Origin of the sequence: Rhizobium sp. NZLR11 (assembly GCF_019685115.1) — a bacterium.
GTDB lineage: Bacteria > Pseudomonadota > Alphaproteobacteria > Rhizobiales > Rhizobiaceae > Rhizobium.
The window spans coordinates 54,347-110,938 of the sequence record NZ_JABDWD010000010.1 but is presented as its reverse complement, the minus strand read 5'-3'; the positions used below and the strand labels follow the sequence as shown (position 1 = coordinate 110,938).

The window sequence follows — 56,592 nt, the reverse complement described above, 5'->3', positions numbered from 1 at the left end:
GACCGGCGGCACGCTGGTATCCAGCGCGCTTGTTGCCATGCGTCGGATCATTGCTGCGCGTTTCGATCCGGCAGAGTGGAATATCTACGGCGCCCAGGCCTCGGACGGCGACAACGCCCATTCGGACGGAAATTTGAGCGGACAGCTGCTGCGCGAGATTTTGCCGCTATGCCAGTACTTCGCCTATATCGAGGTGGGCGAAGAAGGCGGCGACTCTTCCGTATCCCGTTCACCGCTTTGGATGCTCTATGACGGGATCCGTTCCGAGCTGCTGCCGCTTTCGATGCGCAAGGTCTGCCGGCGCGGCGAGATATTCCCTGTTTTCCACGATCTCTTCCAGAAGCGGGATGCACAGTCGAGGGTGACGCCATGACCATGACGATGAGGCCAAGGGAGCGGCTGTTGTTCGAGGGGGCGGACTGGGACTTTTCAACGCTCCAGCGTATCCACGACGCCTGCGAGGAGATCGCGCTCGGCGAACTCGGCCTCGACGTCTATCCGAACCAGATCGAAGTCATTACCTCTGAACAGATGCTCGATGCCTATTCCTCGACCGGCATGCCGCTCTTTTATCGCCATTGGTCCTTCGGCAAGCACTTCGCGCATCACGAAGCCTTCTACCGCCGCGGCATGCGCGACCTCGCCTACGAGATCGTCATCAACAGTTCTCCCTGCATTTCCTACCTGATGGAGGAGAACACGGCGACGATGCAGACGCTCGTCACCGCGCACGCGGCGTTTGGCCACAACCACTTCTTCAAGAACAACTATCTCTTCAAGCTCTGGACCGATGCGGAGGGCATCCTCGATTACCTCGACTTCGCCAAGGGTTATATCACCCGCTGCGAAGAACGTTATGGCGAGACGGCGGTCGAGCGGACGCTGGATGCGGCGCATGCGCTGATGTCGCACGGGGTGCATCGATATGCGGGCAAGACCACCATTGACCTTCGCCAGGAGGAGAAGCGGCAGCAGGAGCGTCGCGCCCACGAAGAGCAGATGTTCAACGATCTCTGGCGAACGGTGCCCGTCGGCAAGGCCAAGAAGGCGAGCGACGGCGGTTTGGAAAAGCGACGCGCCGCGCTTGGCCTTCCGCAGGACAACATCCTCTATTTTCTCGAGAAAACCGCGCCGCGGCTGCAGCCATGGCAGCGGGAAATCCTTCGCATCGTCCGGCATGTCGCACAATATTTCCATCCGCAGCGGCAAACCAAGGTGATGAACGAGGGAACCGCCACCTTCGTCCATTACAAGATCATGAACCGGCTTCACGAGCGGGGGCAGATCAGCGACGGCAACTTCCTCGAATTCTTGAAGTCGCATTCCAATGTCGTGTTCCAGCCAAGCTACGACGACCGGCGGTTCTCGGGCTTCAACCCCTATGCGCTCGGTTTTGCGATGATGCAGGATATCGAGAGGATCGTCACGAAGCCGACGGAAGAAGACCGCGCATGGTTCCCCGATATATCAGGGCGAGGGGATGCAATGGCAATCCTGCGCGACATCTGGGCCAACTACCGGGACGAGAGTTTCATCAGCCAATTCCTGAGCCCGAACCTGATCCGCCAGTTGCGGCTGTTCCATCTCTACGATGATCCGGAACAGACCGAAGGGGTTCTGGTTTCGGCGATTCACAATGAGCGCGGATACTTGCGCATCCGCCGCCAGCTCTCCCGCGAATACGATATTGGCTGGACCGACCCGGCAATCGATATCGTCGATGTCGACCTCGCCGGTGACCGCCGCCTGTTGCTGCAGCATATTATGATGAATGGCAGCTATCTTCAGGAAGCCGACACGAGGCTCGTCCTGCAACATCTCGCCGATCTCTGGGGCTACGACGTGTTGCTTCAGGAAATCGATGGCTCGAGCACCGTGGCCAGAGAACACACGGCGAGCCCGCGCAAGATCGTGTAATGATCGGGTGACGTTTTCCCGGAGGCGCTGGACTGTATGTCGTCCTTTTTCCACGCTGATCGCTGCGATCCGGATCATTCCGACGGCTTCCGGATCGGGAACTGTAAGTTCAGGCCCGCGAAAATCTGCCACCGCGGCGCGCCATCGCCGTCATGCCAGACGGTATATTGAGGTTCGATGAAGGCATTCATGGTGGCGCCCTTGTCAAGCACGAAGACCTTGCCGATGCCGAAACCGACCGGGATGTAACTGTCGCCGCTTTCGAAGTTGAAGTTCCACGTCGCCGCGGACCGAAGATACCACCGCCCGAAAGGTTGATGTTGACGATGGGTTCGAAGGTGAGGAGGCTCACGTACTCGCTCTCTCCCGCAAAGGACGTCTGGTAGGCGGCGAGGCCGCCGAGCAGTCCCCACTCTGGGGGCGACGGCGACGCCGGCTGCACCCACCTGCAACATGCCGCCGCCGAGGAAATCGTCCGTCGCCGTCGGCAGGACGATGAGCGGGCCGACGCCGAATGTGAGCTCGCCTTTCTTAGGCAGGATGAAAATGCACATCAGCGTCAGGTCGCCGAGACCCGTCACTTAGCCGGACGGCACGTTGGGCGTAACCGATGTTCTACTACCACGTTGTTCTCGCGACCCTAATATGTGATCGCCTTTCCATGGACTAGCAACGGGAGTTTCTCCATGGAGACTACATTGGAGGTTCTCACGACCAGGAAGTCTGGGCGTGAGGTTCACCGACACTGGCCGGACGAGGTCAAGGCGCAGATCGTTTCGGAGAGCCTCCGGCCCGGTGTGGCGGTCAATGAAGTCGCGGAGCGCTATGGATTGAGGGCGAACGCTTTCGACTTGGCGCACGATGGCGCGGCAAGGCAAACTGGTACTACCCGCACCCGAGGATGCAGTGGAGTTTGCAGCGGTGATCATCGATCCGCCCGCTTCGGAGCCGCCGATCAAAAAGGCCAGTCGCCCGGAGATCATCATCGGTTCCGTCACTATCCGCCTGGAAGAAGGCGCGTCTGCGGCCCGGATTGCCGCTGTTGCGCGTGCCTGCGCCGTTCCGGCATGATCTTTCCCCCGAACCGCGTCCGGATCATGGTAGCGACCAAGCCGGTCGACTTCCGCAGGGGCCACGATGGCTTGGCTGCACTGGTCAAGAATGAGCTGCACAAGGACCCGTTCACCGGCACCATTTTTGTATTCCGTTCGCGTTGAAGCTGATCTACTGGGATGGCAGCGGTCTGGTGATGGCATACAAGCGGCTGGAGGAACACACCTTCACCTGGCCGGGCATCAAGGATGGCCTGATGACCTTGGGCCATGCTCTGTTTGCTGATCATGACGCAGGAGTTGAGAATTGGGCGATCATTGCGACGTAACGGGTGCTCAAAGCAACTGCCGATCAGGATGTCCCTCCGGAATGTGCCCGAAGCTAACCTGACCGACATCAATTTACGCCCAAATTAACCGTAACGTACTTCCATCGGCACGAGATCATCTGTTGGATCATCCGGTCTTCACACGCGTCAGTCGTGAGATCGACAAAGGCATTTTAACGCCTGTTCCAACGGAGAAATTTCATGGCAGATGATCTGAAGGATGTCTCTTTGCACGAAGATCGCGCTGGCCTGACGCGGCGCGACGTTCTTGTTGCGACGACGGCTCTCACAGCAGCAACTCTATCGCTGGTTTCAGCGAAAAGCGCGAGCGCGCAGCAATCGGCACAACCGGGAGGGGCTGGCAAGAAGCCGAACATCCTCATGATCATGGGAGACGATATCGGTTGGTTCAACATCAGCGCCTACAACATGGGGGTGATGGGCTATCGGACTCCCAATATTGACAGGATCGGTAGAGAGGGAGCGACGTTCACGGATTGGTATGGCCAGCAGAGCTGCACGGCTGGTCGCGCCGCCTTTATCACTGGTCAGTCGCCGATCCGTACCGGCCTGACCAAAGTGGGAAGTCCCGGCGCAAAACTCGGGCTTGGACCCGATGATCCATCGGTCGCGAACGTCTTGAAGTCGCTTGGCTACGCCACCGGCCAGTTCGGCAAGAACCACCTCGGTGATCGCAACGAACATCTGCCGACGGCGCACGGGTTCGACGAGTTCTTTGGGAATCTCTATCACCTCAACGCCGAGGAGGAGCCCGAAAATCCGGACTACCCGAAGGACCCAAGCTTTCGTGCACGGTTTGGACCACGAGGCGTTCTGAGAACCAAATCGAGTGATACCGACGACCCGACTGTTGACCCTGCATTCGGCAGGGTCGGCAAGCAGGTAATCGAGAACACCGGTCCGCTCGACGTCAAGCGCATGGAGACTATCGACGAAGAGTTCCTATCCGCCGCCAAGGATTTCATCAATCGCAAACACCAGAGCGGATCACCATGGTTCTGCTATTTCAACACCACCCGCATGCACATCTTCACCCATCTGAAAAAGGAATCTCAGGGCAAGACGGGTCTGGGTGTCTATCCGGACGGCATGGTCGAAACTGACGGCCACGTTGGTCAACTCCTGCAGTTACTCGACGACCTCGGCGTCACGGAGGAAACGATCGTCGTTTATACGACGGACAACGGAGCCGAAGTTTTTACCTGGCCTGATGGTGGGGCGACGCCGTTCAAGGGCGAGAAGGCCACCAACTGGGAAGGTGCGTTCCGCGTTCCCTGCCTTATCCGCTGGCCCGGCGTAATCAAGCCCGGCACGATCATCAACGACATCTGCGCGCATGAGGACTTCATCCCAACCTTCGCTGCAGCGGCCGGAGATAACGACATCGTGGGGAAGTTGCTGAAAGGCTATGCACTCGGCGGACGGGACTTCAAGGTCCATCTCGACGGCCGCAACCTCATGCCTTTTCTTAAAGGCGAGGTGGCTGCATCACCGCGCGAGGGCTTTCCCTACTGGAGCGACGACGGCGATCTGATGGCAATCCGCGTCGGCAATTGGAAAATTGCGTTCCTTGAGCAGAACGTCGCAATCAATACAGAAACACCGTTGGGTGTCTGGCAGGGTCAATTCACCAAGCTGCGCGTTCCCATGCTGTACAATCTGCGTTCCGATCCGTTCGAACGAGCCACCACAAGTATCTACTATGGAGACTGGCAGGCACGCCGTGCTTTCGCGTTCGTGCCAGCGCAGGTCATCGTCGGACAATGGTTGGAAAGCTTCAAGGAGTTCCCACCGCGCGCCAAAGCGGCAAGCTTCACTGTCAGTGACGCGATGGAACAGATCACAACAGCAGCGCCTGGCCAGAACTGAGGCGGAGAGCAGATTGAGGAAACTTATCTTCGCCAGTTATTGGCTGCGGCCACCGATGTCCGCAGTGTCACTCTTTGGCCGGCGGTGGTGCTCGAGTGCGGCGAGAGGTGTTTTCAAATATCCGTGCCGTCTTCGCGATAGTTGCCGCGTCTATCACGGTTGCAATCGTCGGCATCGACAACAGGAATTCAGTCAAGGTGGGAGCGGCGCGCTGCTTACCGTTGGGCGCGGCTGCGACGGGAAGAGTGAATCTGATGAGTTGAGGCCGGCCCCACATGTCAGGGGGGATCAGGCCGCGCAACAGCAATTGGTTCGCCTCAGGGTATCCAGGCGTGCCGATGAAGCTCGGAATGTAATAATCCTGGAAGTTGATCGTGACCTTGGGCGTCAGCGGATTGTTGGCCTCGTTGACCTCTTAATGCTCCTGGCCGGAGGCGCCACCTGCGAGCAGGGATCCAATGGCAGCAACAAGTGATGCAAACTTCTTCATGCTGGCGGCTCCGGCAGCGCTGTCCGAGAAGCTCAGCACGACTTCGATCAACGAGGGAGTACGTTACAGTAAATTCAGACGTTACATCGCCGATCGCCTGCTACCGGCGGCGGATCGGGACGGCGCAGATGTGTGCAACCGCACCGAATCTGGAAAGCGGCGTCCGGTTTTACCGTAACGTACTTCCCATGAGTTCAAGTTCCGCCTCTAATCGACAGACGGGTCGAATGGAGAGCGGCATGAGCCGATGAGCACCAGGCCGGGAGATGGCAAGCCGATACCGATCGAACAACAGGGGCTTTGGCGGCTCATGTTGAAGCTCCCTTCGTTGCGCGGACAGCTCCAGATCCTCGGCCGCAAGTCGAATTCGCTCGGAAGTCTCTTCGAGGCCTACCACGATGCGGCGACGACGCTCGACCGACTGCTGAAGGACGAGTTCCGCAGCGACCCGGCTATGGTGCGCGAATACGAGGCGATCTGTTCCGAGATCGAGGCCGACGTGATCAGGTATTGTCTCGATCATCCGTAGCGTGTCGAAACAGGGCGCCGGTCGCCCAACGCTAAACATCCTTGGTTTAATAAGAATATTCTGTTGCAACTACAGGGCATCCGGACGATAAATGCTTCCGGAATACTTTAGCTTGGACCAACGCGAGGGGCGGTCATGAGTGCTGAAGTAAGGGATGCAGACACGGTCAAGGTTACGACAGCGGATGCCGAGGCGGAACTCGGAAGGCTGATCGCCGACGTCAGGTTCCACGCCACGGAGCGTCAGAAGGCGATCCTCATCTATCTTGCCGAAAAACAGATCGCCGGCTGCGACGACAGCACCAAAGCCTACGCTATCGCCATAGACGTCCTGGGCAGGCCAAGCGGCTTTGATCCATCCACCGATCCCATCGTGCGCATCGAGATGAGTCGGCTGCGCTCGGCGGTCTCCAACTACTACGAGGCCTTCGGCGTCGAAGGCGATGTGGTCATCGGCCTCCCAAAGGGACGGTACGTCGCCGACTTCAACCGCGTATTCCTCCCCGCCGAGGTGGGCGACCTGGAACGTGGGGAGGAGATCGCTGCAGAAGAGCCCGAGCTGACGTCGGGCTCGTCACCGGCCCATGGTTTCCGGATGTCTGCGCGCGCGGCTCTTTTTGCGATAGCCGGCGCGATCGTCGCGGCCGGTGCCGGAGCGACCCTCTACGGCCGGCAGCCCGTGTTCACACAACAGCCTGTCGTCGCCATCTCCATTCAGGCGGCCGACGACGACCTGAGGGGGGAGGCGAGCCAGACGCGCGACTTGCTCCTCACTGCCCTGACGCGCTTCCAGACACTGACCGTTTCCGCTTCGGCTCCGCCGCCGCCATCTTCAAGGCTCGGCGTTTACCGTGTGGAGATGAAGTACTACTCGGACGGCGACGAACGAATGGTATGGTGGCAGGTCCTTGACGGCCGGGCGCAGGACGTCCTGCGGTCGGGGATCGAACGGGTGGAGGCGGATGGAAGAACGCCGGTCGCGGCGAGGGCCGAACTGGTCGCGATCCTGGCGAGGCGGTTCGCCGCCACGCGTGGTGTGATCAACAATATCGAGCTCCATGAGACGTCCTCAGCGTCGCTCGGCAATGCCTGCGTGCTGCGGGCGGAATATCTCGTCGACGAGGGGGGGAGCGGCGACATGGCGCAGATGGCGGACTGCCTCGGCCGCACCATCGCCGCCGACCCGCTGGACACCGACGCCATGGCGACATTGTCGCGTCTGCTGCTTGCTCCGGCAGGCGCCGCAACCGATCCCGCGATCATGCGGCGAGCGATCGCGCTGGCGAACCGTGCCGTGTCTCTCGCCCCACTGTCCGACCGGGCGCAGATGGCGCTCATGGCCGCGCACTTTTTTTCGGGAAGGACGGAGGCGGCGATCGGTGCAGGCAACCGCGCGCTCGCGCTCAATCCCAACAACCCGGAGGTCAGCGCCAAGCTCGCACTGGTACTCTACTTCTCGGGCTTCTGGGAGGCCGGCAGTTCGCTTGCCCAGGACGCGGGGAGATCGGTCGATTCCATGCCCCGCGATGCGCAGTTGGTGCTGGCGCTCGACGCCTACCGGAGCAACGACTGGTCGGAGGCGTCGCTGCTCGCCGAGCAGATCAACTTCGGAGACGATCTCGTCCGGGCGATCAGGGCCGCCTCCCTCGGCGAGCTTGGATCAGACCAGGCGAAGGGGAGGCTTGCCGATCTGAGGGCCTCCAGCCCCGGCTTCGAGAGCGATCTTTTCAGGAAGCTGGAGGCGCGGGGGGTGAAGCCGTCGATCACGGCGTCGCTGGAAGCCGGGCTGACGAAGGCGGGCGCTTCGTTCACCAGCCGCGGCGTTGCCGTGGCGGATTAAACGCAAGTTACGGCCGATTACCGTAACGTACTTGTCCTCGAAGCGGTCTTTGCGAAGCTGCGCCGGACAGGAGTCATCTGGAGAGCGACATGCAACGATATTCGAAGGCGACGACGGTTCTTTTGGCGGGGGCGGCCGTCGCTCTTCCATCGGCGGTCTTCGCCGCAGAGGGCGGAGCGGGCTTCTACCTGCTCGGATCGAAGGGTCCGGCTGCGGCGATCACGCCGCCTCCAGGCGTCTATTTCCAGAGCGACTTCTACTACTATTCCGGTGACCTCGGCGGCGGCACGGCCCTGCCGACGGGCGGACGCCTCGCCGTCGGCGTCGAAGGACAGGCGGCCATCGAAATCCCGACGGTCATCTGGATCCTTCCCGAGGATATCGCGGGAGGCCATCTGGGCCTCAGCGCCACGCTTCCGCTTGGCTGGAAGAACGCCGACGCCGACGTCACGCTTGCCGGTCCACGGGGCGGAAGCGCTACCGGTTCCGTCTCCGACGATGTCTTCACGATTGGAGATCCACTGGTCAGTGCTTTCCTGGGATGGGAGCAGGGAAACTTCCACTGGCAGGTCGGCACCATGATCAACATCCCGATCGGCGACTACCAGGACGGCGAGATTTCCAATATTGCCTTCCACCACTGGGGCGCCGATGTGTTTGCCGCGGCGACCTGGCTCGACCCGACTACGGGATTCGATCTCTCGGGTGTCATCGGCATGACCTTCAACGCCGAGAACCCGGCCACCGACTACCGGACAGGCAACGAGTTCCATTTCGAATGGGCGGCCGTCCAGCACTTCAGTCCCGAGTTCGACGCCGGTCTTGTCGGCTATTACTACGATCAGGTGACGGGAGACTCCGGCGACGGCGCGCCGGGACCGTTCAAGGGCAGGGTGGCTGCCATCGGCGCGACGATTGGATGGACCTTCAAGGCAGGCGAGGTGCCCGTCTCGACCCGACTGAAGTATTTCCACGAATTCGCCGCGGAGAATCGGGCAGAGGGCGACGCCGTCTTCCTGACGATCGCCGTCCCCTTGTCGATCACCAAGCCGACGACCATCGCCGCGCAATAGAGGCGGCGATGTCGGCCGCTCGTGGGAACGCCAACGTATAACCCCGAAAATCGGAATCGATTTGAGGACGAAATTATGCAGCAATTCAAAGTGCTACAGCGTCCTTTGCGCGTCTGAAAAGACGCGCGGCGCTGTAGGGCGTCCTTCGTCTTACTGGACACGCGGCCTCTAGTTCTCGAAGCCGTAGACCTTCTTCCAGTCCGCCTTCATGTCCACCACCAGCCAGTTTCGCCGCTCGGCCTCGTCGAGGGCTTTGTCGAGCTTCCCGAACTCGGACTTCCGGTCGTAGGCGTATTCCCGCTCCGCGTCGGTGTGATGCACGATCATCGCAAAGGCAGGTCCCTTCGCCGCTGTGACCCAACGCAGCATCTCGTAATCGCCATCGGAGTTCCCGGCGACAAAGATCGGCTTCCTGCCGATGAACTTGTTGATGCCGGCAGGCTTGCCGGGACCGTCGTCGACGAAGTCGATCTTCGGCAGCCGCTTCAACACAGGGACGTCGCCCACGACAGCATATTCGGTCGCAATCGTGCTGCCGACGACCTGCTCGGGCGGGATGCCGTAGGCCTTTTCGGTGATCGGGCGCATGAACTCGACGCCGCCGCCGGAGACGATATAGGTCTTGAAGGCATTGTCCCTGAGGTAGTCGAGCAGCTCCCGCATCGGCAGGAACGTCATCTCGTCATACGGCCTGCCCGTCTTCGGATGCTTGGCCGTGGCGAACCAGTCGGTCACGATCTTGGCGAACTGGTCGGTGGTCATGCCGGCATGCGTCGCCATTCCCAGCTCGACGATGCCCTTCTCGCCGCCCTTGGCGATCCCCTTGAGATCGCCTTCGAGAATGCTCTTGAACGGCTCTTTCGTCTTCCATTCCGGATGCTGCGGTGCCAGTGTTTTCACCCGGTCGAGCATGAAGCCGAGCTGGAAATAAAAGGGCTGCTCCGACCAGAGAGTGCCGTCGTTGTCGAAGACCGCGATCCTGTCCTGCGGAGCGACGTATCCGTCGCCGCCTTCGGTCGTGGTCGCCTTGACGAATCCCACGATCCTGGTCTTGGCGACGGTGTCGCTCCATGATGGAAGGATCTCTTGCGCCAGCACAGGAAAGGCGCCGATCAGCATGAGGACGATCCAGGCGACGATGGAAGTGATAATTGTATCAGTGGCTTGTAAACGAATTCTCATCTGATTTCTCCCTGGCCGCTCTCTTCACGCATCGGAACCCCACATGACTGGTGGAAGTGTCCTCCGGCTCGGCATGGCGGGCGGCGGGACGGTATCGCCGGCAGTAGTTCGGAGCGCAGAGATGCGAGCCGCCTTTCAGCACGCGGCGTGGAATCCTGATCTCCGGCTGGCGGGGATCGTAACTCCCTTCGGCACCGGCGCCGCGTGGATTGCTCGGGATACAGCAGGAGTGCTTTGCCGGTTCCGGATGTCGCGTCGACCAGTAGTCGTCGGTCCATTCCCAGACGTTGCCGATCATATCGTAGAGGCCGTAGCCGTTCGGCGGATAGGTCTTGACCGCGCTCGTTCGCTCGGTGCCTTTCGGCTTCGTCGAATGCGTCGGAAAGGTGCCGGCCCAGGTGTTGGCCATGACGATGTCGCCGGGCATGATGTGATCGCCCCAGGCATACTCGGCGTCCTCGATCGCGCCGCGGGCGGCAAGCTCCCATTCGGCCTCGGTCGGCAGGCTGAGACCGGCCCAGTCGGCGTAGGCGTTCGCATCCGACCAGGCGACATGCACGACCGGATGGTCGAGCTTTCCACGCAGATCGCTGAGGCCTCCGAGAGGACGCCGCCAGGTCGCGCCGAATTTGAAGCTCCACCACTGCGCAATATCCGGACCGCTGACCGACTTCGGCTGCGTGAAGACGAGCGATCCGGCTCTCAGCATGTTCGGAAGTGCTCCCGGATAGTCTTTCGGATCAGGCGCCTTCTCCGCCATCGTAACATGGCCCGTTGCCTTGACGAACTCCGTGAACTGCCTGTTCGTGACGGGCGTCTCATGGATCCAGAAGCCGTCGACCTCCACGGGATGGGCGGGCGCCTCCTCGGGATAGTGGTCGTTCGATCCCATCGTGAAGATCCGGCCGGGAATCAAGATCATTCCGTCAGGCGCTGCCGGGGTTTCGTTTTCGGTGTCGAATGCCAAAGCCGTCGTCGCCTCCGATGTTGGAGAGGGTAGCTTCGCGCGGAAGCGGCGTAAACTGGAAGTACGTTACGGTAAATGACGTCGTCGCTGGAGTAACCGACCATGCCTGCGGCGCGCGATGTTACGCAGTCATTTACCGTTACGTACTTGCACAACTTCCTCGTGGTGTCAGCTTGCCGGCGTTGGGGCTGGAATGCCGAGCCCTCAGCGGCACGAGCGACGACCGCATTGCGTTCCACGAATGGGCGTGGGAGGCCCGGGCCGTTGACCGAAGGCGTCGTGCCCAACCGGACCTACGGGAGCCAGTCAACATGTCTGAAGACGACCTTTCCGAACACAAGCACCATAACGGCATGAGCCGGCGAGACCTGCTGCTGGCGGGAAGCGCACTCACGGCCGCCGCTCTGGCGGTGCCGGCCGCGTCGCCCGCCCAGGCCCAGACGCAGCCCGCGCCTTCAGGAAGCAAGCCTAACATTCTCATCATCTTTGGCGACGACGTCGGCGTCGCCAACATCAGCGCCTATTCGAACGGACTGATGGGATACGAGACCCCTAACCTCGACAGCATCGCGAGGGACGGTCTGAAGTTTCAGCACTACTACGCCGAACAGTCCTGCACCGCCGGCCGCTCGGCATTCCTCACCGGACAGCACATCATCCGAACCGGCCTCAGCAAGGTCGGCTTCCCCGGTGCGCCGATGGGCATGAGCCAGCTCGACCCGTCGATCGGCGGTCTCCTGAAGAACCTCGGCTACGCCACGGGTCAGTTCGGCAAGAACCATGTCGGCGATCGCAACGAGTCGCTGCCGACCGTGAACGGCTTCGACGAATTCTTCGGCAATCTCTATCACCTCAATGCGGAGGAAGAGCCGGAGCTGCCCGATTACCCAAAAGACCCCGCCTACCTTGCGAAGTACGGGCCGCGCGGCGTTCTGCGCTGCAATGCGACGGAGGTGGACGACAAAACTATGGACCCGCGTTTCGGCAAGATCGGCAAGCAGACGATCGAGGACACGGGCGCGCTCACCAAGAAGCGCATGGAGACCATCGACGACGAGACGTCGGCCGCCGCCATCGACTACATGAAGCGGCAGCAGTCCGCGGGCAAGCCGTTCTTCTGCTGGTTCAATGCAACCCGCATGCATTTGAGGACCCATGTCCGCGAAGGTCATCGTGGCCGCTACACGCACGGCGACAGCGAATACATCGACGGCATGATGGAGCACGACGACACGGTCGGTACGTTGCTCAAATCGCTCGACGATATGGGAATCGCGAATAATACCATCGTCCTCTACACGAGCGACAACGGTCCGCATATGAACACTTGGCCGGATGCGGCGATGACATACTTCCGTTCGGAGAAGAACACCAATTGGGAAGGCGCCTTCCGCGTGCCTTGCTTCGTGCGCTGGCCCGGCGTCATCGAGCCAGGCACAGTCACCAACGAGTTGATGAGCCACAACGACTGGATACCGACGCTGTGCGCGATCGCCGGCGAACCTGATATCGTCGGCAAGTTGAAGGCCGGCTACACCGCCAACGGGATCGAATACAAGGTGCACCTCGACGGCTACGACCAGTCCACCTTCCTGAAGGCGGCCAAGGGAAGTGCCGCAAACAACAATGGCGCGAAGAGTGTCCGAAAGTCGTTCTTCTACTCCGACGACGACGGTTTGCTCGTGGCGATGCGCCAAGGCGACTACAAATATGTCTTCTCCGAGCAGCGCAAGGAAGGAACGATGGGCCTGTGGGCGGAACCGTTCACGACGCTGCGCCTGCAGAAGATATTCAACCTGTTCCAGGACCCTTTCGAGCGCGCGGATATCACATCCAATACCTTCTGGGACTGGCAGCTCAACCACGTCGGTTCCGCCTACGGGATGATGGAGGAGGTGTTCGAGTTCGTGGCTACCTTCAAGGAGTTTCCGCCTCGGTCGTTCCCGCCGTCGTTCAATCCGGCAAACGTCATGGAATCCACGCTCGATAGCATCAAGCAGCGGGAGGAGTTCAGGAAGAACCTCGATCTCGACCGGATCAGGGGCGGCCTCAACAAGATGATTGACGATGCCTTCCAGAAGAGCGCCAATCCGCAGTGACGAACCAGTCGCTCCGGCCGACCAAAACGGAGTCGGGGCGACGGGCAGTTCCTAACATATAGTTGCATTTTGGATGTGACGCGAGCTTGCCTCGCGGCGGCTGGGTGGCCCGTCGCCAAAGCGACCACGTGATGACGCAGGAAGGCTCGAAGGCTCAATTCGCCGTCGCGCGAGGCGGGCGCAATCCGGCGGATTTCCTGGATCGACCAGCGGATCAATTGCCGGTCTTAAATGTCGCATCGTTTTTGCGGCGGCATGGCGTTGGCGCGGTGACGCATGACGGCCATCATGGCGATGACGGCTGCTCGGGCCGAAAGCCGCCATCGCAAATCCTCTGGCTTTTCAATGCTGGCAATTTTGTCACGAACCTCGGAAGCCCGTCTTATGGCGGACATCGGGTGAGGTGTGGTCGACGCGGCGCGGTTGGAGGTGATGTGGGTCGACAATCAACAATTATCGATGGCAACAAACGCAAAGGCTTCGTAATCTACCGCCACTGCAACCGCCCATATCGTTCTGTGGCCGGGGGCGGATAGCGCGGAGACGAGAGACCATGAGTGAAACGCGGCGCAAGCTGACGACGATCTTCTGCGCTGACGTGCAGGACTACACGCGGCTGATGGGGGCTGACGAGGAGGGGACGCTTGCGAGCCTGAAGCGCTGCCGGGAGGCGATGGGGCGCCTGATCGAAAGCCATGGCGGCCGCGTCATCAATACCTGGGGTGACGGGCTGATCGCCGATTTCCCAAGCGTGGTCGAGGCGGTGCGCGCGGCCGTCGATACGCAGAACGAACTTGCCGGTTTCAACGCCCGCCGCCCGGAAGACGGACGCATGCTGTTTCGCATCGGCATCAATCTCGGCGATGTGATCGTCGAAGACGACGACATCTACGGCGACGGCGTCAATATTGCCGCGCGGCTGCAGGCCTCGGCCTCGGCCGGCGGCATCGTCATATCCAGTACCGTCTACGATCAGGTTCGCAACAAGGTCGCGGTCGGTTTTGAGTTCCTCGGGCCGCTGATGGTGAAGAACGTCGATGAAGGCGTGCCGAGCTATGCGGTGAAGATCGGCAATGCCAAGGACGAGACGCCGCCTCGCCAACGATCCGGCCCCGCGCGGCCGCAGCCGGCGGCTGAGATCGCCGAGGCAAGACCGGCACCTGGCAGGCGCAGGCTGTTCGGTGTGCTCGGCGTCATCGCCGCTGTCTTGATCGGCATCAATCTTTTATCGTGGCAGGGCGTTTTCTGGGCGTGCTTTCCAGTGCTTGCGCTCGCCGTCGTCGCGGCGCTCGCCTGGAACCGCGACCAGACGCGGTTCAACCGCAGGATCGCCTCGCTGGCGATCGTGGCGCTCGGTATTGCCGGCATCAACCTTTTCACCTGGACGGGGCAGTTCTGGGCGGTGTGGCCAATACTGGGGATTACGGCTGTGATGGGCCTGCGGTGGTCGATGCGTCGCTAAGGCGTGTCGCGCAAAAGTGTGCAGCGGTTTTGCGCTAACGACATGCGTAAATACAAAGCGCTAAAGCGCGAGGCGCGAATCTGAAAGATCGCGGGGCGCTTCAGAAATCCAACCACATCGGCAGCGATTCTGGACGGCATCTCGCCCGACAATCGGCGGTGTTAAAGGCATGGCAGGGGTTTGTTCAAGCAAAAGTGAGCGGCCGGGTTATTTCCATTCTTTGCTGATATTACAAATCGGTAATGCCGGCTGCTTATGCTTGCCGGTAAGCTGTAAACGCGCGATATTGTCGCATCAGACGGGAATCTTGATCCCGCAGCGCCTCTTTCGACCGACCCTGGTCCAACCTCGAGTCCCTCCGGAGACGTGAATGGCTTTTTGGAAGCAGTTTGTACTTTCGCTCATCGTCATTGTTGCCGGCTTCGCCGCGTGGGTTTTCTTTGTGCCCGGTGCCGGCGATACGATGCGCGATGCAGGTATTCCAGGCAGCATCGTTTCCAAGATCGCGCCAAAGGCTGAGGGGACCGCGGATGCCGACGCTCCCGCGCGGGCGCAAGGGCAGCAACGTGGTGAGGGACAGGGGCAGAACCGCCGAAATGCCGACGGGCGCAACAGCGCCATCCTCGTTGCGACGCAGGCCGTTGTCCAGGGCGTCGTCAACGACCGGCTGAACGCCATCGGCACGGGTGACGCGATCCGCTCGGTCGCGGTCACGCCCCAAGCATCGGGTACGATCCGCGAAATCCTCATCAAGTCGGGCGACAGGGTGAAGGCCGGCCAGGTGCTCGCCACGCTCGACAGCGAGGAGCAGGTGATCGCCCGCGGCCAGGCGGATGTGGCAGTCAAGGCTGCCGTCGAGAAATCCAATCTCTATCACAACATCAAGTCCAGCGTGTCGCGCATGGACGTGTTCGATTCCGAGATCGCCGAGCAGGGGGCGCGGCTGCAGCTGCAGGCCGCCGAACTCAATCTCGCCCGGCGCAACATTATCGCGCCGATCGACGGCATCGTCGGTATCTTACCGGTCAACATCGGCGACAACGTCACGACGAGCATCCCGATCGTCACGCTCGACGACCGGTCGGAAATTCTCGTCGACTTCTGGGTGCCGGAGCGCTTCGCCAACACGGTATCGCTCGGTCAGCCGGTCGAGGCGATGTCGGTGGCAAAAGCCGGACAGGTATTTTCGGGTATGGTCGAGGCCGTCGACAACCGCATCGACGCGGCAAGCCGCACGCTTCGCCTGCGCGCCAAGATCGGCAACAGTTCGGATGAGCTGCGCGCCGGCATGTCCTTCAGCGTCAGCATGAAATTTGCCGGCGACAAATATCCGGCAGTCGATCCCGTCTCGGTGCAGTGGGATTCGCAGGGCTCCTTCGTCTGGCGGGTCAACGACGACAAGTCGCGCAAGGTGCGGGTCAGCGTCGTGCAGCGCAACCCGGATTTCGTGCTCGTCAAAGCCGACCTCAAAGACGGCGACAAGATCGTGACGCAGGGTCTGCAGCGCGTGCGGGAAGGCGGGGCGGTGCGTCTGAGCGCCGATGTCGCCGCGAATGCGGAGGTCGCCACCCAGTGAGCGTGACCGAGATCCATCAGGACAGGCCGTCGGGCAAGCAGAGCTTCACTGCGCTTTTTGTTCGCCGGCCAATCCTGGCGCTGGTGTTCAACACGCTGATGGTCGTCGCCGGCCTTGCGGCTTACGTCGGCGTCGAGGTGCGTGAACTGCCGGATGTCGACCGTCCCGTCGTCACTGTGCGCACGACCTTCGACGGCGCATCGCCGCAGACGATCGACCAGGAACTGACCAAAGTGATCGAGGGCGCGGTGGCGCGTGTCAGCGGTCTGAAATCGATCTCATCGACCTCTTCCTTCGGCCAGAGCCGGGTGACGCTCGAATTCTCCGATGCGATCGATCTCGCCGTCGCCGCCAACGACGTGCGCGACGCGATTGGCCGCATCACCCAGAACCTGCCTGACGAAGCGGATGCGCCGCAGATCGTCAAGGCGGACTCGGATTCCTCGGCGATCATGCGTCTTGCCGTCACCTCCACCAAGCTCAACATGGACGACCTGACACAACTCGTCGAAAACGAGGTGATCGACCGCCTCGCATCTGTCGACGGCGTCGCCGACGTTGAGGAATATGGCGACCAGGAGAAGGTTTTCCGCGTCGATGTCGACCAGGGCGCGCTGGCGAGCCGGGGACTGACCATCGGCGATCTGACGAAGTCGCTCGACAACGCTGCACTCGACGTGCCGGCGGGATCGCTGAAGAGCAATACGCAGGATATCGTGGTGCGCGCCACCGCCAACCTGCAGACGCCGGCAGATTTTTCCAAGGTTATGCTGCAGGACCGTGTCAGGCTTGGCGATGTCGCGACGGTGACGCTCGGACCACGCGACGGCGAAACGGCGCTGCGCTCCAACGGCAAGCCGGGCATCGGCCTCGGCATCATCCGCCAGGCACAGTCGAACACGCTGAATATCTCGACCGGCGTCAAGGCCGCCGTCGAGCAGCTGTCGAAGACGCTGCCGGAGGGCACGACGATCGCGATCACCAGCGATGACGCCGTCTTCATCCAGGGTGCGATCCATGAGGTGGTGCTGGCGCTGGTGCTCGCCGCCGTTATCGTCACCGCCGTTATCTATCTCTTCCTGCGCGACTGGCGCGCGACGCTGATCCCGGCGGTCAGCATGCCGGTGGCGCTGATCGGCACGCTGGCGGCGATCTATATGGTCGGCTTCTCGATCAACATTCTGACGCTGCTCGCGATCGTGCTGGCAACGGGCCTCGTCGTCGACGACGCGATCGTGGTGCTCGAAAACATCGTGCGCCGGCGCGCTGAAGGCATGGGGCCGCGCGCGGCGGCCGTGCTTGGAACACGCGAGGTGTTCTTCGCCGTTATCGCCACGACCGCGACTCTCGCGGCTGTGTTCATACCGCTATCCTTCTTGCCGGGACAGGTCGGCGGCCTCTTCCGTGAATTCGGCTTTGTGCTCGCCTTCTCCGTCGGGCTGTCGTCGATCGTGGCGCTGACGCTCTGCCCGATGCTTGCCTCGCGCATGCTGACCAAACCGATGATCGAGGATCACGGCGCGCTCGGCCGTTTCGGCGGGGCGCTTGCCCGCCTCTACAAATGGGCGCTGCACGGCTGCCTCAACGCCCCCTTCGTCGTCATCCTGTTTTCGGTAATCCTCGCCGGCGCGGCACTCGTCGCCTTTTCCACAGTCAAGAGCGAGTTGACACCCGAAGAGGACCGGTCGATGGTGATGATGCGGCTGACGACGCCGCAGGGATCGAGCCTCGAATATACGCGCGACAAGATGCAGCTCGTCGAGGAATATCTGCAGCCGCTGGTCGATAAAGGCGACATCCGCAACGTCTTCTCGATCTCCGGCCAGGGTGGTTCGCTGAACAGCGGCTTCATGGTGTTGACGCTCGCTCCCTGGGGGGAGCGCCATCGGACGCAGGCGGAAATCGTCGCAGACATCAACCAGGCGGCATCAAGGGTGCCGGCCCTGCGCGGCAACGCCATCTCCTCCAACAGCCTGCGCATCCGCGGCGCCGGCAGCGGCTTGCAGATGGCGTTGATCGGCAATGATCACGAGGCGCTGACGGCGGCCGCCGCCAAGCTGGTCCAGGCACTCGACGCCACCGGCCAGTACGATACGCCGCGCCTGACCAACGAGCCCAGCCAGGCGCAGGTGTCGGTGGCGATCGACCGCGAGCGCGCTTCCGATCTCGGCATCGACATAACCGGGCTTTCGACGGCGATCCAGTCGCTGCTCGAAGGGCGCTCGGTGGTCGACGTCTTCGTCGATGGCGAATCCTACCCCGTGCTTCTGACGTCGACGACGCGGCCGATTGACGATCCGACCGACCTAGAGAACGTGTTCCTGAAAACCGGCGACGGCAAGATCGTGCCGATGTCGGTGATCGCCACGATGAAGGAAGGTTCGGTCGCGCCGCAGCTCAACCGCGAGCAGCAGCTCGCCTCGGTCGCGATCACTGCCGGTCTCAGAAACGGCATGTCGCTCGGCGATGCTGTCAAGCAGGTGACGCAGCTTGCGCAGCCGTTGCTGCCGGCTGGCGCACGCCTACTGCCGCTCGCCGAAGCCGCGACGCTGGAAGAGAATTCAAATGGCATGGCACTGACCTTCGGCTTTGCCATCGTCATCATCTTCCTGGTGCTGGCGGCGCAGTTCGAAAGCGTGCTCTCCTCGCTGATCATCATGTCGACGGTACCGCTCGGCCTTGCCTGCGCCGTGTTCGCGCTTGTTATCACCGGCTCCAGCCTCAACATCTACAGCCAGATCGGCCTGGTGCTGCTCGTCGGCGTCATGGCGAAGAACGGTATTCTGATCGTCGAATTCGCCAATCAGCTGCGTGACCGGGGCGAGGACGTGCGCTCGTCGATTGAGAAGGCGTGCGCGTTGCGCCTCCGCCCTGTCATGATGACGATGATCGCCACCATCCTCGGCGGCGTGCCGCTGGTCTTTGCCCATGGCGCGGGCGCCGAAGCGCGCGTCGCGCTCGGCTGGGTGATCGTCGGTGGTCTCGGCTTTGCGACGCTGGTGACGCTGTTCATCACGCCGGTCGCCTACCTGCTGCTTGCCCGCTTCGCCAAGCCGCACGCTCATGAAGAAGCGCGGCTACACGAGGAGATGGCGGTCGCCACCCGGCCGCGCGCAGCATCCGCCGAGGAGCAGCTTCAGGCCGCCGAGTAAAGTTCACATCCGACTTAAGCGCCGCCGGATCCCGTCTGACGGCATTTTTATGGGCTATGAACCTTACGAAATAAGATAAATTACTTCCGAAGTTTAGCCGTTTGTTAAGCATAAACGGCAATTATCGTTACCAGTAACCGGCTGGTCTTCTTCATTTCTTGAAGGCTGCAATTCGCTGGAGTTCCAGCGACCTCGGACATGAATGTCCGCGCGGCAACGGTTCATTTCTTGTGTCGTTTGCGTCTGTTTTGCGTTTTGGAGTTTAGTTCCCGTGAGTATTTATCAGCGCGTCTCCGTGGACGCGGCGCTTCATGTGCTGCGCGATATCAACCGGAATATGACGGTCACGCAGAACCACATCACGACCGGCATGCGTGTCGCAAAAGCCGCCGACAATGCCGTCTACTGGTCGGTCGCCACCACCGCGCGCACTGACAACAAGGCGGTTTCGGCGATCCAGGATGCGCTCGGCATGGCGGCTGCGACGATGGGCACAGCCTATACCGGCGTCCAGAACGTCATCGACGTCGTCTCCGAGATCAAAGCCAAGCTGGTTGCCGCAACCGAAGACGGCATCGACAAGAACAAGGTCGATGAAGAGATCAAGCAGTTGCAGGAGCAACTGCGCAGTGTTTCTGAATCAGCAACCTTCAACAGCGACAATTGGGTGATCCTCAACAACGACGCGACGCCGACGCAGCCGCGCCAGATTCCGGCCTCCTTCATCCGCAATGCCGACGGGACGGTCTCCGTCGGCATGCTGAGCTATCATATCGACACGACGCCGGTCGGAGCCACGACCTCCAAGGATGCGCGCTATCTGATCGACGACCGTGCCACCGGTTCCGGTGAATATGGCGTGCTGACCTCGTCCAATTTCGCCACCGAACTCGGCGCCGCACAGAACTACGTGTTGATGACGAGCAAGAACGGCACCACGGCCGGCCAGGTGGTGATCTCGGTGGCAAAGGGTATGACGAAAGGCCAGATCGGGCAGATGATCAGCGTTGTCGATGCGGCGCTGACGCAGCTGACGACGGTCGGTTCGGCCTTCGGCGCGCTGGAAAAACGCATCAACCTGCAGAACGACTTTGCCACCAAACTGCACGATAACAACACCGCCGGCATCGGCCGCCTCGTCGATGCCGACATGGAGGAGGAGTCCAGCAAGCTCAAGGCGCTTCAGACGCAGCAGCAGCTCGGCTTGCAATCGCTGAATATCGCAAATGCCACTTATGATACGGTAAGGCAGTTGTTCCAGAATTTCTAAGCGATCGCCCAGCCCGCCACCCTCGTGGTTCGAGACGGCCCCTAAAGCGCGTCGCGATCCTTCGGATTCGCTTCTCGCGCTTTAAGTCTTTGTTTTTATGTATGTCGTTATCCCGGAACCGCTGCACACTTCCGGGCGACATGCATTCGGGCCTTCTTACCGGGCTTATCGTCGCACCTTGCTGCCCGTAAGCGTGGTCGATCTGTCAAAACCGGTGATATCAGCGCATTCCCGCAACATGGCGCCTGTTTCGGCGACTGAAATTCCCTTATCAACAGCACATCTTCATTTTCTTGCCGCAATCCTTGCCATTTGCTCGCATCAGCTTTGAACGGAGACCGACCTGTCCATGATCAAGAAATTCCTACTTCTGGCTGTTGCAGCAAGCTATCTCAGCGCTTGCACGACGACCGATCCCTATACCGGTGAACAGAAGGTTTCCAATACGGCGGGCGGCGCGGCGCTTGGCGCCCTCGGGGGCGCTCTCGTCGGCGTGGCTGTCGGTGGCGGCGGCCACGGCAAGCGCAACGCAGCGCTGATCGGCGCCGGCGTCGGCGCACTCGCCGGCGGCGCGATCGGCAATTACATGGACCAGCAGGAATCCGAGCTTCGCGCCCAGCTCGAAGGCACCGGCATTTCGGTGACCCGCAACGGCGACAACATCATCCTCAACATGCCGTCGAACATCACCTTCGACGTCGACCAGGACGCGGTGAAGCCGGGCTTCTATCCGACGCTGAATTCGGTGGCGATCGTACTGCGCAAATTCAATCGCACGCTGATCGACGTCAATGGCCATACGGATTCGACCGGCAGCCTGCAACACAATCAGGACCTGTCGCAGCGCCGCGCGCTTTCGGTTGCCGATTACCTCGGCGGCCAGGGAATCGACCAGCGCCGCGTGTCAGCCGTCGGCTTCGGCCCTTCGCAGCCGGTCGCTTCCAATGCGAGCGAGGCCGGCCGCGCCCAGAACCGCCGCGTCGAAATCCAGATCGCGCCGATCACCCAGGGCTGAGTGGGATTTTTCCGTCTTTGAAGCGGCCGGGCCATGCCCGGCCGTTTTGTTATTGCTGCATCGTCGCGCCCTTGGTGATTTTGTCGACGATCTTCTTTTCGGCCCGTATTGCGATGCCGACCACCTTGGCATCGTTGGGCGCAAACTCGGCGAAGACGGCGCGGTTGGCCGCGTCGTGGCCGGTCGCAAACATTTCCTCGATGAACAGCGAGGCGGTGATATCGCGCTCCAGCGCACGGCGGTGGACGGCTGACATCGTCGCCTCGTCAGCGGAGAGAACAATGATCGGCTGGATCGATAGTGGATTGTAGAGATTGCCGGCACGGTCCTTGTAGGGCTCGCCAATGATCTCGGGATGCCCGCCGGCGATGCCGCTCATCAGGAAGGCGGTGACGTTCAGCTTCTGCCAGCCGGCAAGATTGTTTCGCAGGACGACGGCAATTTTGGTATCAAACATCGGACAGTTACCTCTGTATCGGTCATGGAGTATCGGGCCCATTGAGCCAGGATCTACATCCGCAGGCCTTCGAAGGTCTTGAACGTTTGTGCGCAGGACCATCCGGCAACGCCATCCTGGCGGCGCCGGCTTTTCCCGGCATCGAGCGCATCGGGGCGCAATTCTCAGGCAATGCCTTCGAGCCGCACCGTCACGACACCTATGCGCTCGGCTTGACGCTGAAGGGGGTGCAGACCTTCCGCTATCGCGGTGAGCAACGTTTCAGCCTGCCGGGGCAGGTGATCGTGCTGCATCCGGACGAGGAGCATGACGGCGGGGCAGGGACCGAGGACGGGCTGCAATACCGTATGCTCTACCTGGAGCCGTCGTTGCTTCTCGAATGCCTGGAGGCGGATGGGGTCGGCCTGCCTTTCGTCGACGAACCCGTCATCGGCGATCCGGCGCTGGCGGGTGTGCTGCTCGCCGCTCTCAGCGAACTCGACCGCGAACTGGATGAGCTTTTCGTCGACGATTTCCTGTCGCAGGTGGCGGGCGGGCTGTCCCGGCATGCGTCGATGCCGCGCCGGCCGCTCGGCGGCGTTGCCTGGCGGCAGGCGCGGGCGGCGCGGGATTATCTCGAGGCGCATGCAACGCGGCCGGTACGCTCCGGTGAACTCGAGGCGGTGACCGGGCTCGACCGTTTCGCGTTGTCGCGGCATTTCCGGACGGCCTTCGCCACCAGCCCGCATCGCTACCTGCTGATGCGGCGGCTGCAGCAGGCGCGGGCGATGATCGGCGCAGGCGAGGGGATTTCGGATACGGCAGCGGCAACGGGCTTTGCCGACCAGAGCCATCTCAACCGGCATTTCAAGAAGGCCTATGGCATGACGCCTGGCCAGTGGGCAACGCTCGTCCACAACTCTGCGCGGCGCTTTACACGGGGTTTTCCGCAAGGCCTGAACGGCGGGCGGTGAAGCGGGCGAGCATCGGGCCGATCATCAGGATCACCAGGAAACGGCCGGTCTGCATCGCCATGACGAAGGGCACGTCGACATCGCTGGAGGCGGCGATAATGGCGACGGAATCGGCGCCGCCGGGGCTGGTGGCGAGATAGGCCGTCAGCGGATCGATGCCGGCGAAAATATGAAGGGCAGCCGCCATGCAGCCGCAGAGCGCCATCAGCAGGAGGATGCAGGCCGATACCCGCGGCAGGGCGCGCGCCACGTGGTTGATGATCGAACGGGTGAAACGCAGGCCGATGCTCCAGCCGACGAGCGCATAGGCGATGGCAAGCAGCCACATCGGCAGCTCGATCTTCAGGAGGCCCGAGCCCTGCAGAAAGGCGCCGAGAAAGAGCGGCACGATGATCGTGCCGCCCTGGATGCGCAGACGTTTTACGCCATAGGTACAAAAGGCCGCAAAAGCTAACGTCGCCGCAAAGGCCGGCCAGTCGACTTCGGGGAAGAGGACGAGCGGCGGCGGCTCGGCACCGTCGGCCGCCACCCACAGGCGCGAGATCACAGAGGCGCCGACGGCGACGAAGACGACGCGCAGATATTGCATAAAGGCGACGAGGCGGGCGTCGGCGCCATACGCCTCCGACATGATGACCATGGCGGACGCGCCGCCCGGCGAGGAGCCCCAGACGGCAGTCGTTCCCGGCAGGACCTGCCAGCGTGTCAGAAGCCAACCGAGGCTGGTGGCGATGGCGATGACCGAGAAGATGAACAGCAGAAAGAGCGGTGCGTCCTTTGCCATGGTGCCGAGAATGTCTGGCGTAATGGTGCGCGCCATCATGAGGCCGACGAGGACCTGGCCGAGCTGCAGCGGCCAGAAGGGCACATGAAGCTTTCCCTTGCCGACGGCGAGCGCCAGCAAGATCGCTGCGACCATCGGCCCGATCAGCAGCGAGGCAGGCAGGGCGAAGAGTTCGAGGAAGACGGTGAAAGCGAGCGAAAGCGCCAGCAGCAGCGCCCATTTCGGCAGGCCGGTATCGCGCAGCAGGCGGCTTGCGTCGCTGGGTGACATGTTCCCCGTATCTTTCCTGGCCGGTGCCAAGCCCTGAGGCTGAAGGTGGGAGGATGTCCCGGCATGGCAAAGAGCGGCCGGTGGCAAAGACCGCCTAGCGCGGTCCGGTATAGGCGGGTGCGAGGCGGACGGTCAATTGCGAAATCGGGCTTTATCGGCGTCCTGGACTGCGAAATTGATTCATCCGGCCGCGTCAAGCCATTGTTTTTATGCGCGTCGTCGTCGCGAACTGCTGAACGGTTTGGCCGCGATGCATCAGAGACGCACGTGGCTGGCGAGAAAATCGAGCAGCGCGCGCACGCGTGCCGGCAGCGGGCCGCCTTGACCGATATAGAGAGCGTGGAATTCCTCGCGATCGCCGGGATTGAGGTTTTCGAGCACCGGCACCAGCCGGCCGGCATCGATATCGGCGCGCACGGTGAAGGCGGCAAGTCTGGCGAGGCCGGCGCCGGATAGCGCCAGATGCCGCATGGCTTCGCCGTCTCCCACCTGTACGCCCGGCATGATCGGGACAGTTACCGTCTCGCCTCCTTCGCGTAGCGGCCAGCCCTCGACGGCGCGGACGTAGGAAAAGCCGATGCGGCAGTGGCGGTGGAGATCGGTGACCGTGCGTGGCTCGCCGTGATGCCCGAGATAATCCGCCGAGGCAACGATGATCTTGCCGGTGGCGCCGAGCTTGCGGGCGATCAGGCTGGAGTTCTTCAAGGGGCCGGCGCGGATCGCGACGTCGGCGCGTTCCTCCATCAGGTCGACAATCCTGTCGGTATGGGAAATATCCAGCGTCACGGCGGGATGAAGCGCCATGAAGGCTGGAACCAGCGGCGCCAGCACATGATAGCCGAACGAGCCGCTGGTGTTAATGCGGATGCGGCCGGCGGCTTCCTCGCCGGTCGAAGCATGGCGTTCCGCCTCGCCGATATCTGCAAGGATGGCGATGCTGCGCTCATAAAAGGCGCAGCCCTCGGGCGTCAGTTGCAGCTTGCGGGTCGAACGATTGACAAGGCGGGCGCCGAGGCGTGCCTCCAGCCGGGCGACGAGCTTGCTGACGGCCGACGGCGTCATGCGGCGGGCCATGGCGGCCGCGGAAAAGCCGCCGCGCTCGACGACACTGACGAAGACTTCCATTTCGCCGGAGCGGTTAATGTCCTGACGGCTCATGATGAATTCAAGTCACAGATGATTTGCTGGAATGCAATCTATATCACCAAACGGCCAAGGTCTATCCTACAGGAAACGAAGGAGACAGATCCATGGACTACAGAAATCTCGGCGCATCCGGCCTCAGAGTGCCGGTGTTGAGCTTTGGCGCGGGCACATTCGGCGGCAGCGGGCCGCTGTTCGGCGCCTGGGGCAATACCGATGCGGAGGAGGCGCGAAGGCTCGTCGATATCTGCCTCGAAGCCGGCGTCAATCTCTTCGACACGGCCGATGTCTATTCGGCCGGCGCTTCCGAAGAGGTGCTCGGCCAGGCGATTCGCGGCCGGCGCGACGCTGTGCTGATCTCGACGAAGACGGCGCTGCCAACGGGCGACGGGCCGCAGGACTGGGGAACGTCGCGGGCGCGGCTGATCCGTGCGACGGAAGATGCGTTGCGCCGGCTCGGGACCGACTATATCGACCTCCTGCAGCTTCACGCCTTCGATGCCTCGACGCCGGTCGAGGAGGTGTTGTCGACGCTCGACGGGCTCGTGGCATCGGGCAAGATCCGCTATGTCGGGGTTTCGAATTTTTCTGGCTGGGAGCTGATGAAATCGCTTGCCGTCGCCGAGCGCCACGGCCATCCGCGTTATGTCGCCCATCAGGTCTATTATTCGCTGGCGGGCCGCGATTACGAATGGGAGCTGATGCCGCTCGGCGCCGACCAGGGCGTTGGAGCCCTCGTCTGGAGCCCGCTTGCCTGGGGACGGTTGACCGGCAAGATCCGCCGCGGCCAACCGCTGCCGGCGTCAAGCCGGCTGCACGAGACGGCGCAGTATGGCCCGCCGGTCGACGACGAGAAACTGTTCGACATCATCGATGTGCTGGACGCCATCGCAGCCGAGACCGGCCGGACGGTGCCGCAGATCGCCATCAACTGGCTGCTCAGCCGGCCGACGGTATCGAGCGTCATCATTGGCGCCCGCAACGAGGAGCAACTCAGGCAAAACCTCGGTTCGGTCGGCTGGAGCCTGTCCAAGGATCAGATCGAAAGGCTCGACGCCGTCAGCGCTGTAACAGTGCCCTATCCCTATTTCCCCTATCGGCGGCAAGAGGGTTTTGCGCGGCTCAACCCGCCGATCGTCTGAGGCGCCGGAGACGGCGGACTTTGTGTATGGCTACCGGCCTATAACAAAGGGGGAATGAAATCTTCTGCCAATCTTAACTGGACAGCCGCTTTGACTTGCCGCATACCCAGCCTGCTGCATAATTCCTTAAATCGGAATCGATTTAAGGATGAAATTATGCAGCAATTTTAAAGTTCTACAGCGTCCTTTGCACATCTGAAAAGACGCGCGGCGCTGTAGCCTGCGGGACACGATACGGTTTCGGCGGAATGGCAGGGAGATTAAAGGGATGGCGCTGAAGGACGCGAAGGCCGGCACACGCAACGAGGCGGGCATCGCCGCCGTGCTCGGTATTCTCAAGCAGAGCTTCGGCGAGCGCTTCCAGACCGGCCAGTCCTTCCGCGAACAGCATGCCCACACGACCACCTACATCCCGCCGCAGTTGCCCGACGGCGTGCTCTTTGCCGAGAGCGCCGAAGATGTGAAGGCGGCGGTCAGGGCGTGTGCGGCCCACAAGGTGCCGGTGATCGGCTTCGGCGTCGGCACCTCGCTGGAGGGCCAGGTCAATGCCGCCAATGGCGGTATTTCCATCGATTTCAGCCGCATGAACCGCGTGCTCGAGGTCAATCCGGAGGACCTCGACTGCACCGTCGAGCCGGGTGTGACGCGCGAAGCGCTGAACATCCATCTGCGCGATACCGGCCTGTTCTTCCCGATCGATCCCGGCGCCAATGCCTCAATCGGCGGCATGGCGTCGACGCGGGCCTCCGGCACCAATGCCGTGCGCTACGGGACGATGAAGGACAATGTGCTTGCCGTCACCGCGGTCACCGCCAATGGCGAGGAGATCCGCACGGCGCGGCGCGCCCGCAAGTCTTCCGCCGGCTACGATCTGACGCGGCTCTTCGTCGGCGCTGAGGGTACGCTCGGCATCCTGACCTCGGTGACGCTGCGCTTGCAGGCGATTCCGCAGAAGATCGCCGGTGGCGCCTGCGCCTTTCCGAGCGTCAAGGCTGCTTGCGATGCCGTCATCATGACGATCCAGATGGGTATTCCGGTGGCGCGCATCGAGCTGCTCGATACGGTGCAGATGCGGGCCTGCAATGCCTATTCCAAGCTTTCCTATGCCGAAAGCCCAACGCTCTTCCTCGAATTCCACGGCACCGACGAGACGGTGCCGCTTCAATCGGCAGCCTTCGCGGAGATCGCGGCAGAATGTGGCGGGGCCGAATTCCTGTGGACCGCCAATGCCGAGGAGCGGACGAAACTCTGGAAGGCCCGCCACGACGCCTATTGGGCTGCAAGGGCGCTGGCGCCTGGGCTTGCCGCACTTTCGACCGATGTTTGTGTTCCGATATCGAGGCTCGCCGATTGCGTTTCCGAAACGCAGGCGGATATCGAGGAGCACCGGCTGCTGGGACCGATCGTCGGCCATGCCGGCGACGGGAACTTCCATGTGCTGTTGTTGTTCGACGATAGACGCGCCGAAGACATCGTCATGGCCGAGAGTTTCGTGCAGCGGCTCAACCGGCGGGCGCTCGACATGGACGGGACATGCACCGGTGAACACGGGATCGGTCAAGGCAAGATGGCGTTTCTGAAACAGGAACTCGGAGGCGCGGTAGATCTGATGCGACAGGTGAAACAGGCGCTCGATCCGGACGATATCTTCAATCCCGGCAAGATTTTCTACCATGGCTGACCGGAATATTCTCCTGAACTTGGGCCTTCGCCCCGGCATCGACAGCGCTAGGGCATTTCCGTTCTCTGCACTTCGGAAATGCTCTGTCTTTTTGTTTTTCCGCAATTCGCTGAGAACATCACTTCGCGCTTTTCCCGGCAAAACCGCTGTGCACTTTTGCTGTAAGTGCTCTAGTGTCGGCACCAGAATCCCGAATGGAGAATCCTTGAATTGGTAGGCCGGTTCCTCGTCTTTCTGGGGGGAGTGATCGTCGTAGCGCTGTTTGTGGCGCTGCTTGCGCCGCTATTCATCGACTGGACGGATTTCCGCAAGAATTTCGAGGATCAGGCGAGCCGCATCATCGGCAAGAAAGTCACTGTCTACGGGACGGTGGATGCGCGGCTCCTGCCGTTTCCGTCGGTCACGCTGCATGATGTGCGCGTCGGCCAGGAAGCGGACGGCACGCCGATCGTCCAGGTCGAGCAGTTCTCCATGGATGCGGAACTCGCGCCTTTCCTGTCGGGAGAGGCGCTGATCTTCGACATGCGCGTCGTCAATCCGAAGGTGCGCCTGAGATTGCTCAAGGACGGCACGCTCGACTGGATGCGCGGCAGCCGCGCCGAAATACCGGCGAAAACCGTCGTTCTCGAAAACGTGCATGTCAGTGGCGGCGAAGTCGAGTTCATCGATGATCAGTCGGGCCGTTCACGCCGCATCACCGGCTTCAATGCGGAAATGTCGGCCAAGTCGCTGGCCGGCCCCTGGCGCATCGAGGGCGATGCGGCCCTTGACGGCGAGCACGGCAGCTTTTCGATCTCGAGCAGCCAGCCGGACGAGAAGGGCGTGCTGCGCATGCGCACGAAGCTTTCGCCGGACAAGCACCCCGTCAGCATCGATCTCGACGGTGAACTGAAGCTCGTCGACAGCAAGCCGAACTATCAGGGCCAGCTTTCGGCAGCGATTGAAAACCGCAACAGTGCCAAGCCCGCCAACAAGAAAGAGCAGCCGCCGCGCGTCAAGGGCCGCTTCGAGCTCACCAACGAACGCATCCGCATTCCCGAATACCGGATGGAGATCGGCCCAACCGACGATCCCTACGTCATAACCGGCGAGGCGACGCTGGATACCGGCAATGAGCCGGAATTCCTGTTGACCGCCGACGGGCAGCAGATCGATGTCAACCGCATCGGCAATCAGGGTGAGGCCGGCAAGACGACGCGCGACGCGGCGGTTTCGGCACGCCAGCGCCTTAATTCGCTGATCGATGTCATCGGCCAGGTGCCGATTCCGCAGGTGCCGGGCAAGGCGAGTGTCAAGCTGCCGGCGATCGTCGCCGGCGATACGACGCTGCGCGACGTGCAACTGGAGTTGGAGCCGGCCGGTACCGGCTGGATGATCGACAGCGCCAGCGGTACGCTGCCGGGGCGTACGCAGGTGGAAGGCAAGGGCAAGCTGCTGCTTCAGGGCGACGCCTCGTTCAACGGCCAGATCGTGGTGGCCTCCAGCCAGCCGACGGGACTTGCCTCCTGGCTTGCCGGCTCGGTCGATCCGGCCATCCGGCAATTGCGGCAGGCGGGCTTTTCCGCCAATGTCAGCCTGACACATGAATTGCAGCGGTTCGAAAATCTTGAAATCGCCATCGGGCCGGCGACCCTGAAGGGCCGGCTGGAGCGGCAGGCGCTTTCCGGCCAGACGCCGACGCTGTCGGTGGCGCTGAACGGTGATACGCTCGATCTCGATGCGCTGCAGGCGCTGAGCGGGCTGATGACTGGCCAGGATGCCGGCGACAACGTGCTGGACCACAAGATTGCCGCCCAGCTCAAGGCCGATAAGTTCACCGCCTTCGGCGTCGATGCCGAAAATGTCGAGACCACCTTCACGATCGCCGACGGCGCGCTTGCCGTCGACCGGCTGTCGATCAAGAACATCGCCGGCGCCGAGCTGACGGCGACCGGCAGGGCGGAAGGCTCGCTGCTCGACTACAAGGGCGCGGGCGAGATCACCTTCAAATCGGCTGATCCCGGCGGCTTCTTCACCATGCTGCGCGAGCACCTGCCGCATCACCCGGTGCTCGACCGGCTGGTGCGCAATGCCGGTTGGTACGGCAATACGGCGCTGCGCGGCGCGCTGACGCTCGGCGGTGATGAAGGCAACGCCCTGACGGTAACGCTGGCGGGCGTCTCGAATGGCAGCCGCGTCAATCTCGACTACCGCATGTCCGATCTCCTGGCGCTGACCGGCAACGGCACGACGAGCCTCGAAACGACGCTCGAAAACGCCGTGCCGTCCGTCTTGTTCGGCCAGGCCGGGCTCGATCCGCTGCCGGTCGATGTCGGCGCCAATGGCCGCCTGACACTGAAGGTGAAGGCATCGGGCAACGATCCTGCCGATGCGGCGCTGACCTTTGCGACCGACCGGACCTCGTTCACCGCCAATGGTAAGATCGATGTCCGGCCGGAGACTTTCATGAACGGCCAGATCGTGCTTTCGCTCGACAGCGCCGACATCGACCCCTACCTCATCATGAACGGGATCGCCCTGCCGCAGACGGGAACCGGGCTGCCGTTCGGCCTGCAGGTCAATGCCGCCGTCGATAGCGACAAGATCGTCTTTTCCGATCTCAAGGGCCATGCGGCCGACAACGAGTTTTCAGGCGCGCTAAGCTTTGACCGGAAGGCTGCGAAGACGACCGCGTCCGGCGAGCTGAGGCTCTCCAAGGCTGATGCCGGCTGGCTCGGCGAGGCGGTGTTCGGCCAGATCGTCGATCCCGCCAATGGCGCGCTGACGACGGCGCCGCTCGGGTTGCCCGTCTTCAAGGATCTCGACGTCAATGTGAAGCTGACGGCCAAGCAGTTCTGGCCCGGTCTGCCGGAAACGGAGGTCACCGACTTTACCAGCAACGTCGCCTACAAGGGAGACGAGCTGCAGCTCAATGACATGGCCGGCAACTTGGATGGCGGAAAGCTCTCCGGCAATCTGCTGTTCACCAATGCCGATGGTACCGGCTTCCTGCAGACGAAGCTTGCACTTGCCGATTCCGATCTTGCCGGCGTCGTCTGGTTGCGCGACGGCGCGCCGATCGCCAACGGCAAATTCGGATTGTCGCTGTCGATGGAAGCCTCGGGCAAGACGATCGGCGAGATTGCCAGTTCGCTCAACGGTTCGGGCGAACTGAGGCTCGGCGAAACCAGCATACGTGGGCTGAACCTTGCCATCCTTCCACCGCTGCTTGCTGCGACCGACACGATGCAGGAGCAGATCAATGCCGGCAAGGTGCATCCTATCGTCGAGACGCTGCTCAGCAACGGAGAGGCGAAGCTGCCGCCACTCGGCATCCCCTTCAATATCACCGATGGGACATTGCGCGTGCAGAACGTCACCGTCGCCAACGATCTGGCCCGCATCACCGCCGATGCGCAGATCGCGCTGCCGGAGGAGCGGATCACCGCGACGCTGGGCGTCGGGCTCAATCCGGGCACGGAAGCGCTGTCCGGCGCCGAGCCGGCGCTCAGGCTGAATTTTTCCGGCATGCTGCCGTCGCCCGGCAAGACGATGGATGTGACCGATATCACCAGCTATCTGTCGCTACGCGCTTTTGAGCGCGAGCGCCGGCGCGTCGAGCGGCTACAAGCGATCGTGCTCGAAAAGCAGCGGCTGCGGCGCGAGGCAGCACTCTACCGGTTCAATGACGCCGAGCGCGTCAAGGCGGCTGAGATCGAGCAACAACGGCAGGCGGAGGAAGAGCGACTGCGCGCATTGGCGCAGGCAGCGGCGGCGCAAAAGGCTGCTGCCGAGGCTGAGGCTGCACGCACGGCGGAAGCCAAAGCCAAGGCGGATGCGCAGGCGAGGGCTGCCGCCGAGGCGGAAGCGGCGCGGCGCAGCGGGCCGCTGCCCGGTTCGCTCAATTTCGACCAGGTGCCAGGCGTTCAGGCGCAATGAAAATGCATGGGATTTGATTACAGCTCGCGGCTACAGCGCCGCGCGTCTGAAAGACGCGCAAAGGACGCTGTAGCGCTTTCGATTCCGATTTAAGAACTATGCAGTAGCGCCGGCTTTCGCCCAAGCGAGCACATGCAGCCGGAGCGCCGAGGACAGGTTGCTGTCTGGCGGCCGATGATCATCGATCTCCGAAATCAGCGCGGCGAGCGGTATAGAGCGGCTTGCGGCGATCGTCTTCAGCTCGGCCCAGAATTCATCCTCCAGCGAGAAACTGGTGCGGTGGCCGTGTAATGTCGCCGAATGCTTGCGGATCATGAAGCGGCTTTACATCTTGATGGGATTGTCAGATCGATTCATGCAAACCGCATAAGTGGCTGATCTCAATGCAGGTCGCCCGGAAGTGTGCAGCAGTTGCGGGACAACGACATGCACAAGACAAAACTTTCAGAGTTCACTCCGGCTGTTCAAGCTTTGCATGAAACCGTCACGCGCCATCGTCATCCGTCTCGATCCGGCCGTCTCGATGCGCCCTGTCAGCCTTTTCGTTCAGGCTGCGGGTGAGCTGCTTTTCGGCCTTGGTGCGGCCGAAGGAAATACGGTTCTGTTCGGCCTGCGTCTCCTTTTCGGAGCGGGCCTGCTTCTTGCGGAATTGGCGCAGATTGACGATTTCGGCACTCATGCGGGGCCTTAATCCTTATGAAAAAGGGAGGCTTGGCCTCCCTTCAATCACTGCTTCTTGCGGAAGGAGTCGAGCGAGACGACCGAACCCGGTTTCTTCTCTTCGCCATCGGCAGGTTTTGCTCCTGCGGCCTCATCCGACTTTCCTGCCGCGTCGACTGGATAGGCGGTGATTTCACCGGACGGCAATTCCTCGCCATCGGCGAGCGGAACGTCGAATTCGAGCTCGAAATTGACGGAGGGATCGTAAAAGCCGCGGATCGCATTGAACGGGATGACCAGCTTTTCTGGAACGTCGGAGAAGGAAAGGCCGATCTCGAAATGCGTCTCGGTGATCTTCAACTCCCAAAACTGATGCTGGATGACGATGGTCATCTGCTCGGGATATTTCGACTTCAGGTGCTGGGAAATGCGTACGCCGGTGGCACCGGTGAGGAAGGTGATGAAGAAGTGATGGTCGCCCGGCAGGCGGCCCGTCGCTCCGACTTCCGCCAAAACCTTGCGGATGACGCCGCGAAGTGCATCCTGTGCCAGAATGTCGTAGCGGATATGATCCTGCCCCATGCTTTTCCTGTCTTTCGTCGGTTCGGAAGTCTTTTCACAAGGTTATATGCCACGTCCAGGCGCCTTGGGAAAGACCGGAGCCGAGTCACGTTTTTAAGCAGCATACATGATTTCGGCGGCAGGGAGAAGGTGAAGGCTTCTGTTGCCAGGTGCCTTCGGACCCCGCCTAGAGGTGCGAACCACTAGGACTTTGATTGAAGTGTCACACCGCGATTAAGCAGCGAGACGAGCTTCCGCATAGTTGTCGTTTGCAACTACAATTTTAGCCCGATAACGGCGGTACAATGCCGAGCAAAAAGACGATCTTTACACCCTTGTCGATCCTGTTTCGCCCCCATCAAAAGCCGGCCTTCGAGGCCGCCGGTTTTTGGTGGAGGCGCCGGGTACCGCCCCCGGGTCCAATAGGCTTATTACACCGCTCATTTATCGCCATAGCCAGCCCGAAAGCTAGCACGGGTGATATAGTGGTTTCCTCAGCCGATGGAAAGGGCAAACGTCATAAAAGCGTTATGCGATCCATCAGAAATATTGGGAAAATGCCTGCCGGCGATTGGTTTCCTGCTGCTAGAGGCTTAAATTAACGCAAACGGAATCAGCGCAACATGAAGCAATATCTCGATCTCCTGACCCATGTGATGGAAAAGGGCTCCGACCGGGGCGACCGCACCGGCACCGGCACGCGCTCGGTCTTCGGCTATCAGATGCGCTTCGATCTCGAAGAGGGCTTTCCCGTCCTCACGACGAAAAAGCTGCATCTGCGCTCGATCATCCACGAGCTCCTCTGGTTCCTGAAGGGCGAGACGAACATCCGCTATCTCAAGGAGAACGGCGTTTCTATCTGGGACGAGTGGGCTGACGAAAACGGCGATCTCGGGCCGGTCTACGGCGCCCAGTGGCGCTCTTGGCCAGCGCCGGATGGCGGCCATATCGACCAGATCGCCAACCTCGTCAAAGGTATCGTCAACAACCCGAATTCGCGCCGCCACATCGTCTCGGCCTGGAATCCGGCCGAGGTCGACGAGATGGCGCTGCCGCCCTGCCATTGTCTATTTCAGTTCTATGTCGCCGAAGGCAAGCTTTCCTGCCAGCTCTATCAGCGCTCGGCCGACATTTTCCTCGGTGTGCCGTTCAACATCGCCTCCTATGCGCTTTTGACGATGATGGTGGCTCAGGTGACCGGGTTGAAGCCCGGCGATTTCGTTCACACGCTTGGCGACGCCCATCTCTATCACAATCATTTCGACCAGGCGAAGCTGCAGCTGGCGCGCCGGCCGAAGCCGCTGCCTTTCCTGCGCATCAACCCCGATGTAAGGGACATCTTCGGCTTCACCTTCGACGATTTCGAGCTGATCGGCTACGAGGCCGATGCCAGCATCAAGGCGCCGATCGCGGTCTGATCCGGGATATTTCATGGCTGACATCCGCAAGACCATTATCGTCGCCGTTGCGCGCAACGGCATCATCGGCCGCGACGGCGACATGCCTTGGCGGCTTTCGAGCGATCTCAAGCGCTTCAAGGCGCTGACATTGGGCAAGCCGGTCGTGATGGGCCGCAAGACCTACGATTCAATCGGCAAGCCGCTGCCGGGGCGGCCGAATGTCGTCATCTCGCGGCAGGTGGCGATCGACCATGCTGATGTCTCCATGGCGCATTCGCTGCCGGAGGCGATGACGGCGGCCGAAAGGCTGGCCATCGAAACGGGCGTCGACGAGATCTGCATTATCGGCGGCGGGCAGGTTTACGCCCAGGCGATCGGCCTTGCAGACCGGATGTGCATCACCCATGTCGAGGCCGACCTCGATGGGGACGCTTCGTTCCCCGCGATCGATCCCGACATCTGGCGTGCAGGGGAGTCTATCGCGGTTCCGGCCGGCGAGAAGGACAGTCACCCCACGCGCTTCGTCGTCTATGAACGCCGACACGGCTGAAAATGAACTATTTTCCATTTAAATTGACCAAGTTCCTCACGTTGCGTTGAAAGCGGATGCGGCGATACCTATAACGGTCACCAACGCATCCACCGGTCAGCCCCCACGGTTCCGGATGCGTGGAAGACTTAACGAACAACGAGGTTTTGATGCCCTGGAGCAATCAGAATGGCGGCGGCGGCCCTTGGGGCGGCGGCGGCGGTAATAATAATCAGGGACCATGGGGCCAGGGGCCGAACCGCCCGCGCGGCGGTGGCAGCGGCAAGGGCGGACCGCCCGATCTGGAAGATATCATCCGGCGCGGCCAGGACCAGCTGCGCAACATCATTCCCGGCGGTTTCAACGGCGGCGTCGCGGTGATCGTCGCGGCGATCGTCGCAGTCTTCTGGCTGATCCAGTGCGTCTACGTGGTGCAGCCGGATGAGCGCGGCGTCGAACTGCGGTTCGGCAAGCCGAAGGACGAGATCTCGATGCCCGGCCTGCATTTTCATCTGTGGCCGATGGACTCCGTCGAGACCGTCAAGGTGACCGTGCAACAGCTGAATATCGGGGCGACCTCGGCATCGTCTTCAAACGGCCTGATGCTGTCTAGTGACAAGAGCGTCATCAACGTGCAGTTCGCCGTGTTCTACACGGTCAGTGATCCGAAGGCCTATCTCTTCAACGTCGAAAATCCGGCAGAGACCCTGCAGCAGGTTTCCGACAGCGCCATGCGCGAAATCGTCGGACGGCGTCCGGCGCAGGACGCCTTCCGCAGCAATCGACAGCCGATCGAAGTGGACGTGCTCAATATCCTGCAAGATACGATGAACCGCTACGGCGCAGGCGTGACCGTCACCGGCGTGACGATCCAGAACGTGGCGCCGCCGCGCGAAGTCGCCGATGCTTTCGAAGAAGTGCAGCGTGCCGGTCGCGACCGCGACAGCACGATCGAAGAGGCCAATCGCTACACCAACCAGAAGCTCGGCCAGGCGCGAGGCGATGCGGCGCGAATCCGTGAAGATGCAGCCGCCTACAAGGACCGCGTCGTGAAGGAGGCGGAAGGTGAGGCGCAGCGCTTCACTGCGATCAACGACGAATATGCGAAGGCTCCCGAAGTGACCCGCAAGCGGCTGTTCATCGAAACGATGGAGCAGGTACTGAAGAATTCGAAGAAGGTCATTATCGACGAGAAGCAGGGCGTGCTGCCCTATCTGCCGCTCAATGAGCTCGGCAAGCCGGCGCAGCAGGGAGGTTGAGCCATGATATCGAACAGACTTCCCATCATACTCCTCATCCTCGCCATCGTTCTGGTCGGGCTCTATTCGTCCATCTTCGTGGTGAATGCACGCGAGCAGGCGATCGTCGTCCGCTTCGGCCAGATCCAGTCGGTCAAGACCGAGCCCGGCATCTATTTCAAGCTGCCCTTCGGCTTCATGGATGCCGACCGCGTTCAGCTGGTCGAAAAGCAGGCATTGAGGCTCGATCTCGACAATATCCGCGTTCAGGTCCAGGACGGTCAAACCTTCGACGTCGACGCCTTCGTGATCTATAACATCTCGGATGTTCGCCGCTTCCGCGAAACGGTCTCGGGCGATCGCGAGGCCGCAGAAGCGCGGTTGAGGGCGCAGCTCGATTCATCGCTTCGCCGCGTCTACGGTCTGCGCGATTATAATGCCGCGCTCTCGGAAGAGCGTGTCGCGATGATGCTGGAGATTCGCGACGACCTGCGAACCGATGCCGAAAATCTCGGCCTGCATATCGACGATGTTCGCATCCGCCGCACCGACCTTTCGCCTGAGGTTGCGCCCAACACCTATAACGCCATGCGCTCGGAACGCCTGGCCGAGGCCGAGCGTATCCGTGCCGAGGGTAATGAAGAAGGCCAGCGGCGCCGAGCCATCGCCGACCGCCAGGTTGTCGAGTTCACCGCGGGCGCCCAGCGCGATGCGGAAATCCTGCGCGGTCAGGGCGACGCGGAACGCAACCGCGTCTTCGCCGACGCCTTCAGCAAGGATCCTGGTTTCTTCGAGTTCTATCGCTCGATGGCGGCCTATTCCTCCGCGCTCTCGTCGCAGGACACGACATTGGTGTTGTCGCCCAATTCGGAATTCTTCCGCTATTTCGACAATGCCGCCGGCACCCTGCGAACGCCGACAAATCCGGCGGCGGCAATTCCCGGCGCGGCTGCTCCCGCAGCACCCGCGCAGCCGGCGAACTGACGCCAAAGGATGCCATTCGCATCCTGACAATCCTGGAAGGGCCGGCCCGAGTGCCGGCCCTTTTTTCGTGGAAAGGTCGAGATAATCAGGCTTTTGCGAGGGCGCATCATATTGCTCGGGGATTTCGCGAAAAGGTGATTTCACCCTCCATCATTCCGCCTTATGCTGGTGCTCAATGTGCGCATTTACCGCTTATGAGGATGCTTGATGGCCCCCACGACTCGCTCGCCCTTCAGACGAACGCTCGCGCTTATGGCCAGCGCTGCAATTCTTGCGCATGCCGGCATGAACGGGGCCGCCTATGCGCAAACCGCGCCTGAGACGACAGCGCCTGGGGTTGTTGCACCCGCTCCTTCTACTCCGGAAACGGCCGCTCCTGCACCTACGCCGCCTGCACCCTCCGCACCGCAGCAGGCCGCACCGATGCAGGCCTCACCAATTCAGGCCCCAGCAATTCAGGCCCCAGCAATTCAGGCCCCAGCAATTCAGCCCGGAGTGCCCAACAGTGGTCCGGCTTCGGTTGCCGATCTCGCCGAGGGGCTGCTCGACGCCGTGGTCAACATCTCGACCTCGCAGAATGTGAAGGACGACGAGGGCGCAGGCCCGGCGCCGCGGGCGCCCGACGGCTCGCCGTTCCAGGAATTCTTCAACGATTTCTTCAACAAGCAGCAGGGCAACAAGGGCCCGAACCATAATGTCAGCTCGCTCGGCTCCGGCTTCGTCATCGATCCGGCCGGCTATATCGTCACCAACAACCATGTGATCGAGGGTGCCGACGACATCGAGATCAATTTTGCCAATGGTTCGAAGCTCAAGGCGAAGCTGATCGGCACGGATACGAAGACCGATCTTTCGGTGCTGAAGGTCGAGCCGAAGGCACCGCTGAAATCGGTGAAATTCGGCGATTCCAGCACGATGCGCATCGGCGACTGGGTGATGGCGATCGGCAATCCGTTCGGCTTCGGCGGCTCGGTGACGGTGGGCATCATTTCCGGGCGCGGCCGCAACATCAATGCCGGCCCCTACGATAACTTCATCCAGACGGATGCGGCGATCAATAAGGGCAATTCCGGAGGGCCGCTCTTTAACATGAAGGGTGAGGTGATCGGCATCAACACCGCGATCATTTCGCCGAGCGGCGGCTCGATTGGTATCGGCTTCTCGGTACCCTCCGAGCTTGCCTCAGGCGTCGTCGACCAATTACGCGAATATGGTGAGACGCGGCGCGGCTGGCTCGGCGTGCGCATTCAGCCGGTGACCGACGATATCGCCGACAGCCTCGGGCTCGACACCGCCAAGGGCGCGCTGGTCGCCGGGGTCATCAAGGGCGGCCCCGTCGACGATGGTTCGATCAAGGCTGGCGATGTCATCTTGAAATTCGACGGCAAGACCGTCAGCGAAATGCGCGATCTGCCGCGCGTTGTGGCGGAAAGCACGGTCGGCAAGGAAGTCGACGTGGTGGTGCTGCGCGACGGCAAGGAACAGACCGTCAAGGTCAAACTTGGCCGGCTCGAGGACAGCGATCAGGCGGCAGCATCCGACGATGCGGCGCCCGATGGTTCACAGGATGACGGGGTGATTACGCCTGATCCCGGCGAGAACAACGACATGGACCAGCCGGATTCCGACGATCAGGCGCAGCCCACACCGGGCAAGCCCGACCATCACCAGGGCCAGGTGTCGCCGGATGCGACAACGCCGAAGAACGTGCTCGGGCTGTCGCTGTCGCTTTTGAGTGCCGAAACGCGCAAGGCTTTCGGCATCGCCGAGAGCGTCGACGGTGTCGTCGTGACGGAGGTGACGCCCGGTTCGGCCTCGGCCGAAAAGGGGTTAAAGCCAGGCGATGTGATCGTCGAGGTGGCGCAGGAGTTCATGAAGTCGCCGGATGCGGTCGCCGCCAAAGTGCAGGCGTTGAAACAGGAGGGCCGCCGCAACGCCCAGTTGATGATCGCATCGGCAACCGGCGATCTGCGGTTTGTGGCGGTGCCGATGGAGTAAGGGGACGGCGGCGGTGACCGTCTCGCTGCCGTGGCCTCGACTTCCTTCATTGACAAGCACTGGAATGAGCGAGGAGAGGGCGTGCCGTGCGGTACCCCCTCTGCCCTGCCGGGCATCTCCCCCACAAGGGGGGGAGATCGGATATGGCCTGCGCCTCCTATCTATCGTTTTGCCGTGCTGGACGTTAATTGTTTGGGGAAGCCAGTGCGCCCAGCCGATCTCCCCACCTGTGGGGGAGATGTTCGGCAGGGCAGAGGGGCGGCCACAGTCACACGGGTGAAGGCGGAGAAGTGTGTGTCGCGTGGTTTACGCGGTCACAAAATCCGTCTTCCTATAGCCCTGGATGTAGAGCAGCGCGGTCAGGTCGCCGTGGTCGATGCGCATTTTGGCTTCTGCGGCAACGGCGGGCTTGGCGTGGAGGGCGACGCCGGCGCCGGCGAGGTGCAGCATGCCGAGGTCGTTGGCGCCGTCGCCGACGGCGATTGCTTCTTCCGGCGAAATGCCAAGGCTTGCCGAAATCTCGTTCAGTGCATCGACCTTCGCCTGCTTACCGAGGATCGGTTCGGCGACAAAGCCGGAGAGGATGCCGCCGTCTTCGAGCAGCGTGTTGGCGCGGTTCTCATCGAAGCCGAGAGTGGCGGCGATGCGGCTGGTGAAGACGGTGAAGCCACCGGAGACGAGGGCGGTGTAGTGACCTTTCGACTTCATGGTGGCGATCAGTTCCGGGCCGCCCGCCGTCAGCGTGATGCGCTTGGCGATCACTTCGTCGACGACCGATATCGGCAGGCCCTTCAACAGGGCGACGCGTTCGCGCAAAGCGGGCTCGAAGGCGATCTCTCCGTTCATGGCGCGGGCGGTGATGGTCGCGACCTTCTCCTTCAGGCCAACTTCGGCGGCAAGTTCGTCGATGCATTCCTGGCCGATCATGGTCGAATCCATGTCGGCGATCAGCAGCTTCTTGCGGCGGCTTTCCTGCTCCTGGATGACGAGGTCGATCGGCGCGCCTGATAGGACTGCAAGAATATTGGCCTCGGTCGCTTGCGCATCCATGCCGTCACGCAGCGCGATGTCGCAGGCGATGCCGTCGGCCAGCCAGTAGAGGCCGGCAGCGTTCACCGCCTCGGCCGCCTTTTCGGCGATTGCGGGTGTCAGCACGGGATTTGACGGATTGGCAACAAGCGTGGCAACGAGGGCCATGATGGAAAACCTTCTGAGCACAGTGAACGCGATCCTGATAACCGGGCCGACCGCCAGCGGCAAGTCCGCTCTCGCCGTCGAACTGGCAAAGCGCCATCGCGGCGCGGTCGTCAACGCCGATAGCATGCAGGTCTATGACACGCTGCAGGTGCTGACCGCGCGCCCGTCGGAAGAGGAGATGCAGGGTGTGCCGCATCATCTCTACGGCCATGTGCCGGCGGGTTCCGGTTATTCCACTGGCGCCTGGCTGCGCGATGTCGCGGTGCTGCTGCCGGCGCTCAGAGCTGCCGGCCGGCTGCCGGTCTTCGTCGGCGGCACCGGGCTCTATTTCAAAGCGCTGACCGGCGGCCTCGCCGATATGCCCGAGATACCGGAGGCGTTACGGGAGGAATTCAGGGCGCGGCTGCTGGAGGAGGGGCCGGAGGGGCTTCATGCAGAGCTTGCCGAGGCCGATCCCGCCATGGCGGCAAGCCTCAACCGCCAGGACGGGCAGCGCATCGTCCGGGCGCTTGAAGTGGTCAAGGCGACGGGACGGTCGATCGCCGAATTCCAGGGCCGGTCCGGACCAGTGGTGATCGACGCTGCCCAGGCTCGCAAGATCGTCGTGCTGCCGGACCGGGCGGTGCTGCATGAGCGCATCAACGGTCGTTTCGAAAAGATGCTGCGGCAGGGCGCGGAGGACGAGGTGAAGACGCTGGTGGCGCTTGGTCTGCCGGCCGAGGCCCCTGTGATGAAGGCAATCGGCGTGCCGCAGATTGCGGCGATGCTGAAGGGCCAGATGACGCGCGACGAGGTGCTGGAGAAGGGGGCTGCGGCAACGCGGCAATATGCCAAGCGGCAAATGACCTGGTTCCGCAACCAGATGGGCGGCAGCTGGGAACGGATGACGGTTTAGGTGAGGCGGCGAAGTCGTTCGGCTGTCGCACTTGTGCTGGGTATTGGGCAAAATCCACTTTCATTCTGTGCGGTTGTTCGTGACCATAAGAGCCCGCCTTCGTCGACGGCTCCCGGTCGGTCTCGATCAGGCATATGGTAACCGGGTACTTTGCGATCGCAGGAGATCTGATAAGTGTCATTGGCATAGTCGACATTGGTGCTGTTACCAAAGTCTGCGTCGGCGACCGAGGGAAGTCTTGCCGTGTTTTTCGCCGGTGCCGGATCGCGCCTGTTGTTCTCATGTCGACCGTCTTTTAGGATCGCATCATGTCTGTCGCTTCACCGTTTCATAGCCTTTCGGCCTTTCCGCCGACCCCCGCCGATATAGATGGCCGCGTGGACACCGAATCCCTCTGCCGCCTGCTGGATCGTCTGTGTGACGCAGGCGTCGCTTCCATCGGCCTTCTCGGCAGCACCGGGATCTACGCCTTTCTCACGCGTGAGGAGCGGCTGCGGGCCGTTCAAGCTGCGGTCGAGTGCGTCGCAGGTCGCGTTCCCCTCGTCGTCGGCGCCGGTGCCCTGCGGACGGACCATGCCGTCGATCTCGCCAGGGATGCCGAGGCCGCTGGTGCAGACGCTCTTCTGCTGGCGCCCGTCTCATATACGCCGCTCACCCAGGAAGAAGCCTACCAGCACTTCCTCGCGGTCACGAAGGCGGCGAAGCTGCCGCTTTGCATCTACAACAATCCCGGCACGACCCACTTTACCTTCAGCCGGGACCTTTTGCAGCGGCTCTCCGAGATCGAGACAATCAGGGCGGTGAAGATGCCTCTGCCCGTTGACAGCGATTTCAGAGGCGAACTGGCGGCATTGCGTCAGACGACGAACCTTGAGATCGGCTACAGCGGCGACTGGGGCGCTGCCGAGGCGCTCCTCTCAGGCGCCGACGCCTGGTACAGCGTCGTCGGCGGCTTGTTTCCGCGCGTTGCTCTTGCGCTAACCACAGCCGCGATTGCCGGAGACCGCGCCGAGACGCTCCGGCTCGATGGCCTCCTGCAGCCGCTCTGGAAAACGTTCAAGGATTTCGGAAGCATCCGTGTGGTCTATACGCTGGTCGACGTTCTTTCTCTCGCCCAGGTACAGCTGCCGCGGCCACTCTTGCCGCTTGGGCCGATGGATCGGCAGCGTGTGCTCGACGCTGTCGAGCCCCTGATCGCCTTGGAACGGTAGGGCATGATGTCGTCCGAAAACCGCTACGCTTTTCGGGTCGTACTTTGGAGATCGAGCGCCAGCGTCAATCCTTGTTGTAGAGGCTGCTCAGCGGTTTTTTCAGGATGCTTTCGCGCAGCGACGTGCCGGGTTCCCGGCGGGTGATCGCGGGCTGGTCCGTCGGTGATGCCGGCCGGGGGAAGACCGGCTCCTCGCGGCGCATCTCGCGGCGGAGCGCGTCCAGCCGGGGGTCGATCGCTGGCGGTGCGACCGGGTCCAGTCGCGGTGTCTGCGGCAGCAGTTCGCGCCGGTAGGATTCGAGCGGAGCGGACGACGGCGCAGGCGGCGCGTAGGGTATTGCGTCGATATCCTCGTCGGCTGCATCGGCCTCGTCGGGGCCTGCGGCGGACGCAGCATAGCTCACCTGGAAATTCGAGATGTCGGGTCCGACAGTGACCGCCCGCATGCGGGTGACGATCTTGCGCAGGTCGACCGTATCCGGATCTTCCTCACTGTGTTTGCTGTTGGCGCTGCTCGCCTTCGGCAGCAGGCTCTCGTCGACGCGGGAAAAGCGCATGCGCATCGGTACGCTGATCGCCTCGCCGAAAGCAATCGCCTCACCGTTGCCGATCGAGGAGATGAAACTCGTCGTCGAGATCGACGAGTTCGGGATGGCCGAGCGGATGATTTCCTGGTCTCGGTCGTTGGCAAGGCGCATGGCAAAGAGTGTCGAGCACTGCGACAGGATCGTCTGGTCGAGCTCACCCGGCCGTTGGGTGATGATGCCGAGCGAGACGCCGTATTTGCGTCCCTCCTTGGCGATGCGGGCGATCGCCTGGCGCGTCGGCACGAAGCCGAGGCTCGGATCGGAGGGGATGTAGCGGTGGGCTTCTTCGCAAACGACCAGCATGTGGATGGCGCCTTCGCTCCACAGCGCCACCTCGAAGGCCATGCGGCAGAGCACGGAGGCGACCGAATTGACGACTTCGGAGGGAATGCCGGCGAGCTGGAAGGCGCAGATCGGCCGGTTCTCGCCCGGAACGCGGAAGATCTGCGCGATGGTCTCGGTGATCGTGTCGCTGATCGTGTTGTTGGAGAACATGAAGTGGTAGCGCGGATCGTTGATCGCGGCGATCAGGCGCATTTTCAGCGACCGGAGGAAGGGCTTTTCGGTACGGCCTTCGAGGCGACCGATGCGCTCGTCGATCAGCGCCAGCAGATCGGCCATGCGGTAGGGCACCGGCGTGTCGGCGGTGATGGAACTCTTTTCCGTCGTGCGGCGCACCAGCGAATTGTCACTGCCGCGGAAGGCGCGTTTGGCTTCCGGCAGGATATCGCGTAGCATGTCGAGCTCTTCGGGCACCGGCGGGCGGCCGCGAAAGACGACTTCGGCAAACTCCTCCAATCGCATCAGCCAGAAGGGCAGGTCGAGCGTATCGGTATCGATCGTGACGGCGTGGTTGGGAAAGGCAGCGGCGAATTCGTTATGCGGATCGAGGATCAGCACACGCAGTTTCGGATCCGCCGCGATCGCTTTGTGCAAGAGCAGCGACACGGCCGTCGACTTGCCGACGCCGGTGGAGCCGACGACGGCGAAATGCTTGGAGAGCATCGAGGGGATGTGGATCGCTGCGTCGATACTTTCATCCTGAGTCAGCTTGCCGATGACGGCGGTCGTGCCCTCTCCCGCATCATAGATGCGTATCAGGTCGGCAGCGCGGATGCGATGGGCGATGGCGCCGAGATAGGGATAACACGAGATGCCGGTCGAGAATTCTTCGCGCCCGTCCTCATCGACACGGACTTCGCCGAGCAGCTCGGTCTCGATTTTGAAATTATTGTCCTCGCCTTCGCCCCAGGCATGGCTGCCGGTGTTCATCTGGTAGACGAGGGCGACGACGCGGTTGCGGCCGACACTGATCGAAATCAGCCGACCGACGGACCAGAGTTCGGTCAGATCGGTGCCGCCTTCTTCGGCGACGGCAGCAATGGTCGCCCGCGAGCCGCTGCACGCAACGACGCGGCCAAGAAAGCGATTTCCCGGTGCATGGCCATCGCGGCGATCGTGCTCGCCTGCCTTGCCAGACACGCGCAAGTCGTTGTTGAGCAAAGGGCTACTCCCTGCAATGGGACATAAGAATAAAGTCCATCCTTTAACAAATCCTTCAAACCATGGTTTTTAGAGGGTAAAGGAGCGCGGATGGATTTTTATTGCGGCATGCGTTGACGCTGCGAAATTTTCTGTCTATCACTTCCGACCATGAAAATCGCAACGGCTCTTATCGTGGTGGGAAAGCGCATGGGCAGGATGGTGTAACCATCCGGCGGTAGCCACCCATGCGCTAGATGACAGGCTCCTCCGGGGCCTTTTTTTATGCCCGAAATTCGGGCTTCCGGCCACAAACGCAATCCCAGCATCAAACGGAACAGACAGATGAGCACGGACAATCAGGCGGCAGGCAATCGGATGACGGGAGCGGAGATCGTTCTCAAGGCGCTGAAGGACAACGGCGTCGAACATATCTTCGGCTATCCGGGCGGCGCGGTCCTGCCGATCTACGACGAGATCTTCCAGCAGGAAGACGTCAAGCACATCCTCGTCCGCCATGAGCAGGGGGCAGGTCATGCGGCCGAAGGGTACGCGCGCTCCACCGGCAAGGTCGGCGTCATGCTGGTGACCTCGGGCCCGGGCGCTACCAATGCGGTCACGCCGCTGCAGGACGCGCTGATGGATTCGATCCCGCTCGTCTGCCTGACCGGTCAGGTCCCGACGCCGCTGATCGGCTCCGACGCCTTCCAGGAATGCGATACGGTCGGCATCACCCGGCCCTGCACCAAGCACAATTGGCTGGTCAAGGACGTCAACCAGCTCGCCGCAGTCATCCACGAAGCCTTCCGCATCGCCCAGTCCGGTCGTCCGGGTCCTGTCGTCGTCGATATTCCGAAAGACGTGCAGTTTGCGACCGGCACCTACACGCCGCCCGCCGATTACGCGATCCAGAAGAGCTACCAGCCGAAGATCCAGGGCGACCTCAACCAGATCCATGCGGCGATCGAGCTGATGGCGAATGCGCGCCGTCCGGTCATCTATTCCGGCGGTGGCGTCGTCAATTCCGGGCCTGAGGCTTCCAAGCTGCTGCGCGAGCTGGTCGAACTCACCGATTTCCCGATCACCTCGACGCTGATGGGCCTCGGCGCCTATCCCGCTTCGGGCAAGAACTGGTTGAAGATGCTCGGCATGCATGGCTCCTATGAGGCCAACATGGCGATGCACGACTGCGATGTCATGGTCTGCATCGGCGCCCGTTTCGACGACCGTATCACCGGCCGTCTCAATGCCTTTTCGCCGAATTCGAAGAAGATCCATATCGATATCGATCCATCTTCGATCAACAAGAACGTCCGTGTCGATATCGGCATCCGCGGCGATGTCGGCCATATCCTCGAAGACATGGTCCGCCTGTGGAGGGCGCTGCCGAAGAAGCCGGAAAAGGGCCGCCTTGAGGACTGGTGGACCGATATCGCTCGCTGGCGGGCGCGCAACTCCTTTGCCTATACAAGGAGCAGCGATGTCATCATGCCGCAATATGCGCTGGAGCGGCTCTACGCGCATACCAAGGACCGCGACACCTACATCACGACCGAGGTTGGCCAGCACCAGATGTGGGCGGCGCAGTTCTTCGGCTTCGAGCAGCCGAACCGCTGGATGACCTCCGGCGGCCTCGGCACGATGGGATATGGCCTGCCGGCAGCGCTCGGCGTACAGATCGCCCATCCCGACAGCCTCGTCATCGACATTGCCGGCGATGCCTCGATCCAGATGTGCATCCAGGAAATGTCGGCTGCGATCCAGCACGATGCGCCGATCAAGATCTTTATCATGAACAACCAGTATATGGGCATGGTGCGCCAGTGGCAGCAGCTGCTGCACGGCAACCGGCTGTCGAACTCCTATACCGAGGCGATGCCTGATTTCGTCAAGCTGGCGGAAGCCTATGGTGCTGTCGGTCTGCGTTGCGAAAAGCCGGAGCATCTCGACGACACCATTCTGGAGATGATCGAGGTCAGAAAGCCGGTCATTTTCGATTGCCGCGTTGCCAATCTCGCCAATTGTTTCCCGATGATCCCCTCGGGCAAGGCCCACAACGAAATGCTGCTGCCGGATGAGGCCACGGACGAAGCGGTCGCCAATGCAATCGATGCCAAGGGCCGCGCGCTCGTCTGACATTTTTAATTTGCGCATAATCCTTTCCGAAAATCGTTTCCGATTTTCGGGGTTATGCGGCAGGGAAGAGGAAACTCAAGACCATGAACGCACACCTTCAGCCCACGGGCTCCGCCTATTTCATTTCGCCGGAAACGGCGGCGATCGAAAGCCACACGCTTTCCATTCTCGTCGACAATGAGCCGGGCGTTCTTGCCCGGGTCATCGGCCTGTTTTCCGGCCGGGGCTACAATATCGAAAGCCTGACGGTCTCCGAGACCGAACATCAGGCGCATCTTTCCCGGATCACCATCGTCACACGCGGCACACCGCATGTGCTGGAGCAGATCAAGGCGCAGCTCGAGCGCATCGTACCGGTACACCGCGTCGTCGACCTGACGGTGCGTGCCCGCGAACTCGGCCAGGACCGGCCGATCGAGCGCGAAGTGGCGCTGGTCAAGGTGATCGGCGAGGGCGACATGCGCGCCGAGACGCTGCGCCTGGCCGATGCCTTCCATGCCAAGGTGGTGGATGCGACGGTCGGTCACTTTATTCTTGAGATAACCGGCAAGTCATCGAAGATCGATCAGTTCGTGGCGATCATGAAGCCGCTCGGCCTCATCGAGGTCTGCCGCACCGGCATCGCCGCAATGAATCGCGGCGCGCAGGGCATGTAAGCTCGCTGCTGTAATAATTGGAAGCCGCTGAAGATCAGAGCATCTCCAGCGGTTTTTTCTTGGTGGGCGGCGGGAAGGCGGCGTCGAGCGCCTGCCAGTCCTCGGCAGTGATATCGAGCGAGACGCAGTCGCGGTTTTCCGCCGCGCGTTCAGCATTCGATGTCTTCGGGATGACGATGACGCCGTCGCGTTCGAGCAGGAAGGCCAGCGCCAGCTGGGCGGGCGTTGCCTGATAGGCCTTGGCGATGCGGATCAGCTCGGGATGATGCAGGATATGTCCCTGCTCGATCGGCGAATAGGCCATGACGGGAATCTTACGGCTCTGGCACCAGGGCAAGAGGTCGAATTCGATGCCGCGGCGGGAGAGATTGTAGAGCACCTGGTTGGCGGCGACATTGGCGCCGTCGGGCACTCCGAGAAGTTCCTCCATGTCGCCGGTGTCGAAGTTGGAGACGCCCCAGGCGCCGATCTTGCCGGATGCCTTCAGCATTTCGAAGGCCGCGACGGTCTCGGCCAGCGGATGGCTGCCGCGCCAGTGCAGGAGATAGAGATCGATGCGGTCGGTGCGAAGCCGTTCGAGACTGCGCTCGCAGGCATCGACCGTGCCCTTCAGGCTGGCGTTCCAGGGATAGACCTTGCTGACGATGAAGACCTCGTCGCGCCGTCCGCTGATCGCTTGGCCGACGATCTCTTCGGCACCGCCGTCTCCGTACATTTCGGCGGTGTCGATCAGCGTCATGCCGAGATCGATACCGACCTTGAGACTTTCGATCTCCGCCCTAGCGTGGCCGGCATCGTCGCCCATGGCCCAGCTTCCCTGGCCGAGTGCCGGCACTTGCACGCCGTTCGGGAATGTAATGGATGGGATCGGGTCGTCCTGCATGGGTTTTCTTCCGTTCGCGAAGAGATTGGGCCGTATCGCCATCTTTCAAGCAATCCTGTCACCGTGACAATGATGGAATGGTGTCAGCTGTTTAGGACAGTTATGCTGACCTAAAATGAACTCGGCCGAGAAGGTCGGTTCGGGAGGTCGCATGCCGCTGGATACATTTCTCGCCCTCATTCTCTTCGCCTTTACGACGTCGATCACGCCGGGGCCGAACAATATGATGCTTTTTGCATCGGGCGTGAATTTCGGCTTCCGCAGGACGATCCCGCATATGTTCGGCATCGGTGTCGGCTTCTTCTCGCTGCTCATCGGCGTCGGCCTCGGGCTCGGTGCGGTTCTGCATACGGTGCCGGTCGTCTATATGGCGCTGAAATTTGCCGGCGGTGCCTATCTCGTCTGGATCGCCTGGAAGATCGCCTCTTCGCGGTCGCTCGTCGAAGGCAGGAGCGGCGTCGAGCCGATGTCCTTCTTTTCGGCTGCCGCCTTCCAGTGGGTCAATCCGAAAGCCTGGGTAATGGCGGTCACCGCGATGGCGACCTATACCAATCAGGAGCTTTACTTGGGCAGCGTGCTTCTCGTCGGCCTGGCTTTCGCAGCCGTCAACGTGCCAAGCGTATCGACATGGGCGGGCTTTGGTTCGGCGTTGCGGGAATGGCTTTCCGATCCGGTGCGGCTGAGATGGTTCAATATCAGCATGGCGGTGCTATTGGTGGCGAGCCTCTGGCCGATGCTAAAATAGAGCGATTGCCGGCTTCATCAGCATCAGCCAGAGAATGCCGACGACGGCTGAGAAGGCCGGAAAACCGCAGGCGAACCAGATGCGGTAGAGGCGAAAATAAGCCGGCGGCAAGGCGCTTCCAGACGCCGCGGCCATGCGGGCGAGATCGCGCAGCCGGATCTGGATCCGGACAACCGGCAGCCAGAACAGGCCGGTGACGACGTAAAGCAGCAGCGAAAGCGCGATCCATCCCTCCGACAGCTCCCAGCCGATCGATCGGGCCAGCAGAGCGCCGGTGGCCGGCTGGAGAATGGCTGCGGTGGCGGTAAAGACGGTGTCTGCGACGACGACGGTGGCGGCGACATGGGCAATCAGCCGGGGATCACGTGTCCGGTGCGCCATCATCATGAAGAAGGCGATGCCGGCGCCGGTGCCGAAGAGCACGGTCGCGCCGATGACATGGGCAAAGAGCAACCATTGCTCAAGCATCAGCGTTCATCCAGGGTGGCGAGGGCTGTCAGCGTCAGCAGGATCGACGGCAGCACCTTGACGAGCGGGCCGAGCGGATCGAGCCAGAGTGCCGGTTCTATGAGGCTTGCGCCAATGAGATAGGCGAGCGACACGGCCAGCATGCCGAGAAGAGCGCGTTTGGCCAGCGGACGGAAAAGGACGGCGGCGCCGAGCGCGATGTCGATCAGGCAGGTGGCCAGTGTCAGCATCGTTGCGGCTGCCTCCGGCATAAACGGCAGGAAATGGGTGGATGTTTTCTCGATCGCAAGCAACGGGATCAGGCCGGAGAGCAGCCAGAAGGCGGAGAGGCCCGAGATGACAAGCGGCTTCAGGAGATAGAGCCGGGCAAACCAGAGATCCTGCACGCCGGAGGGATTGCCCGAAAGGGTTGCGGCCGCCGAGAGAGTCGCCAGGCCTGACGGTGGCGCGCGATCCATGCTGATACCTTCGGACATGACGGTCATGGCGGTAGAGCGCAGCGGCGAGCGCCAGCCGAGATGACCGGCCATATCCGCAAGCCATGTGACCGGCCTTGCAAGAATGGGCGGAATGGAAATGACGGGTGCATGCGGCAGGCCGAGCCAGGCGCGGTGGAGTTTGACGAGGCTTGCGAGCGTTTGCCGTTCTTCGGCCGCCAGTTCGATATCGCTGCCGGAGGGGAGCGCACCGCAGATTGCGGCTGAGACTGCGGCGGCGACATCTTCGACGGCGACGGTTTCGACCGGGCTGTCGGCGTGGATGAGCGGCAGGACGAGGGGGATGGTAGCGAGGGAACGCAGCAGCGCTGTGCCACCGTGGGCGTTTCGGCCGAGCACTAGCGCTGGGCGCAGGATCACGTAGGGAATGCCGCTTGCCGCAAGCGCCAGGTCGGCGGCACGCTTGGTCGCTAGAAAGGGCCGATCACGACCGGCGCCGTCAGTGCGCGCCGATATCTGGACGATCAACTTCACGCCGGCCGTGCGTGCTGCTCCCTGCAGCGCGATCATCGCCCGTTCCTGTGTGGCGGCAAGGTCGTCAGACAGGCCGTCCTGCAAAGCGCCAGCGCCGTTGACGACAATCTGCTGGCCTTCAAGTACCGTCGCCCAGTCGGCCGCGTCGGTCATCCTAGCCAGATTTGCGCTGATCCAACGGATGCTGGGCTGGCGGAGGCGCGCCCGGCCGGGATTCCGGCCAAGCCCGGTGATGACATGGCCATCCTCTAGCAATCTTGCCGCGACCGCCGAACCGATAAAGCCTGTAGCACCGAGAATGAGAATATTCATAAGGAGGAGGTTACCGATACCTCAAGCAATTTTACGCGGATCGATTTTTGCCATGGGAACGGCGCATTCGGTCACGATTTGTGCTGCCAGTAGCGGGTCTATCGGCTGCTCGTCGATCGCGAAAGCAAGCTCGATTGCCATGCCGATCGCCAGCGGCCGCCGCCGGACCGGGACATGGTTCATATCCAGAACCTGCCGGGCAATCGGCCAGAGGCGCCTGACATAGCTGATGGGCAGGGCGCCGGGCTGATCATCTTCCGCCAACCGTGGCCTGCCGAACTGCGGATCGCCGATGGTGGCCGCGACATGGCGAAACGTATCGAGGACCGTCTCTTGCGACAGAACCGCGCCCTGGTTTCCGGCGGCGCCATAGGTCAGCGCCAGCAGAGAATCATGGCTTTCCAGCAGGAAAGCATTCGGCAGATTGCCAGCGTAGTAGCGAGATCCATCCCTTGTTTCCATGGTGACTAGATCGGCGCCGTCGCGACATTGCCCTGCTTCAGCCACATTGAGTGCGGCAAGAACACAAGAGAATCCGCCGATTGATCCGAGCGCCGCCAATAGATCGATCATCCGAAAACGGCCGTCTTCGGCGATTTCCTGACGGATCCGGTCGAGGAGGGCGCGGGCCACTAGCCTCGGGCCTTGCAAAGGATTGCCGGCCTCGTTCGGGCGCGGATCGTCCTGCACAGCGCTTTGCGCACGGATCTTTATTTCCTCTGCCTGAGAGGAGGAGGAAGAGGCGGGCGGATTGGTTCTTCGGCCGAATGTCGGAGTTTTCATGCGGTGCAATCTGAAGATGAAGCCATTAATGTTTGGTTATATCGGCGGGGTGAAGGATGGTTTGCTTAACCAATCCCTATTCGCCTGGCGGCATCTTTACGAGAAACGCACTTGGCGGCCATCCGACCAGCGCCTAAGATCCAGCCGCCTATTCGGGAGAGCGTTATGCGGCACAGCGACGATCATGCAGGTCATGACCACGACGACCATGACCACGACAACCACTATTCCGACATGCAGGCCCGCGTCAAAGCGCTGGAAACGCTGCTGACGGAGAAGGGTCTGATCGACCCCGCAGCGATCGATGCGATTGTCGAGACCTACGAGACCAAGGTAGGGCCGAGGAACGGCGCGCATGTCGTTGCCAAGGCCTGGAGCGATGCCGATTTCGCCGACTGGCTGAAGCGCGATGCGACGGCGGCGATTGCCAGCCTCGGCTATACCGGCCGGCAGGGCGAGCATATGCGCGCCGTCTTCAATACGGCCGAGACCCATAATCTCATCGTCTGCACGCTCTGCTCCTGTTATCCCTGGTCGGTGCTCGGCCTGCCGCCGGTCTGGTACAAGGCGCCGGCCTATCGCTCGCGCGCGGTGATCGATCCGCGCGGCGTGCTTGCCGAATTCGGGCTGACGCTGCCGAAGGACAAGAAGATCCGCGTCTGGGATTCGACGGCGGAGCTGCGTTATCTCGTCATTCCCGAACGGCCGGACGGCACGGACGGAATAGACGAGGCAGCACTTGCCGGACTCGTCAGCCGCGATGCAATGATCGGCACGGCCGTCGCCCGAAGCCCGGAGGCTCTCGCATGAACGGACCGCACGATCTCGGTGGTCAGATGGGTTTTGGTCCTGTCGCGCCGGAAAAGGACGAACCCTGTTTCCACGCCGAATGGGAAAAGCGGGCGCTCGGCGTCACGCTTTCCTGCGGGGCTTTCGGCGCATGGACGATCGATGAAAGCCGGCATGTGCGCGAGAATATTCCGCCGGCCGACTACCTCGCCGCCAGCTATTACGAGATCTGGATCCGCGGCGTCGAGGTGCTGCTCGAACGGCACGGCTTTGCGACGCGCGCGGAATTGCAGTCAGGCCATGCCCAGCAGGGCGGTGCGGCGCCGAAGCGGGTGCTGAAAGCGGAGATGGTGCCCGCTACTCTGGCCAAAGGCGGACCTTGCGATCGTCCGATCGGGACGACGCCGCTCTTCGCGGTCGGCGAGACGGTGAGGACGAAGAATTTCAATCCGGCCACGCATACGCGGCTGCCGCGTTACGCGCGCGCCAAGATGGGCGTCGTCGAGGCGGTGCAAGGGGCTTTCGTCTTCCCCGACGACAGCGCGCACGGCCGAGGCGAAAATCCGCAATGGCTCTACACCGTCGTCTTAGACGGCGGCGAGATCTGGGGCGAGGGGGCGGATCCATCACTGACGGTCTCCATCGATGCGTGGGAGAGCTATCTTGAGCGTTTGTGAGATGCCGTCTCAGCTGGCGCAATCGCCAGGTTTGCCGAGGTCGCCGGAGGGGGATCCGGTTTTTCCCGAGCCTTGGGCGGCGGAAGCTTTCGCTATGACCGTGCACCTGTATGAGAAGGGGCTATTCGCCTGGGGCGAATGGGCTGAGGTTCTGTCCAAGGAGTTGCATAAGCCCGGCCGTGCCGAAGATGGCAGCGATTATTTCGACTGCTGGGTGGCGGCCCTTTCCGAGCTGCTCGTCAGCCGCGACATAGCAGATGCATCCGTCATCCTCGACCTGCAGCAGAGCTGGCAGCGGGCTGCCGAAGCCACGCCGCACGGGCAGCCGATCGAACTTACCAACGATCCGCTGCGCTGATCTGTAGAGCGGTTCAACGGAAGCGCAGAACCGCTCTAGTCTTTTGTTTTTACGCAATTTCGGCCGGAAAACCGCTTCGCACTTTTCCTGGAGTTGCTCTAAAGCGTGTCGCGATCTTTCAGATTCGGTTGTCACGCTTTAGGTCTTTGTTTTTATGCATGTCTTTATCGCAAAACCGCGGCACACTTTTGCGAGACATGCTCTAGGACGGAAACTGCCGGTAGCATTCCTCGGCAACATTACGCAGCGCCTGCCTGGAGATTTCGCCGGTGACGGCATAACCGAGTTCGCCGTCGATCCAGTAGAAGGTCTCGAGATTGCCCGATGAGGCGAAGCGGAAGCTGGTCGTGCGGTTTTCGGTGTTGCGGCCGACGATGACGGTCAGGCGTTCGCCTGCCTGGTTCTCGTACATGAACATGGCGCCCGGTCGGCCATCGACGGGCAGTAGGCGGCCGCCGACCAGTTTGAAGCCGAGCGGCTGCAGATTGGGGATCTTCAGATTCTGGATGGCCAGGCGCTTGCCGAGCCAGGTGGCGAGATGAAGCTCCTCGTCGGCGAAGACCTCGACCGGATGGCGAACCTCGGCGGCATAGACCATGAACGCGGTCTCAGCCTGCTTCGGCAGGGTTTCGGAGCCGGCAAGCTGCAGCTCCGGCCTTTCCAGCAGAGCCGGGCCGTAGTGGCCGGCGACGGCGCCGAGCGCGAAGACGACGAGGGCGGCGGCGGCGATCGCCAGGCGTTTCCGCCCCGATGAAATGGCGCGCAGGGGCGAGACGAGCAGAGTGTCGGTGTCCTTCGCGTGCTCATATCCTGAAAACAGCGACCGGATGCTGCTATTCTGCGCCTGCCATTCGGCGACCAGAGCCGCCTCGTCGGGGTTGTCGGCGAGGTAAGCCTCGATCCGGGCGCGCGCCGCTTGCGGCAACTGGCCGTCGGCATAGGCGTGGAGATCGGCTTCGGTGACGATCGGGTTGGCTTCGTTCATTTCGGCCTCCGAAGCGTAATGATGTTATCGGCTTTCAGCCGCTCGGCGACGCGCTGGCGGGCGCGCGACAGCCGGGACATGACGGTGCCGATGGGGATGTCGAGGGCAGCGGCAACCTCGCTATACGTGTATCCCTCGATGACCACGAGCATCAGCACGGCGCGGTGTTCCTCCGAAAGGCTGTTCAGCGCGTTGTCGAGCCGGGCGCGCTCCAGCGGATCGGCCAGCGTTTCGGGTGCCGCGATGTTCCCTGCGGCGTCGAGTTCAACGATAGCGTCGCGCGCCTTGCCGCGCCGGCCGTTGCGGTAGAGATTGGTCATAATGGTCAGGACCCAGCCGCGCAGGTTGAGGCCGCGCCATTGGCCACGGCGCGCCAGCACCTTCTCGACACAGTCTTGGAGCAGATCCTCGCCATCGGCATCCGAGCGCGTCAGGCTACGCGAATAGCGCCGGAGCGAGGGGAGGAGGGCCAGGATCTGGCCCTCGAAACTTTCCGGTGCGGGTGTTTTCACGCCGACCGCTCTCTTGTGATGACCGCCCCTTCGATCAAGGCCTCTACAATCAAGGTTTGGCAAGGCTCCAGTTGCCGCCGACGCCATCGCCGGTGATGTCGCCCATCTTCTTGTCCTTGACCCAGTAATAAAGCGGCATGCCGTCCTTGGCCCATTGCTTCGTGCCGTCCTTACGGTCGATGATAGAATATGCACCATCAGCCTTGGCACCGCCAGCGGCCATCAGCGGCGGCCAGTTCTTGGCGCAATCGTCGTTGCAGTTGGAAACGCCCTTGGCGTCCTTTTTGAAGGTGTAGAGGGTCATGCCGTCTTTGCCGGCAAGAACTTTACCCTTGGCGGATTCGACTTCCTTGACTGGAGTGGCTGCGAAAGCAGCCGTGGCGGCAAGGGCGGCAGCCGCCACGGCGAACAGGAATTTCACGGATTTCATGATGTCTCTCCTTGAGATTGGGCATGCAATTTTGCGATGCCTGAGATGAGACACGAGACGAGGCGGTTTTGTTCCCGACGCATGGAAAGTTTTATGGCAGGCGAGGCCGGCTTGAGCCGCTCGCCCGCACATCTCGGTCGTACCGGGCGCCTCCGCGCTATTGCCCGGAAGCGGAGGCTGCCGCCATATCGACCCACACGGCTTCGAAAATATGACCGTCGGGGTCCTCGAAGGCGCGGTTGTAGAGCCAGCCCATGTCCGTCGGAGCGCGTGGGTCGGCTCTGCCGCCTGTGCCTGCTGCGGCTTCGACGATGGCGTCCACCTCTTTGCGGCTGTCCATTGTCAGGGCGATCAGCATTTCGCTCGCCTTCTGCGCTTCGGCGACGGGCTTCGGCGTGAAGGTGGCGAAGTAATCGCGCGTCAGCAGGTGGAAGACAATGGCCTCGGACCAGACCATATTCGATGCCTGGTGGTCGCTGAACTGTTCGTTCTTGCTGCAGCCGATCACGTCGTAGAAGCGGGTCGCGGCAGCCAAGTCTTTCACTGGCAGGTTCACGAAGATCATCTTGGGCATTGCGATTGCCTCCTCTTCCTTTTTCGGGCGACGGCTCGCCTCAGACAAACTCTTGCACGATCGTGTCGCTCGCATGGATGCAGACGACTTCGAGCCGGTCGGTGCCGACATTCTCGAAACGATGGGGAATATTGGCGTCGACGACAACGATGTCGCCGGGAAAGACGCGGGTCTTGGCGTCCCCCACGGTGAACTCGGCTTCGCCCGTCCTGACCGCCCATGTCTCGGAATAGGGATGGACATGCAGGTCGGGCCCCTGGCCCGGCTCGTTGTCGACGATAAAAAGCGATACCGCGCCGCCGTGATCGCGGCCTTCGAAGCGGATGGTCCGGCTCTGATCGGGACTCGGTTCCTGGTGGCGAAGAATTCTGAACATCACGTG

Annotated in this window: 52 protein-coding genes, 1 other RNA gene and 2 pseudogenes (1 of these 55 running past the window's edge); 33 read left to right on the top strand and 22 right to left on the bottom strand. The window is 61.8% G+C overall.

Going from position 1 to position 56,592, the window contains the following annotated elements:
• On the top strand, positions 1–373 hold the final stretch of the coding sequence (locus HJB83_RS18725; RefSeq protein ID WP_221132084.1) for a YeaH/YhbH family protein. Its footprint begins 902 nt before the window's first position; only the last 373 of its 1,275 coding nucleotides appear in the window; the start codon falls outside the window, past its left edge; the stop codon is at positions 371–373.
• A complete protein-coding gene (locus HJB83_RS18720) occupies positions 370–1,917 on the top strand; it encodes a SpoVR family protein (protein WP_221132083.1) in 1,548 nt (515 codons plus the stop codon). The genes HJB83_RS18725 and HJB83_RS18720 overlap by 4 nt, the downstream gene beginning before the upstream one ends.
• Positions 1,918–1,991: 74 nt before the next feature.
• Here HJB83_RS18720 and HJB83_RS18715 read toward each other — a convergent pair whose 3' ends face one another.
• Complete coding sequence (locus HJB83_RS18715; protein ID WP_311044284.1) at positions 1,992–2,471, bottom strand: hypothetical protein; 480 nt, start codon at positions 2,469–2,471, stop codon at positions 1,992–1,994.
• Positions 2,472–2,603: 132 nt separating this feature from the next.
• Between HJB83_RS18715 and HJB83_RS34185 the strand changes: the two are divergent.
• The 8 genes and pseudogenes from HJB83_RS34185 to HJB83_RS18680 all read left to right on the top strand — a co-directional run.
• Positions 2,604–2,753: pseudogene (locus HJB83_RS34185) on the top strand (transposase); the annotation flags it as partial.
• Between the two features lie 25 nt (positions 2,754–2,778).
• Positions 2,779–2,988: a hypothetical protein gene (locus HJB83_RS34180; protein ID WP_259671361.1), complete on the top strand. Its 210-nt coding sequence runs from the start codon at positions 2,779–2,781 to the stop codon at positions 2,986–2,988.
• A pseudogene (gene tnpB / locus HJB83_RS34740) lies at positions 2,985–3,298 on the top strand (IS66 family insertion sequence element accessory protein TnpB). Before HJB83_RS34180 ends, tnpB begins: the two are co-directional and overlap by 4 nt.
• A 201-nt stretch (positions 3,299–3,499) precedes the next feature.
• Positions 3,500–5,188 (top strand): arylsulfatase, encoded by a 1,689-nt coding sequence (locus HJB83_RS18700; protein WP_221132082.1) that lies wholly within the window; start codon positions 3,500–3,502, stop codon positions 5,186–5,188.
• A gap of 458 nt (positions 5,189–5,646) precedes the next feature.
• Positions 5,647–5,856 (top strand): hypothetical protein, encoded by a 210-nt coding sequence (locus tag HJB83_RS18695; RefSeq protein ID WP_221115784.1) that lies wholly within the window; start codon positions 5,647–5,649, stop codon positions 5,854–5,856.
• A gap of 69 nt (positions 5,857–5,925) precedes the next feature.
• Positions 5,926–6,207, top strand: coding sequence for a hypothetical protein (locus HJB83_RS18690; RefSeq protein ID WP_221132081.1), 282 nt, complete (start codon positions 5,926–5,928; stop codon positions 6,205–6,207).
• A 135-nt stretch (positions 6,208–6,342) separates the two neighbouring features.
• Complete coding sequence (locus HJB83_RS18685) at positions 6,343–8,046, top strand: tetratricopeptide repeat protein (protein ID WP_221115782.1); 1,704 nt, start codon at positions 6,343–6,345, stop codon at positions 8,044–8,046.
• A gap of 89 nt (positions 8,047–8,135) precedes the next feature.
• On the top strand, positions 8,136–9,119 hold the full coding sequence (locus HJB83_RS18680; protein WP_221115781.1) for a transporter: 984 nt from the start codon (positions 8,136–8,138) through the stop codon (positions 9,117–9,119).
• Positions 9,120–9,287: 168 nt separating this feature from the next.
• Here the strand turns inward: HJB83_RS18680 and HJB83_RS18675 are convergent, their stop codons facing one another.
• Complete coding sequence (locus HJB83_RS18675; protein ID WP_221132080.1) at positions 9,288–10,301, bottom strand: HAD family phosphatase; 1,014 nt, start codon at positions 10,299–10,301, stop codon at positions 9,288–9,290.
• A complete protein-coding gene (locus HJB83_RS18670) occupies positions 10,276–11,223 on the bottom strand; it encodes a formylglycine-generating enzyme family protein (protein WP_221132130.1) in 948 nt (315 codons plus the stop codon). Before HJB83_RS18670 ends, HJB83_RS18675 begins: the two co-directional genes overlap by 26 nt.
• Before the next feature lie 356 nt (positions 11,224–11,579).
• On the opposite strand from HJB83_RS18670, the gene HJB83_RS18660 reads away from it, so the two are divergent.
• Positions 11,580–13,367, top strand: a complete 1,788-nt coding sequence (locus tag HJB83_RS18660; RefSeq protein WP_221132129.1) for an arylsulfatase — start codon at positions 11,580–11,582, stop codon at positions 13,365–13,367.
• A 227-nt stretch (positions 13,368–13,594) separates the two neighbouring features.
• On the opposite strand, the gene HJB83_RS18655 is transcribed toward HJB83_RS18660, so the two are convergent.
• Positions 13,595–13,813 (bottom strand): hypothetical protein, encoded by a 219-nt coding sequence (locus HJB83_RS18655; RefSeq protein WP_221115779.1) that lies wholly within the window; start codon positions 13,811–13,813, stop codon positions 13,595–13,597.
• Between the two features lie 107 nt (positions 13,814–13,920).
• Here HJB83_RS18655 and HJB83_RS18650 point away from each other — a divergent pair, with 107 nt between their 5' ends.
• The 5 genes from HJB83_RS18650 (at position 13,921) to HJB83_RS18630 (ending at position 21,842) form a co-directional block, all read left to right on the top strand.
• Positions 13,921–14,829: an adenylate/guanylate cyclase domain-containing protein gene (locus HJB83_RS18650; RefSeq protein ID WP_221132079.1), complete on the top strand. Its 909-nt coding sequence runs from the start codon at positions 13,921–13,923 to the stop codon at positions 14,827–14,829.
• Between the two features lie 370 nt (positions 14,830–15,199).
• Entirely contained in the window at positions 15,200–16,405 is a 1,206-nt protein-coding gene (locus tag HJB83_RS18645) for an efflux RND transporter periplasmic adaptor subunit (protein WP_207581095.1), read from the top strand.
• A complete protein-coding gene (locus HJB83_RS18640) occupies positions 16,402–19,557 on the top strand; it encodes an efflux RND transporter permease subunit (RefSeq protein ID WP_221132078.1) in 3,156 nt (1,051 codons plus the stop codon). Before HJB83_RS18645 ends, HJB83_RS18640 begins: the two co-directional genes overlap by 4 nt.
• Positions 19,558–19,828: 271 nt before the next feature.
• Positions 19,829–20,827: a flagellin gene (locus HJB83_RS18635; protein WP_221159576.1), complete on the top strand. Its 999-nt coding sequence runs from the start codon at positions 19,829–19,831 to the stop codon at positions 20,825–20,827.
• Positions 20,828–21,176: 349 nt separating this feature from the next.
• Positions 21,177–21,842 (top strand): OmpA family protein, encoded by a 666-nt coding sequence (locus HJB83_RS18630; RefSeq protein ID WP_003564977.1) that lies wholly within the window; start codon positions 21,177–21,179, stop codon positions 21,840–21,842.
• Between the two features lie 49 nt (positions 21,843–21,891).
• On the opposite strand, the gene HJB83_RS18625 is transcribed toward HJB83_RS18630, so the two are convergent.
• On the bottom strand, positions 21,892–22,299 hold the full coding sequence (locus tag HJB83_RS18625; protein ID WP_221132076.1) for a DUF2000 family protein: 408 nt from the start codon (positions 22,297–22,299) through the stop codon (positions 21,892–21,894).
• 41 nt (positions 22,300–22,340) lie between these two features.
• Here HJB83_RS18625 and HJB83_RS18620 point away from each other — a divergent pair, with 41 nt between their 5' ends.
• Positions 22,341–23,252, top strand: a complete 912-nt coding sequence (locus HJB83_RS18620) for an AraC family transcriptional regulator (protein WP_221132075.1) — start codon at positions 22,341–22,343, stop codon at positions 23,250–23,252.
• Here the strand turns inward: HJB83_RS18620 and HJB83_RS18615 are convergent.
• Together HJB83_RS18615 and HJB83_RS18610 are read right to left on the bottom strand one after the other, a co-directional pair.
• Entirely contained in the window at positions 23,212–24,306 is a 1,095-nt protein-coding gene (locus tag HJB83_RS18615) for an AbrB family transcriptional regulator (RefSeq protein ID WP_221132074.1), read from the bottom strand. The two genes, HJB83_RS18620 and HJB83_RS18615, sit on opposite strands and share 41 nt — an antisense overlap.
• A 255-nt stretch (positions 24,307–24,561) precedes the next feature.
• Complete coding sequence (locus tag HJB83_RS18610) at positions 24,562–25,464, bottom strand: LysR family transcriptional regulator (protein ID WP_221132073.1); 903 nt, start codon at positions 25,462–25,464, stop codon at positions 24,562–24,564.
• Between the two features lie 92 nt (positions 25,465–25,556).
• On the opposite strand from HJB83_RS18610, the gene HJB83_RS18605 reads away from it, so the two are divergent.
• The 3 genes from HJB83_RS18605 to HJB83_RS18595 all read left to right on the top strand — a co-directional run bounded on the left by HJB83_RS18605 (position 25,557) and on the right by HJB83_RS18595 (position 32,190).
• Entirely contained in the window at positions 25,557–26,591 is a 1,035-nt protein-coding gene (locus HJB83_RS18605) for an aldo/keto reductase (RefSeq protein WP_221132072.1), read from the top strand.
• 268 nt (positions 26,592–26,859) lie between these two features.
• A complete protein-coding gene (locus tag HJB83_RS18600; RefSeq protein WP_207581087.1) occupies positions 26,860–28,272 on the top strand; it encodes an FAD-binding oxidoreductase in 1,413 nt (470 codons plus the stop codon).
• A gap of 210 nt (positions 28,273–28,482) precedes the next feature.
• A complete protein-coding gene (locus HJB83_RS18595) occupies positions 28,483–32,190 on the top strand; it encodes an AsmA-like C-terminal region-containing protein (RefSeq protein WP_221132071.1) in 3,708 nt (1,235 codons plus the stop codon).
• Between the two features lie 96 nt (positions 32,191–32,286).
• On the opposite strand, the gene HJB83_RS18590 is transcribed toward HJB83_RS18595, so the two are convergent.
• The 4 genes from HJB83_RS18590 to ssrA form a co-directional block, all read right to left on the bottom strand.
• Entirely contained in the window at positions 32,287–32,505 is a 219-nt protein-coding gene (locus HJB83_RS18590) for a ribbon-helix-helix domain-containing protein (protein ID WP_207581085.1), read from the bottom strand.
• A gap of 169 nt (positions 32,506–32,674) precedes the next feature.
• On the bottom strand, positions 32,675–32,869 hold the full coding sequence (locus tag HJB83_RS18585) for a DUF4169 family protein (protein ID WP_007630199.1): 195 nt from the start codon (positions 32,867–32,869) through the stop codon (positions 32,675–32,677).
• 47 nt (positions 32,870–32,916) lie between these two features.
• A complete protein-coding gene (locus tag HJB83_RS18580; RefSeq protein ID WP_207581084.1) occupies positions 32,917–33,432 on the bottom strand; it encodes an SspB family protein in 516 nt (171 codons plus the stop codon).
• A gap of 128 nt (positions 33,433–33,560) precedes the next feature.
• Positions 33,561–33,923: a transfer-messenger RNA gene (gene ssrA / locus HJB83_RS18575) on the bottom strand.
• Between the two features lie 111 nt (positions 33,924–34,034).
• Here ssrA and HJB83_RS18570 point away from each other — a divergent pair.
• The 5 genes from HJB83_RS18570 (at position 34,035) to HJB83_RS18550 (ending at position 39,560) form a co-directional block, all read left to right on the top strand.
• The gene (locus HJB83_RS18570) at positions 34,035–34,829 is read left to right on the top strand and encodes a thymidylate synthase (protein WP_207581083.1); all 795 of its coding nucleotides are present in this window, start codon (positions 34,035–34,037) and stop codon (positions 34,827–34,829) included.
• Between the two features lie 13 nt (positions 34,830–34,842).
• On the top strand, positions 34,843–35,361 hold the full coding sequence (locus tag HJB83_RS18565) for a dihydrofolate reductase (protein WP_207581082.1): 519 nt from the start codon (positions 34,843–34,845) through the stop codon (positions 35,359–35,361).
• A gap of 149 nt (positions 35,362–35,510) precedes the next feature.
• On the top strand, positions 35,511–36,599 hold the full coding sequence (hflK, locus tag HJB83_RS18560; RefSeq protein ID WP_207581081.1) for an FtsH protease activity modulator HflK: 1,089 nt from the start codon (positions 35,511–35,513) through the stop codon (positions 36,597–36,599).
• 3 nt (positions 36,600–36,602) lie between these two features.
• Positions 36,603–37,562, top strand: coding sequence for a protease modulator HflC (gene hflC, locus HJB83_RS18555; RefSeq protein WP_221115768.1), 960 nt, complete (start codon positions 36,603–36,605; stop codon positions 37,560–37,562).
• A gap of 207 nt (positions 37,563–37,769) precedes the next feature.
• Positions 37,770–39,560 (top strand): Do family serine endopeptidase, encoded by a 1,791-nt coding sequence (locus tag HJB83_RS18550; RefSeq protein ID WP_221159575.1) that lies wholly within the window; start codon positions 37,770–37,772, stop codon positions 39,558–39,560.
• A 306-nt stretch (positions 39,561–39,866) separates the two neighbouring features.
• Here HJB83_RS18550 and serB read toward each other — a convergent pair whose 3' ends face one another.
• Complete coding sequence (gene serB / locus HJB83_RS18545; protein ID WP_221132069.1) at positions 39,867–40,757, bottom strand: phosphoserine phosphatase SerB; 891 nt, start codon at positions 40,755–40,757, stop codon at positions 39,867–39,869.
• Here serB and miaA point away from each other — a divergent pair.
• Positions 40,756–41,652 (top strand): tRNA (adenosine(37)-N6)-dimethylallyltransferase MiaA, encoded by an 897-nt coding sequence (gene miaA / locus HJB83_RS18540; RefSeq protein ID WP_221115765.1) that lies wholly within the window; start codon positions 40,756–40,758, stop codon positions 41,650–41,652. The genes serB and miaA overlap by 2 nt on opposite strands.
• 308 nt (positions 41,653–41,960) lie before the next feature.
• Positions 41,961–42,863 carry a dihydrodipicolinate synthase family protein gene (locus tag HJB83_RS18535; protein WP_207581076.1) on the top strand — a complete coding sequence of 301 codons (903 nt, stop codon included), beginning with the start codon at positions 41,961–41,963 and terminating at the stop codon, positions 42,861–42,863.
• 64 nt (positions 42,864–42,927) lie between these two features.
• Here the strand turns inward: HJB83_RS18535 and HJB83_RS18530 are convergent, their stop codons facing one another.
• Positions 42,928–44,952, bottom strand: coding sequence for an ATP-binding protein (locus HJB83_RS18530; protein ID WP_207581075.1), 2,025 nt, complete (start codon positions 44,950–44,952; stop codon positions 42,928–42,930).
• A gap of 324 nt (positions 44,953–45,276) precedes the next feature.
• On the opposite strand from HJB83_RS18530, the gene HJB83_RS18525 reads away from it, so the two are divergent.
• Together HJB83_RS18525 and ilvN are read left to right on the top strand one after the other, a co-directional pair.
• Positions 45,277–47,067: an acetolactate synthase 3 large subunit gene (locus tag HJB83_RS18525; protein ID WP_207581074.1), complete on the top strand. Its 1,791-nt coding sequence runs from the start codon at positions 45,277–45,279 to the stop codon at positions 47,065–47,067.
• 83 nt (positions 47,068–47,150) lie between these two features.
• Positions 47,151–47,723 (top strand): acetolactate synthase small subunit, encoded by a 573-nt coding sequence (gene ilvN, locus HJB83_RS18520; RefSeq protein ID WP_207581073.1) that lies wholly within the window; start codon positions 47,151–47,153, stop codon positions 47,721–47,723.
• A 34-nt stretch (positions 47,724–47,757) separates the two neighbouring features.
• Here the strand turns inward: ilvN and HJB83_RS18515 are convergent, their stop codons facing one another.
• Positions 47,758–48,606 (bottom strand): aldo/keto reductase, encoded by an 849-nt coding sequence (locus HJB83_RS18515; protein WP_221115762.1) that lies wholly within the window; start codon positions 48,604–48,606, stop codon positions 47,758–47,760.
• 151 nt (positions 48,607–48,757) lie between these two features.
• Here HJB83_RS18515 and HJB83_RS18510 point away from each other — a divergent pair, with 151 nt between their 5' ends.
• Positions 48,758–49,351 (top strand): LysE family translocator, encoded by a 594-nt coding sequence (locus tag HJB83_RS18510; RefSeq protein ID WP_221115761.1) that lies wholly within the window; start codon positions 48,758–48,760, stop codon positions 49,349–49,351.
• Here HJB83_RS18510 and HJB83_RS18505 read toward each other — a convergent pair.
• From HJB83_RS18505 to HJB83_RS18495, 3 genes are read right to left on the bottom strand one after another with little or no spacing between them, the layout of a single operon-like run.
• Positions 49,343–49,819 (bottom strand): DUF2269 domain-containing protein, encoded by a 477-nt coding sequence (locus tag HJB83_RS18505; protein WP_221132068.1) that lies wholly within the window; start codon positions 49,817–49,819, stop codon positions 49,343–49,345. The genes HJB83_RS18510 and HJB83_RS18505 overlap by 9 nt on opposite strands.
• Entirely contained in the window at positions 49,819–51,102 is a 1,284-nt protein-coding gene (locus tag HJB83_RS18500; RefSeq protein ID WP_221132067.1) for an SDR family oxidoreductase, read from the bottom strand. Before HJB83_RS18500 ends, HJB83_RS18505 begins: the two co-directional genes overlap by 1 nt.
• Positions 51,103–51,123: 21 nt before the next feature.
• On the bottom strand, positions 51,124–51,663 hold the full coding sequence (locus tag HJB83_RS18495; RefSeq protein WP_259671354.1) for a hypothetical protein: 540 nt from the start codon (positions 51,661–51,663) through the stop codon (positions 51,124–51,126).
• A gap of 387 nt (positions 51,664–52,050) precedes the next feature.
• Between HJB83_RS18495 and nthA the strand changes: the two genes are divergently transcribed.
• The 3 genes from nthA to HJB83_RS18480 are packed head-to-tail and all read left to right on the top strand — an operon-like array spanning position 52,051 to position 53,709.
• A complete protein-coding gene (gene nthA, locus HJB83_RS18490; RefSeq protein ID WP_221159574.1) occupies positions 52,051–52,695 on the top strand; it encodes a nitrile hydratase subunit alpha in 645 nt (214 codons plus the stop codon).
• Positions 52,692–53,351, top strand: a complete 660-nt coding sequence (gene nthB, locus HJB83_RS18485; RefSeq protein ID WP_221132065.1) for a nitrile hydratase subunit beta — start codon at positions 52,692–52,694, stop codon at positions 53,349–53,351. The genes nthA and nthB overlap by 4 nt, the downstream gene beginning before the upstream one ends.
• On the top strand, positions 53,338–53,709 hold the full coding sequence (locus HJB83_RS18480; RefSeq protein WP_221132064.1) for a nitrile hydratase accessory protein: 372 nt from the start codon (positions 53,338–53,340) through the stop codon (positions 53,707–53,709). Before nthB ends, HJB83_RS18480 begins: the two co-directional genes overlap by 14 nt.
• A 202-nt stretch (positions 53,710–53,911) precedes the next feature.
• Here HJB83_RS18480 and HJB83_RS18475 read toward each other — a convergent pair whose 3' ends face one another.
• The 5 genes from HJB83_RS18475 to HJB83_RS18455 form a co-directional block, all read right to left on the bottom strand.
• Entirely contained in the window at positions 53,912–54,694 is a 783-nt protein-coding gene (locus HJB83_RS18475) for an anti-sigma factor (protein ID WP_221132063.1), read from the bottom strand.
• Positions 54,691–55,206, bottom strand: a complete 516-nt coding sequence (locus tag HJB83_RS18470) for an RNA polymerase sigma factor (protein WP_221132062.1) — start codon at positions 55,204–55,206, stop codon at positions 54,691–54,693. Before HJB83_RS18470 ends, HJB83_RS18475 begins: the two co-directional genes overlap by 4 nt.
• Before the next feature lie 49 nt (positions 55,207–55,255).
• Positions 55,256–55,636 carry a hypothetical protein gene (locus HJB83_RS18465; RefSeq protein ID WP_207581064.1) on the bottom strand — a complete coding sequence of 127 codons (381 nt, stop codon included), beginning with the start codon at positions 55,634–55,636 and terminating at the stop codon, positions 55,256–55,258.
• Positions 55,637–55,793: 157 nt separating this feature from the next.
• On the bottom strand, positions 55,794–56,210 hold the full coding sequence (locus HJB83_RS18460) for a VOC family protein (RefSeq protein ID WP_221132061.1): 417 nt from the start codon (positions 56,208–56,210) through the stop codon (positions 55,794–55,796).
• 40 nt (positions 56,211–56,250) lie between these two features.
• Positions 56,251–56,586 (bottom strand): cupin domain-containing protein, encoded by a 336-nt coding sequence (locus HJB83_RS18455; RefSeq protein WP_221132060.1) that lies wholly within the window; start codon positions 56,584–56,586, stop codon positions 56,251–56,253.
• Positions 56,587–56,592 lie beyond the last annotated feature (6 nt).

What these genes read in the sequence shown, in the direction of transcription:
- HJB83_RS18720 (WP_221132083.1), top strand. Translation starts at nt 370, where the DNA reads ATGACCATGACGATGAGGCCAAGGGAGCGGCTGTTGTTCGAGGGGGCG.
- HJB83_RS18715 (WP_311044284.1), bottom strand. Translation starts at nt 2,471, where the DNA reads ATGTGCATTTTCATCCTGCCTAAGAAAGGCGAGCTCACATTCGGCGTC.
- HJB83_RS34180 (WP_259671361.1), top strand. Translation starts at nt 2,779, where the DNA reads ATGGCGCGGCAAGGCAAACTGGTACTACCCGCACCCGAGGATGCAGTG.
- HJB83_RS18700 (WP_221132082.1), top strand. Translation starts at nt 3,500, where the DNA reads ATGGCAGATGATCTGAAGGATGTCTCTTTGCACGAAGATCGCGCTGGC.
- HJB83_RS18695 (WP_221115784.1), top strand. Translation starts at nt 5,647, where the DNA reads ATGGCAGCAACAAGTGATGCAAACTTCTTCATGCTGGCGGCTCCGGCA.
- HJB83_RS18690 (WP_221132081.1), top strand. Translation starts at nt 5,926, where the DNA reads ATGAGCACCAGGCCGGGAGATGGCAAGCCGATACCGATCGAACAACAG.
- HJB83_RS18685 (WP_221115782.1), top strand. Translation starts at nt 6,343, where the DNA reads ATGAGTGCTGAAGTAAGGGATGCAGACACGGTCAAGGTTACGACAGCG.
- HJB83_RS18680 (WP_221115781.1), top strand. Translation starts at nt 8,136, where the DNA reads ATGCAACGATATTCGAAGGCGACGACGGTTCTTTTGGCGGGGGCGGCC.
- HJB83_RS18675 (WP_221132080.1), bottom strand. Translation starts at nt 10,301, where the DNA reads ATGAGAATTCGTTTACAAGCCACTGATACAATTATCACTTCCATCGTC.
- HJB83_RS18670 (WP_221132130.1), bottom strand. Translation starts at nt 11,223, where the DNA reads ATGATCTTGATTCCCGGCCGGATCTTCACGATGGGATCGAACGACCAC.
- HJB83_RS18660 (WP_221132129.1), top strand. Translation starts at nt 11,580, where the DNA reads ATGTCTGAAGACGACCTTTCCGAACACAAGCACCATAACGGCATGAGC.
- HJB83_RS18650 (WP_221132079.1), top strand. Translation starts at nt 13,921, where the DNA reads ATGAGTGAAACGCGGCGCAAGCTGACGACGATCTTCTGCGCTGACGTG.
- HJB83_RS18645 (WP_207581095.1), top strand. Translation starts at nt 15,200, where the DNA reads ATGGCTTTTTGGAAGCAGTTTGTACTTTCGCTCATCGTCATTGTTGCC.
- HJB83_RS18630 (WP_003564977.1), top strand. Translation starts at nt 21,177, where the DNA reads ATGATCAAGAAATTCCTACTTCTGGCTGTTGCAGCAAGCTATCTCAGC.
- HJB83_RS18625 (WP_221132076.1), bottom strand. Translation starts at nt 22,299, where the DNA reads ATGTTTGATACCAAAATTGCCGTCGTCCTGCGAAACAATCTTGCCGGC.
- HJB83_RS18615 (WP_221132074.1), bottom strand. Translation starts at nt 24,306, where the DNA reads ATGTCACCCAGCGACGCAAGCCGCCTGCTGCGCGATACCGGCCTGCCG.
- HJB83_RS18610 (WP_221132073.1), bottom strand. Translation starts at nt 25,464, where the DNA reads ATGAGCCGTCAGGACATTAACCGCTCCGGCGAAATGGAAGTCTTCGTC.
- HJB83_RS18605 (WP_221132072.1), top strand. Translation starts at nt 25,557, where the DNA reads ATGGACTACAGAAATCTCGGCGCATCCGGCCTCAGAGTGCCGGTGTTG.
- HJB83_RS18600 (WP_207581087.1), top strand. Translation starts at nt 26,860, where the DNA reads ATGGCGCTGAAGGACGCGAAGGCCGGCACACGCAACGAGGCGGGCATC.
- HJB83_RS18590 (WP_207581085.1), bottom strand. Translation starts at nt 32,505, where the DNA reads ATGATCCGCAAGCATTCGGCGACATTACACGGCCACCGCACCAGTTTC.
- HJB83_RS18585 (WP_007630199.1), bottom strand. Translation starts at nt 32,869, where the DNA reads ATGAGTGCCGAAATCGTCAATCTGCGCCAATTCCGCAAGAAGCAGGCC.
- HJB83_RS18580 (WP_207581084.1), bottom strand. Translation starts at nt 33,432, where the DNA reads ATGGGGCAGGATCATATCCGCTACGACATTCTGGCACAGGATGCACTT.
- HJB83_RS18570 (WP_207581083.1), top strand. Translation starts at nt 34,035, where the DNA reads ATGAAGCAATATCTCGATCTCCTGACCCATGTGATGGAAAAGGGCTCC.
- HJB83_RS18565 (WP_207581082.1), top strand. Translation starts at nt 34,843, where the DNA reads ATGGCTGACATCCGCAAGACCATTATCGTCGCCGTTGCGCGCAACGGC.
- hflK (WP_207581081.1), top strand. Translation starts at nt 35,511, where the DNA reads ATGCCCTGGAGCAATCAGAATGGCGGCGGCGGCCCTTGGGGCGGCGGC.
- hflC (WP_221115768.1), top strand. Translation starts at nt 36,603, where the DNA reads ATGATATCGAACAGACTTCCCATCATACTCCTCATCCTCGCCATCGTT.
- HJB83_RS18550 (WP_221159575.1), top strand. Translation starts at nt 37,770, where the DNA reads ATGGCCCCCACGACTCGCTCGCCCTTCAGACGAACGCTCGCGCTTATG.
- miaA (WP_221115765.1), top strand. Translation starts at nt 40,756, where the DNA reads ATGATGGAAAACCTTCTGAGCACAGTGAACGCGATCCTGATAACCGGG.
- serB (WP_221132069.1), bottom strand. Translation starts at nt 40,757, where the DNA reads ATGGCCCTCGTTGCCACGCTTGTTGCCAATCCGTCAAATCCCGTGCTG.
- HJB83_RS18535 (WP_207581076.1), top strand. Translation starts at nt 41,961, where the DNA reads ATGTCTGTCGCTTCACCGTTTCATAGCCTTTCGGCCTTTCCGCCGACC.
- HJB83_RS18525 (WP_207581074.1), top strand. Translation starts at nt 45,277, where the DNA reads ATGAGCACGGACAATCAGGCGGCAGGCAATCGGATGACGGGAGCGGAG.
- ilvN (WP_207581073.1), top strand. Translation starts at nt 47,151, where the DNA reads ATGAACGCACACCTTCAGCCCACGGGCTCCGCCTATTTCATTTCGCCG.
- HJB83_RS18515 (WP_221115762.1), bottom strand. Translation starts at nt 48,606, where the DNA reads ATGCAGGACGACCCGATCCCATCCATTACATTCCCGAACGGCGTGCAA.
- HJB83_RS18510 (WP_221115761.1), top strand. Translation starts at nt 48,758, where the DNA reads ATGCCGCTGGATACATTTCTCGCCCTCATTCTCTTCGCCTTTACGACG.
- HJB83_RS18505 (WP_221132068.1), bottom strand. Translation starts at nt 49,819, where the DNA reads ATGCTTGAGCAATGGTTGCTCTTTGCCCATGTCATCGGCGCGACCGTG.
- HJB83_RS18500 (WP_221132067.1), bottom strand. Translation starts at nt 51,102, where the DNA reads ATGAATATTCTCATTCTCGGTGCTACAGGCTTTATCGGTTCGGCGGTC.
- nthA (WP_221159574.1), top strand. Translation starts at nt 52,051, where the DNA reads ATGCGGCACAGCGACGATCATGCAGGTCATGACCACGACGACCATGAC.
- nthB (WP_221132065.1), top strand. Translation starts at nt 52,692, where the DNA reads ATGAACGGACCGCACGATCTCGGTGGTCAGATGGGTTTTGGTCCTGTC.
- HJB83_RS18475 (WP_221132063.1), bottom strand. Translation starts at nt 54,694, where the DNA reads ATGAACGAAGCCAACCCGATCGTCACCGAAGCCGATCTCCACGCCTAT.
- HJB83_RS18465 (WP_207581064.1), bottom strand. Translation starts at nt 55,636, where the DNA reads ATGAAATCCGTGAAATTCCTGTTCGCCGTGGCGGCTGCCGCCCTTGCC.
- HJB83_RS18460 (WP_221132061.1), bottom strand. Translation starts at nt 56,210, where the DNA reads ATGCCCAAGATGATCTTCGTGAACCTGCCAGTGAAAGACTTGGCTGCC.
- HJB83_RS18455 (WP_221132060.1), bottom strand. Translation starts at nt 56,586, where the DNA reads ATGTTCAGAATTCTTCGCCACCAGGAACCGAGTCCCGATCAGAGCCGG.